A 43,362-nucleotide genomic window follows, 5' to 3' on the forward strand; every position below is an offset into this window, starting at 1 on the left:
ATCGCGGGCGCGGTCAAGGTGCTCAAGGACGCCGGCGCGGGTGACGTGGTCATCGCCGCGACCCACGGCGTGCTGAGCGACCCGGCCGCCGAGCGGCTCGCGGCCTGCGGCGCCAAGGAGGTCGTGGTCACCAACACGCTGCCGATCACCGAGGAGAAGAAGTTCCCGGCGCTCACCGTGCTGTCCATCGCACCGCTGCTGGCCCGCACCATCCGCGAGGTCTTCGAGAACGGCTCGGTCACCGGGCTTTTCAACGGCAACGCGTAGTTTCATCCGGCGTGAAAGCCGCTCGGACCTCGGTCCGGGCGGCTTTTCGTTTACCCGGTTCCCTCGGCCGAGGCGGTGCGGCGGGGATACTGAGGGTATGGACATCGTCGACGACGTCGATTTGCGACGGGCCCGGCCGCGCCACCTAGCGCAATCCGCTATCACAGTTCTTCCGTCGTGGTACGCATAACGGATAAGCCGGACGCCGTCCGTCCGCCGTTCGCGGACGGCCGCGGTGGCGGACGCACGACGAGGTAGTGACCGGACTACACGAGGAGGCGCGATGAGCACGCCGCAGGATCCGAAACCTACCGGCGGTACCCCGGAGTCCGGGAGGGAAGTCGAGCCGGGCGCCGCGGCCCAGCCGACGCCGCACAGTCCCCAGCCGACTCCACACGATGCCCAGTCCGCAGCCGACGACGCCCAGCCCGCACTGCGGGACGCCGCGGCCGCGTCGCACGATCCGGACGATTCCGCGAAGTCCCCCGGCGCCCCCTCACTGTCGAAAGACGTTGGCGCGGCGGAACCTTCGAGTGAGCCGTACGCCGCGCCCTCGACTCCGGCCGGTGAGTGGTGGCAGCCCACCGACGCGCCCGCCGGGCCGCTGGGCGGGCAGGCGCAGCCGACATCCGGCGGCTCGACCGGACACTCGAGCGGTCAGCCCTCGTGGGACGCCGGTGGTCAGCCGGGTTGGGGCGCGGCGCAGCCATCCTGGGGCAGCGAACCTGCGGGCGGCCAGCAAGGCTGGAGCGGTGACCAGCAGGGCTGGGGCGCGCCCACCGAACAACCGCAGTGGGGTGGTCCGCAGTATCCACCGAATCAGCCGCAGCACCAGCAGTATCCGGGCAGCGGTCAACCACAGGACGCTCCGCAGTACCCGCAGGGCGGGATGTACAACTACCCGCCGTCCGGCGGCTACGGCGGACAGGATCCGGCGGGCGGCGGTTACGGCGGACCGCAGAACCCACAGCCCGGCGGCTACGGCGCGTATCCGCAGCAGTACGAGCCCTACACCACGCCGCCGCGGTCGGGCACCCAGGTGTTCTCCATCATCGGTTTCGTCTGCGCGGTGGTCGCGGTGCTGTTCTGCCCCATCCTGTTCGGCCCCGCGGGCATCGTGCTCGGCATCATCGGCCACAACAAGGGCGAGTCGCTCGGCAAGTGGGCCGCCATCGCGTCGGGCGTCACCATGGTCATCGGCTTCCTGGTGGGGTTCCTTGTCTTCAACGGAGACCTCAGAACGTAGATTGCTGGGTATGAGCGAGGCGAAGTTCAGCGGTATCCCGCTGGCGGGACTGGATTTCTACGAGGACTTGGCGGCGGACAACTCGAAGGCGTTCTGGACCGCGCACAAGGACGTCTACGAGAAGGCGGTGAAGGCGCCGATGCTCGCCCTGCTCGGCGAGCTGGAGCCGCACTTCGGCGCGACCAAGCTGTTCCGGCCCTATCGCGACGTACGGTTCTCCAAAGACAAGACGCCCTACAAGGATCACCAGGGCGCGTACGTGGCCGTCGCGCCGAGCACCGGCTGGTACGTGCAGATCGGCGCGGCCGGGCTGTATGTCTCGGCGGGCTTCTTCGGCGGTTCGTCGGAGCAGATCGCCCAGCTACGCGCCACCATCGACCATGATGTGCGCGGCCCGGAGCTGGAGGCGATTCTGGCGAAAATGAGCAAGGCGGGCTACACGGTCGAGGGCGATCGGCTCAAGACCAAGCCCAAGGGCTACGACGCCGACCACCCGCGCATCGACCTGCTCCGGCACAAGGCCATCTTCTGCAGCAGGGAGTTCGGCGCGCCGGCATGGTTGGACAAGCCGCGGGCCGCCAAGGAGATTCGCACCGCCTGGGAGACGATGCGGCCCCTGGTCGACTGGCTCGCCGCCGTGGTGTCCGGCGCGACCACCCGCACACCGTTGCTCGCCTGATCCACTTGCCACAAGGGCCGCGCGCTCGACTGCGGGCGACGGACATCGGGCGGCGGCTATGCTGCGCTGGAACCGAGTGCTCGAGCGAAGGGGACGATCGTGTTGGGGGTGGGTGAGTCGTTCGCCGACCACCTTGTCGAGGGCGTGCTCGGACAGGGTGGCATGGGAACCGTCTATCGGGCCCGGCATCCACGTCTGCCGAGACTGGTCGCGCTGAAGCTACTGCACCGCGCGGTATCCCAGGACGAGGAGTTGCGACGGCGTTTCATCCAGGAAGCCAATGTCGTTGCCCGGTTGGAACATCCGGGAATCGTCGGCATCTACGATCGGGGCACGACCGACGGTCACCTCTGGATTTCGATGCAGTACATCGCGGGCATCGACGCGGCGCGGCTCGCGACCGGGACGACGCCGCCCGCGCACATCCTGCGGATCATCACCGATACCGCCGACGCGCTCGACTACGCGCACAGCCGCGGCGTACTGCACCGCGACATCAAGCCCGCGAATATTCTCCTCTCCGAACAGGATTCGGGTCGCGGCCCGCGCGCCGTCCTCACCGACTTCGGCATCGCGCGACTGCTCGACTCCGATACCAAGCTCACCGCCACCGGAACCTTCACCGCCACCCTCGCTTACGCGTCGCCGGAACAGCTGTCCGGTGATCCGATCGATCACCGCGCGGACCAGTACTCGCTCGCCTGCACGCTGTACGCCCTGCTGGCGGGCCGAGCCCCGTTCGCGGCGACCAATCCGGGCCAGGTAGTCGCCGGGCACATCGCCAAGCCGGTTCCCCGGATCAGCCACCACCGCCCCGACCTTCCGGCACCGCTCGACGACGTGATCAGCCGCGCGATGGCCAAGCAGCGCCAGGACCGCTTCGACAGCTGCGCCGAGTTCGCCGCCGCGGCCACCGCGGCTCTGCACGGGCGGCCGTCGTCGAGGACGGCGCCGACCGTGCTCAATTCCCGGACCGCCCCGACTCGACGCGAACACGACCAGTGGAATCGCCCCTCCCCCACCCTCTTCGATTCGCAACCCACGCCGACGTGGGAAACGGGCGGATCGGTCTATCCGGCCCCGATGTCGCCGGTGGGCGATCCGCCGCAGCCCTCCGGTCGCACCGCCGGAATCGCCGCCATCGGCACGCTGATCCTCGCCGTGCTGACCTCGGTGCCCGTGATCTTCGGAATCCTTGATCTGCTGACCGGGCGGGTCAAGGGGCGAAGCTACGACGCCACCGGCGAGACCGTGGTCGTCGCACTGATTTTCGGCGCGATCACACTGCTCTTCGCCGGTGGTGCTGTCGCTCTGTTGTCGCGACGGCGCTTCGGACGCTTCGTGGTCATCTTCGGTACCGCCCTCGCCGCGCTGGCGGCCGCCGGGATGATCGTCCAGAACCTTACCGACGGAGGAGTGCTCGCCGTGGCCGTGCCGACGCTGCTGCTCGCCGTGACCGTGCTGGGCAGCGCGATCTCGCCGTCGACCGGCCGCTGGCTCGCATACCGGCCCACGATCACCGATCACTGAGGCCGCAGGCCGGCACCGCGCAGGCCGAGGCCGGCGCGGGGCACAGTTTCTCCGCGGTCCTACTCGCGGGCCGCGAGGACGAGGGCGAAGCGATCGTCCGGGTCGGTCCACACCCGCTCGGTGCGGAACCCGGCGGCGTCGAGCTCGGTCGACAGGCCGTCCACGCGGAACTTGGCCGAGATCTCGGTGCGCATCTGCTCGCCCGCGGCGAAGCGCACCGTGAGATCCAGGTTGCGGACGTGAACGGTCATGTCCTCGGTCGCCGCCAGGCGCATCTCGATCCACTCGTGCTCGGCGTCCCACAGCGCGATGTGCTCGAACTTGTCCGGCGCGAAGTCGGCGTCGAGCCGAGAGTTCAACACGTGCAGCACATTTCGGTTGAACTCGGCGGTGACGCCGGCGGCGTCGTCGTAGGCGGGCACGAGCACCGCCGGATCGATGACCAGGCCCGCGCCGAGCAGCAGCTGCTCCCCCGGCTCCAGCACCTGGTAGATGCTGCCGAGGAACTCGGCGCGCTCGGCGGGGACGAGGTTGCCGATGGTGCCGCCGAGGAAGGCGATCATCCGGCGGCCGCCGCCGGGCAGGTTGTGCAGGGTGTCGGTGAAGTCGCTGACCACGCCGTGCACGGCGAGCCCGGGGAACTCGGCCGCGATCTCGTCCGCGGCGGCCCGCAGCGCCGAGGACGAGACATCCTGCGGCACATAGGTCTTCAGCGGACCCTCGGCGGTGAGCGCCGACAGCAGCAGCCTGGTCTTGACGGCCGAGCCCGCGCCCAGCTCGACGAGCACCTCGGCCTGGGCCACCCGGGCGATCTCGCCGACCACCCGCTCGAGCAGCGCGCGTTCGGTGCGCGTCGGGTAGTACTCCGGCAGTTCGGTGATCCGCTCGAACAGTTCACTGCCGCGGGCGTCGTAGAACCATTTGGGCGGCAACCACTTCGGGTCGGCGGTCAGGCCGTGGCGGGCGTCGGCGCGCAGGGCCGAGGTGAGGTCGTCGTCGGAAAGGTGGATCTCCAGCGTCGGTGCGGTCATCGTGTGGCGCCTTTCGTACTGTCGAGCAGCGTGCTGTCGAGCAGTGGATCGATGGTGAGCTTTCCCGGACGGGCGGTGACCAGGCTGTGGTCGGGGATGGACCGCCAATTCGGGTCGTCGTCATAGGGTTCGGAGGCGAGCACGGCGAAGTCGTCGGTGACCAACGCCGAGAGCGAGTGATACACCGTTGTGGCCCAGAGGGTTTCGCCGTCGCCGAGCAGGAGGTTGAGCCGCGCGGCCGGCGCGTGTTTCAGCACGCCGGACACGAGCCGGCTGAGCGCGGTGGCCGGGGAATCGATGAAACCGCCCGGCGCCGCCGCGCTGAGCAGCTGACGCAGCAGCACCCAGAGCGTCGCGGCGTCGGTGGCCGACTCGGCGTCGAGCAGCTGAATCGTCTCGAACAGCCGGGTCGCGCCGAATTGCGTTGCGGCCATGTCCAAATCGGACGAGACCGCCGTGAGCACCTGACGCCAGTTCGGCACCACGCCGTTGTGGCTGAACGCCCAGCGCCCGCTCGTGAACGGCGCGCACGCGGCGCGCTCGATCGGCATGCCGACGGTGGCGGACCGGATCGAGCCGAGCACGGCGGTCGAACACAGTTGCGTCAGTACCTCGTCCACCGCGGGGTCGGTCCAGATGGGCGCGGCGTTGCGGTAACGGCCGGCGATCGGCTCGCCGTCGCCGTGCCACCAGGCCGCGCCGAAACCGTCGGCGTTGATGGCGCCGCCGCCGCGCATCTCGCGCGGCGCCCAAGCCTGGGTCCGCAGAGAATGCGTTCCGGCCGTGAGCATCTCGCCGACGCTCACCGCCGGACCCAGGTAACCGAGATGTCTGCACATCAGTGTCCACCTCCGTGCTCGGATCGGTCCGGCGGCCACTCGGCCGGCCGGAATTTGGTCGTGGCCGTGCTCACTCGCCCTCTCCCCGCCGCAGATCGCGGGCGAGCCGGAAGCCCGCGAAGATCTGCCGCCGGATCGGGTGATCCCAGTTGCGGAACGTGCTGCGGCAGGCCACCGGATCGGTGCCGAAGGAGCCGCCGCGCAGGACGCGGTAGTCGCCGCCGAAGAAGACCTCCGAGTACTCCCTGTAGGGGAACGCGCGGAAACCCGGGTACGGCTCGAAACCCGAGGCGGTCCACTCCCAGACATCGCCGATGAGCTGATGCACACCGGCCGGGGTCGCGCCCGCGGGGTAGGCGCCGACGTCGGCCGGTTCCAGGTGGCGCTGACCGAGATTCGCGGTGGTGTCGTCGGGTTCGGCGTCACCCCAGGGGAATCGGCGGGCCGCGCCGGTGGCCGGATCGTGCCGCGCGGCCTTCTCCCACTCGGCCTCGGTGGGCAGCCGCTTGCCCGCCCAGTTCGCGTAGGCCTCGGCCTCGAACCAGCACACGTGCACCACCGGCTGGTGCGGGCGCAGCGGGGTGAGCACGCCGAAGACGCGACGCCACCACCGCCCGGCGGAGTCGCGCTCCCAGAACTGCGGCGCGACCAGCCCCGCCTCCTTCCGGTGCGCCCAACCGCGCTCGGACCACAGCTCGGGGCGGTCGTACCCCCCGTCGTCGAGGAACGCGAGATACTGCTCGTTGGTCACCGGCGCGGCGTCGATCGCGAAGCCGGGCAGGCGAACTCGATGGGCGGGCCGCTCGTTGTCCAGCGCCCACGGCTCGGTGGAGGTGCCCATGGTGAACTCGCCCGCGGGCACGACGACCTCGCCCGTGACGGGAGCGGCGGTGCTCGGCGCGGCCCGTGCGGTCAAAACCGCTGGGCCGGTGCGGAGTTGATGGGTGGCCAGCATGGTCTCGTCGTGCTGCTGCTCGTGCTGGGCGATCATGCCGAACGCGAAACCGTCGTCGACCAGCGGCGAGCCGCGTAAAGCGCTGCGCTCCAGCACATCCCACACCTTGTCCCGGACGGTGCCGACGTAGCCCCTGGCCTGACCCGGGTCGAGCAGCGGCAAGGCCGGGCGGTTGGAGCGGGCGTGTTTGAACGCGTCGTAGAGCTCATCGATGTCGGCCCGCACCGCCTCGCGGCCGCCGACATCGCGGACCAGCCACAGCTCCTCCTGGTTGCCGATGTGCGCGAGGTCCCAGACCAGCGGGCTCATCAGGCGTGAATGCTGCGCCACCAGTTCGGCTTCGTCGACGCAGTCGGTGAGGGCGAGGGTGCGTTGTCTCGCGCGGGTGAGCACCTCGGCGATCTGCTCGCGCAGTCGCTCGGCGCCGGAATTGTCGGTGGTGGGCGAGTGGTGAAGGGTCACAGGAGATCTCCGGTGTCGGTTCCAGTCGGATTCGGGGCGGCTGACTCTGCCGGGCCGGATCGGCAGTGCAGGCAGGCCCTGCCTCCGGCACCGAGTCGCCCACGCTCGGCATCGCCGCGACGAACCCGGCTCAGCCCTTGGTTCACTCGCTGACGCGCCTTCACGTGCCCTTGGTTCACTCGCTGACGCGCCTTCACGCGCCCTTGGATCACGCGCCGACGCACTCTCACGTGCCCTTCGGTTCGCTCGCCGGCGCGCCCTCACGAATCCGCTCCGGAGCCATCCGCCCCGGCACCGGCCGCGACGGACTCCGCCGCGGGTCTGTGGCCGCCGCGACATCGCTCGGCGGCGGACTCGATCTCGCGGGCGGCCTCAGCGCTCGCCGCGTTGGCCGCCGCCAGGGTGAGCAGTTCGACGGCCACCACACGAATGTCCAAGTCCGCCAACCCGTATCGGGCCGCGTCGAGCCAGCGTCCGGCGAGCGGCGCGGCCACGGCGATCGCCTCGGCCACCACCTCGGGGCCGGACATGAGCGCGTCGAGAACATGGATCGGCACGGTCCAGCCGTCGCCCGGCTGGGCGTCGATGTAGCGGACCTCGAGGTAGCCGGACGCGCGGACCGGCGGGAACAGCGTGGTGAGGTGGTAGTCGAGGTCGTGCCGATCGGGCCGGCGGCCGACCTCGTCGTCCAGCGCGCCGGAGAGCCAGTCGGCGAACGTCGCGCCCGGCGGCGGAGACCAGCCCGGGTCGGCGCCTCGACCTTTCGCGTCTGGGCCGTCGGTGTCCTGCGGTCTTCGCACGCACAGCAGCGGCACGTCGAGCGCCCACCTGCTGTAGCCGACGATCGGATCGGCCCAGTCCATCAGCGGCGGCCGGGTTCGCGCGTTGTCGAGCCGCAGCCAGGCCCGCATCCGCTGGGAGGCCCACTCACCCGCGGGCGCGCCGCGCAGCGACGGCGAGCAGGCGAAGGCGGCAAGCAGCGCGGGACCGATGGCGTAGAGGGCGGTCCAGCGGGCCGCGACATCGGCGCGGTCGGCGCCCGCGTCGACGCTGACCTGCGTGGCCGCGGTATTGCACATCATGAGTTTGCCGAACGGGCCGAGGCCGGCGAAGGTCTGTTCCATGGCGCGGTAGCGCGGTAGCTGGAGCAACCGTTTGGGGCGGCGGTCCGCGTCGGCGGCGGCGGAAACGGTTCGGATGGACCGGGTTTCGAGAAGTTCCCGCAGAAGGCGGGCATCGTCGCGGAGCGAGGTACTCAGCTGCGCGGCATCAGCGAACGGTGCGCTGGACAGTTCTATCTGGCCACCGGGTTCGATGGTGACCCGGCTGCCCCCGGGCAGTGCCAGTTCCGGGGAATCGGGGGCGATGGACCGTGGTGCGTAGGGTCCGAGGGCATCCGCAAGAGCAGTCAACTGCGGACGCGGGGCGGCCGAGGGGCCTGACGCCGAACACTCACCCTGCACGGTGAGCCATTCGAGCTCGGCGCCGATGAGCGTCGGTGGCCCCTGCTTGAAGCAGACACCCCCGATATACGCCTCGGCGGCGGCGCGCGACCCGAGGTCCGCGTCGTGGATTACCGGGCTGACCAGCTCTGAATGTTCCAGCGTGACCGCCATACCAACCTCCAGTGTCTCCGAGTCGCTGTGGGTTCGTGTCCGCCGTTGGATCGATGATCGCTCGACGGCCGCTACGTGTTGCGCCCATGGCGATCCATCCAGAGTAGCGAGCAGCACCGACAAGAAATCGACAAGAAATCGAACTGGGGACCGATCGGGCGCGGACGGACAGTGTCGCGCCGGGGCCGTTAAGGTCGGGATCATGCTGGATGACGATCGTGTCCGAGCCGATATCCCCGGCCGCGAGCCGGGCTCGGTGTTCCTCGACAGTGCCGGGTCGTCGCTGCCGCCGCGCGTGGTCGTCGACACCGTCGTCGACCATCTGCGGCGCGAGGCCGTCGTCGGCGGTTACCGCGCCGCCAACGAACGCCTCGACGACCTCGCCGCGGTGAAGACCGCGATCGGCGCGCTCATCAACGCGGCGCCGGCCAGTATCGCGTTGAGCGACAGCGCGACTCGCTCCTGGGCGGACTTCTTCTACTCGATTCCGCTGGCCGAGGGCGACCGCATCCTGGTCTCCGAGGCCGACTACGCGAGCAACGCCATCGCCGCGCTGCAGCGCGCCAGGGCCACCGGCGCGACGGTGGAGAAGATCCCGAGCGACGGCACCGGGCAGTTGGACCTCGACGCGCTGGCGGCCATGGTCGACGAGCGCGTCAAGCTGGTCTCGGTGCTGCACGCGCCCACCAACGGCGGCCTGGTGAACCCCGCCGCGGAGGCGACCAGGATCGCGCACTCGGTGGGCGCGCTGGTGTTGCTCGACGCATGCCAGTCGACCGGGCAGCTCCCGATCGACGTGGCCGAGCTCGACGTCGACGCGCTCTCGGCGACCGGCCGCAAGTGGCTGCGCGGACCGCGCGGCACCGGATTCCTTTACGTCCGACCGGAATTGGCGGCGACGCTCGAACCGGGACGACTCGACCTGCACAGCGCCGAGTGGACCGGGCCAGAGGACTATCGTCTCGCCCCCGACGCGAGCCGCTTCGAGTTCTGGGAGTGCGACGTGGCCGCGCGGCTCGGGCTCGGCGCGGCCGTGCGCTACCTGCTCGACCTCGGCCCGGCGAACGTGTACGAGGCCATCTCCGCGCGCGCCGAGCACCTGCGCAAGGCCCTGCCCGAGATCTCCGGAGTCACGGTGCGCGACATCGGCCTTCGGCACAGCGGCATCGTGTCGTTCACCGTCGACGGCGTCGACTCCGTGGACGTGCGCGATCGGCTCGCCGAGCGAAACGTCACCGTGACCGTGAGCCACGCGGGCTCCACCCTGCTCGACATGACCGGTCGCGGCCTGCGCTCGGTCGTCCGCGCCTCCCCCCACTGCTTCGTAAGCTTCGAGGAGCTCGACCGTTTCGTCGCCGCCGTCGCCGCGCTCGCGAGCTGAAGCCCGCCCGCCGCACTCTCTCTCGGGAGCCGCACTGTCTTTAGGGCCCTAGAGACAGTGCGGAGCCCGAGAGAGAGTGCGAGGGTCGACGGGCAGCCGCGGGGGTCAGGACAGGTGGAGTTCGAGGGCGCGGTCGACGAGTGCGCGGATGTCGGCGGTGGGGCCGACGAGGCGCAGGCTGCGGTTCGCCTGGAGGGCGGCGATGCCGTGCAGGTTCGTCCAGAGCGCGATCGCCCGCTCCGCATCGTCCGCCGCGGGCCGCGCGGCCTCGCTGACCAGCGCCGCGAAGCGCGCGAACAGCGGCAGCGTCGTGGCGCGGAGATTCTCGCCGGAACCCTCGAGCAGGTCGTGCCGGAACATGAGAGTGAACATCTCCGGCCGCTCACCCGCGAACTCGACGTACTCAACACTCATGCGCGCCAAGCGTTCTCGGGCCGTCGCGTCGCCGATCGCGGCGAATCGGTCGATCAAATCGGCGAATCCGCGCGCCGCGATCGCCGCGAGCAGCGCGCGGTGAGTCGGAAAATGCCTGCGCGGTGCCCCATGTGAGACACCGGCTGCGCGCGTAATGGCCCGAAGTCCCAATTGCGCCGCACCGACCTCCTCCAACAGATCGACACCGGCCCCAACCAGGCGTTCCCGCAACGGCTCCTGCTCGACCATGCAGACATTGTCTACGGCACTCACGGAATCTCCCATTCGAGGTGTAGACACTGTCTACACCCGTGCGGTAGACAGTGTCTACACATTCTTTCCGGGAGGTTCTTCGTGTGGTACTGGCTCTTCAAGTACGTGTTGCTCGGCCCCGTGCTGCGGGTGCTGGGTAGACCCGAAGTCGAAGGGCTGGACCATGTTCCGCGCACCGGGCCGGTCATCGTCGCGGCCAACCACCTCGCGGTGATCGACTCGCTGTATCTGGCGCTCGTGCTGCCCCGGCGGGTCACGTTCCTGGCCAAGCAGGAGTACTTCACCGGGACCGGCCTGCGCGGCCGCTTCAAGCGGTGGTTCTTCTCGGCGGCGGGCCAGGTGCCGGTCGACCGGACCGGCGGCAGCGCCGCGGCCGACGCGCTCGCCGCGGCCACCCGCATCCTCGAGGGCGGCGGCGTCTGGGCCATTCACCCCGAGGGCACGCGCTCGCCGGACGGGCGGATCTACCGGGGCCGCACCGGCACCCTGCGCGTCGCGATGGCGACCGGCGCGCCGGTGATCCCGGTCGTGCTCGCGGGCACCGACCGCGTCAACCCGCGCGGCAGCCGGTTGCCCCGCTTCGGCAAGGTCCGGATCAGCTTCGGCGCCCCGCGCTACTACCTGCCCGCCGAGCAGCGCCACGCCGCCCGCGCGGCCACCGACGAACTCATGCGCGAGCTCGCCGCCCGCTCCGGCCGCCACTACGTGGACCACTACGCCGCCACCTTCCACTCCGCCGCGTCGTCCTAGTCCTCCTAAAACAACGGGGCGCCGATTCACGCGCCCCGTAACGCGGACACGCGCGACTCGCGACACTCCAGCAAACGCGGACACGCTGGAAAAGGGTTAACGCCACGCCGGAATCACGGGATAGTGGAGTGCAGGTCGGCAGGCGGCCCGGAGCCGGGGATGAGGGAGTTGACGTTGAGCAGGTTCACCGATGAGATGTACGCGACGGCGCAGGCGTCGACCCGGGGGCTGGTGACCGGCGAGCCGGACGCACCCCGGCGCCAGAGCTGGGGCGAGATCCATCGGATCGCCCGCCGGATGGCGGGCGGCCTCGCGGCGGCGGGCATCGGACACGGTGACGCCGTCGGCGTGCTCGCGGGCCTGCCGGTCGACATCGCACCCGCCTGCCAGGCCATCTGGATGCGCGGCGCGTCGATCACCATGCTGCACCAGCCGACGCCGCGCACCGATCTGGTCGTCTGGGCGCGCGACACCGAGACCGTGCTGACCATGATCGAGGCGCGCGCGGTCGTGCTCGGCGCTCCGTTCGAGGCGGCCGAGCCGCTGCTGCGCGAGCGCGGCATCACCGTGGTGCGGATCGACCAGCTGCACGACGGCGAGGACACCGATCCGGTGCCGACGGTCGAGGACGATATCGCGCTGCAGCAGTTGACCTCCGGCTCCACCGGCTCGCCCAAGGCGGTACGGATCACGCACGGCAACTTCTTCGTGAACGCCTACGCCATGTTTGATCGGGTGCAGTTCCAGCTCGACAAGGACGTGATGGTCAGCTGGCTGCCGCTGTTCCACGACATGGGCATGGTCGGATTCCTCAGCGTCCCTATGCAAATCGGCGCCGAGGTGGTCTGCGTGACCCCGCTCGACTTCCTGAAGCGGCCGCTGCTGTGGGCCGAGCTGATCGACAAGTACCGCGGAACCGTCACCGCCGCACCGAATTTCGCGTACTCGCTGCTGGCTCGCCGGCTCAAGCAGGCCGACGACGGCGCGTTCGATCTCAGCAGCGTCCGCTACATGTGGAACGGCGCGGAGCCGGTCGACCCGGACACCATGGAGACCCTGGCCGAGGCCGGAAAGCGCTTCGGGCTCAGCCCCTCCGCGCTCACCCCGGTCTACGGCATGGCGGAAACCACGCTCGCGGTGTCGATTCCGGATCCGGGCCTGGGCCAGGTGCTCGACGTCATCGACGCCGACCTGCTCGAGGCGCTCGGCAAGGCCGTGCCGGTGCCCGATCAGCACGGGCACGTCGGCAGTATCCGCAGGCTCCCTACGCTGGGCTATCTTGTCGATCATCTGGAGGGCCGGGTGGTGGACGCGGAGCGGCAGGAGTTGCCGAGCCGGACCGTCGGCATCATCGAGTTACGCGGTCCCGCAGTCACTTCCGGTTATGTCACGGTCAACGGCTTCCGCCCGGCACAGGACCCGGCGGGCTGGCTCGACACCGGCGACATCGGCTACTTCACCGACGAGGGCCTGATCGTGGTGTGCGGCCGGATCAAGGACGTCATCATCATGGCGGGCCGCAACATCTACCCCACCGACATCGAGCGCGCCGCCACCAGGGTGACCGGGGTGCGGCCGGGCAACGCCGTCGCCGTGCGCCTGGACGCCGGGCAGAAGCGGGAGAGCTTCGCCGTGGTGGTGGAGAGCAACGAGTACCAGAATCCCGAGGCGGTCAAGCGGATCGAGCGCGAGATCGTGCACGCGGTGTTCTCCGAGGTCGGCGCCCGGCCGCGCACCGTCGCCGTGCTCGGCCCCGGCGCGCTGCCCAAGACCTCCTCCGGCAAGCTGCGCCGCGCCGCCACCGCCGCCCATCTGCGCTGACGCCGCACCGATGAATCCTCGGCGCGGACATCGTCTCTACAGATAGTCAGCGAGGAGGAGACGAATATGCCCGAGCTCGAACCGACCGGCGAACTCAACGAGGATTTCAGCAGCCCCGGCGCCACCGCACCGCCCTGGTCGGCGGTGCGCGAGGTGCTGACGACGTCGGAGATGTTCTGGCTGAGCACCACTCGGCGCGACGGCCGCCCGCACGTCACGCCGCTGCCCGCGATCTGGCACGACGGCAGCCTGCACATCTGCACCGGCGATCAGGAGCAGAAGGCGGCGAACCTGGCCGCCGAGCCGCGCTGCGTGCTGACCACCGGCACGAACCGGATGAACTCCGGCCTGGACGTGGTGGTCGAGGGCACCGCCGCCCGCGTCACCGACCAGGCGACGCTGCGGGAGCTGTCCGCGCTGTGGAAGTCGCAGCTGGACTGGGATTTCGCGGTGGTGGAGGGCGGATTCAACGACGGTGCGGGCCGCGTCGGGCTCGTCTACGCCGTAGCGCCGGAGAAGGTGCTGGCCTTCGGCAAGGGCGAGCCCTTCAGCCAGACCCGCTATCGGTTCGGCTGAGGCGCGTCGCCGCTCAATGCAGTTGGTTCTGCGCGGTTTCCAGGCCGACGCGGAGCAGCAGCTCGACGGCGTCGGCGGCCTGCTCGACGATCACCGGCACCTCTTTGCGCTCCGGCGCGGCGAACGGCTTGAGCACATAGTCGGCGGGGTCCTGGCGACCGGGCGGGCGGCCGATGCCGATCCGGGTGCGCAGATAGTCCTTGGTGGTCAACGCGCTCGACACGGATCGCAGGCCGTTGTGCCCGCCCTCCCCACCGCCGCGCTTGAGCCGGATCTCGCCGAACGGCAGGTCGAGCTCGTCGTGCACGACGATCACCTCGGTCGGCTGCACGGAGAAGAACTTCGCCAGCGCGGCGACCGGGCGCCCGGACAGATTCATGAACGACCGCGGCTTGGCGATCAGCACCTGGCGGCCGTCGAGGCGGGCCTGCAGCAGGTCGGCGCCGGACTTCTTGTGCACGGCGAAACGGCCGCCGACGCGCTGCGCGAGCACGTCGGCGACCAAGAACCCCACATTGTGCCGGGTGCGCTCGTATTCGGGGCCTGGGTTGCCCAGTCCGACGACGAGCGCGGGCCCGGTCGTGGATTCGGTCATCGAGTGAACCGATCCAGGTGTCTTACTCGGCGCTCTCGGCCTCGCCCTCGGCGCCCTCGCCGGCCTCTTCACCCTCGGCCTCGGCCTGCGGGGCGGCGATGACGTTCACGATCAGGGTCTCGGCGTCCACGGTCAGCGTGACGCCCTTGGGCAGCGTGAGCTCGCCCGCGGTGATCTGGGTGCCCGCCTCGACGCCCTCGACCGAGACCTCGATGGACTCGGGGATGTTCAGCGCGTCGGACTCGATGGCGATGGTGGTGGCGTCCTGGGTGACCAGGGTGCCGGGGGCGGCGTCGCCGGTGACGACGACGTTCACGTCGGCGGTGACCTTCTCGCCCTTCTTCACGATCAGCAGGTCGGCGTGCTCGATGTAGCGGCGAATCGGGTGCACGACAACGGATTTGGTGAGCGCGAGCTGCTTCTTGCCGTCGATGACGAGGTTGAGCACCGCGTTGGTGCCGTGCTCGCGCAGGATGGCGGAGAAGGCGCGGGCGTCGAGCGAGAGGTGCTGCGGATCGGCCTGGTGGCCGTACAGCACGGCGGGGACGTTGCCCGCGCGGCGGGTACGGCGGGCGGCGCCCTTACCGAACTCCGTGCGGACGGCGGCTTCGAGAAGGTTGGCGTCGGACATGACTGGATGTACTCCCTACGGCTGTTCCGGGCTGTCAACAGTGCGCCAGGGTCTGTCCGCCCTGGCTGAGTTGGTCTACTCGTCCGACGACGAACGAACGAGGGCGGCCGGAAGCCGCGCCGCGTCGATCACGGTGAACGCAAAGTCTGGTCTGCGGTCACCCTCGCCGAGACAACCCGAACACTGTACCGCAATGGTTATGCGCGGTTTGAATCGGGAGGTCAGGCACGGTCGCGGCGCGGACGCGTCGATCGCGTAGATTAGAGCGGTTGCCGATCGGTCGTCTGTGAAAGGTTGTTCCGTTGACCGCCTCCCCTGAGGGACTCCCCGCCGAGGTCTCCCGACGGCGCACGTTCGCGGTGATCTCGCACCCCGACGCCGGCAAGTCGACGCTCACCGAGGCGCTCGCCCTGCACGCCAGAATGATCTCCGAGGCCGGCGCGATCCACGGTAAGGCGGGCCGCCGCTCCACCGTCTCGGACTGGATGGAGATGGAGAAGGCGCGCGGCATCTCGGTCAGTTCGACCGCGCTGCAGTTCAATTACCGCGCCGAGGGCTCCGAGGTCGACAGCGTGATCAACCTCGTCGATACGCCCGGCCACTCCGATTTCTCCGAGGACACCTACCGCGTGCTCACCGCCGTCGACGCCGCGGTGATGCTGATCGACGCCGCGAAGGGTCTGGAGCCGCAGACGCTCAAGCTGTTCCAGGTGTGCCGCCACCGCGGCATCCCGGTCATCACCGTGATCAACAAGTGGGACCGGCCCGGCCAGGCGCCGCTGGAACTGCTCGACGAGATCAACGAACGGATCGGGCTCACCCCCACCCCGCTGTTCCTGCCGGTCGGCATCGCGGGCGACTTCCGTGGCCTGCTGCGCCGCGGCGAAGAGGGCGCGCCCCTCGAGTACATCCACTTCACCCGCACCGCGGGCGGCGCGACCATCGCGCCGGAGGAGTCGTTGACCCCGGCGCAGGCCGAGGCGCGCGAGGGCGAACCGTGGACCACGGCGGTCGAGGAGAGCGAGCTGCTCTCGGCCACCGGCCAGGACCACGATCAGGAACTGTTCCTCGCCGGGCAGACCTCGCCGGTCATCTACGCCTCGGCCATGCTGAACTTCGGGGTGCGGCAACTGCTGGAAACCCTGGTCGCGCTCGCGCCGCCGCCCGGCCCCCGCCCCGACGTGCACGGCGGCACGCGCGAGGTCACCGAGCCGTTCAGCGCGGTGGTGTTCAAGGTGCAGGCGGGCATGGACGCCGCGCACCGCGACCGGCTCGCGTTCATGCGGATCGTGTCCGGCGAGTTCGAGCGCGGCATGGTGGTCACGCACGCGCAGACCGGCCGCCCGTTCGCCACCAAGTACGCGCTGACCGTGTTCGGCCGGGAGCGCAACACCGTCGACACCGCCTACCCCGGCGACGTGGTCGGCCTGGTGAACGCGACGGCGCTGGCGCCGGGCCACACGCTGTTCGTGGACAAGAAGGTCGAGTTCCCGCCGATCCCCTCCTTCGCGCCGGAGCACTTCGCGGTGCTGCGCGCGGAGAGCGCGGGCAAGTACAAGCAGTTCCGCAAGGCCATCGATCAGCTGGACTCCGAGGGCGTCGTGCAGGTGCTGCGCAACGACATTCGCGGCGACGCCTCGCCCGTGCTCGCGGCCGTCGGGCCGATGCAGTTCGAGGTGGCCACCGCGCGCATGCTGACCGAGTTCAACGTCGAGACCAAGATGGAGAACCTGCCGTACACGCTGGCCAGGCGCACCGACGCCGAGTCGGCCGACGAACTCGGCAGGCAGCGCGGCGTCGAGGTCTTCCTGCGCAGCGACGGCGTCTTGCTCGCGCTGTTCAGCGACAAGTGGCGGCTGCAGTACATCGAGAAGGAGTTCCCGAAGCTGACCCTCGAGCCGCTGGTCGCGACGGCCGACTGAGCTCAGCCCGCCTCCGGTTCGCGCCGGATGGGCGGCGCGCCGGGGTCGCGTTGGACCGAGGAGATGACGCCCTCTTCGCGGGAGATCAGACCCCACCGGCTCGACGTCAGGCGCAGGCTAGGCAGGTCGCTCAGGGAGAGCACCACCTCGTAGGTGCGCTCGTAGCCGGTGTGCGAGATGCGCCAGCGGCCGTCGTCGCAGCGCACGTACTCGTCGGAGTAGAAGGCCGCGCCGCGCAGCAGCATGTTGTGGCCGGGGATGAGCACGGTGTCGGCGAGGTACCAGGTGCCGGTCGCGGAGTCGCCGTCGACGTCGATCTCGGGGTGGTCGCAGCGGTGCTCGGTGATGACGTGCGGGCCGAGGGTGTTGCGCATGAACGCGAGGAACGCGTCGCGCGACTCGAACTGCAGATACTCGCTGTAGGTGGCGGTCGCCTCGGGAATCATGGTGTCCGCGAACTCATCCCAGGATTTCGTGTCGAGGGTGCGCATATAGCGGAACTTCAATCGGCTGATCGCCGCGACGTCGTCGAACCTGCGCTCGTCGCCGCGCGGTCCCCCTACCCGGCGGTCCGGCCCGCCGCCGTCGTTCACCGGGTCGCCGCGCTGCGTCGTACCCGGGTCGACCCGTTCCTGACCGCCTTCACCCGCGTTCGGGTCGCCGCGCCCCTGCCCGCCGGTTCCCTGATCCATACTTAACAATCCCATCCGAAGCCGCGCCGCTTCACGAATTGGGAGATTTGTACCCTCCGTGTCGGGATACCCGTCGGCCGCGAGACTAATTCCCGATCGTGAAGCAGGTGCGGCAGAAGTCCTCGCCGAACTCGGTGAGACGCAGGCTCTTGCGCACGATCTTCGGCGCCCGCCCGGCCTTCTTCAGCGCGGCCTCGACCACCGGCTGCACCTCGAGCACCATGTATCGGCTCAGCACCACCGGGTCGTCGGAGATCTGGGTGAGGCCGAGCCGGTTGAGGTTGATGAGGTAGGGACGCGCCCGGTCCGGATAGCGAACGCCCGCCTGCTCCGGCACCGAGGTCAGGTCGCCTTGGACGAGTTCGGAGCCGATGCCGAGCGGGCGGTTGGTGCGCACGTCGACCGAGGGCTGCGGGCCGCTCTGCGCCATGAAGCGCAGGATGCGGGCCTCGTCGGGGGCGAGTTCGTCGAGGATGCGGTCGTAGGCCGGGTGCACGTCCTCGGTGAAGTAGACGTCGGCGGAGCGGGCGAGCAGCGCGTCGCCGCGGCGGCGCAACTCGGCGGTGCTCGCCGAACGCAGATAGGAGCCGACCGCCAGCGCCTGCTGCTGCGCGCCGCTGCTTCCTGTAGGACCATTCGGCGTCGGCACATAACTGACGATCTCGCGCACCGACCCCTCGGTGACGCCGAGCGCGCTCCGGGCTATGGAGCGCAACGCATTTCCGGTTCGCTCGGCGATATCGGCGGACGACTCACCGTCCAGCGCGGCCTGGGCGATCTCCTTGGTGACCTCGAAGGTGGAGCCGACCGCCCACTGACCGCCGCGCACGACGCTGCCCGCCGCGAGCCCGGCCGCGCGGAAGACGCCGCGAATCAACCGGGCCTCGTTGCTGATCTGCCGCTGTTCGACATCCGAGCTGCGCTCAACCGCGCGGGAACCGGCCCGAGTGATGTCCTGTCCGGCCCTGTCGTCTGCCACGTCATACTCCGATATCGCCAGGTGAACGAATCCGCCCCACAGATTACTGCCCCCTGTGTCGCTGGTCATTGTCGCCGTCGGCCCGCGCGGCGGCGGCATTCCGCACAAACACTGTGACCGATATCTCCGGGTCCGCCACGGCGGTACCGCGCGTTCGAGCTGCGGCGAGCGGTTCCGCGCACAATAAGGTCCCCGTGCCGACAGGGTGCTACTTTGATGTTCCGGTGAGGCGGCGGTCACCGGTGCGTCGGCAGGAGGGTGTGTGTTAGAGAGTGTGTTCGGTGTCCACCCGACAATCCTGCTGGAGCTCCTGACTATCCCTCTTTTCACGGGAATCATCGGCTACATCACCAACTGGACCGGCGTGCTCATGCTGTTCCGACCGCTTGCGTTCCATGGCTTCCGACTACCCGGACTTCGCGCGCTGTATCCCTTCCTGCCCAAAAGAATTCAGGTGCTGCCGCTGCTCAGCTACGACGGCCGAATGGGCTGGCAGGGCATCGTTCCCTCGCGCGCGGACAAGATGGCGAGCATCGCCGTCGACAAGGGCCTGGCCAAACTGGGCAGCGTCGCCGATTTCTATCGGGAGCTGGAGCCGGACAAGCTCGCCGAACATCTCGCGAGCATCGCCGACGAACAGATCCACACCATCGTCGAAGAAATTCTCACGCGCGAACATCCACAGCTCTGGTACAACCTGCCGAGCCAAGTGCGCGACATGGTGCAGGCCAGGGTTCGGCAGCAACTGCCGGATATTCTGCGCGAGCTGACCGATGAATTGGGCGCGAATATTGATCAACTGCTCGACGTGAAGCAGATGGTGATTCGCTACTTCCAGGGCCGCCCGCAACTGCTCAACACGCTGTTCCAAGTGCTGGGCGCGAAAGAGTTGCGATTCATGATCAACTTCGGCTTCTACTTCGGCGCGCCGATGGGCATCGTATTGGTGGCCATCCTGCATCTGACCGGTTGGTCGACGCTGGTCGTCCTGCCGCTCGGCGGCGTGGTGATCGGATGGGTGGTCAACTGGGTCGGCCTGAACATGATCTTCGCACCCGCCTACCCGAAGTGGTGGTGCCCGTGGCGGCAGGGCCTGTTGATCAAGCGCCAGTCCGAGATCACCGACGGCTACGCGGAATTGGTGTCCAGCCAGGTGCTGACGGTCGCCAATATCGGCGACGAACTGCTCAACGGCCCGCGCTCGGACCGCACCATCCAGATGCTCGAGGACACGCTGCGCCCCGCGGCCGACCGGGCGCTCGGGCCGGCCAGGCCCGCCGTCAAGTTCATGCTCGGCAGCCGCGACTACGACTCGCTGCAGGACACCTTCACCGCCGAGGCCATGGCCATCGCCCCGATCGCCTTCGCCGACCCGGAGTTCAACGTCCGCCAGGGCAGGCAGATCAACTCCTACATCGCCAAACAGATGGCCGCCCTGCGGCCGCCGGACTTCGTCGACATGCTGAGGTCGGCCATCAAGCAAGATGAGTGGCTGCTTTTTCTCCATGGCGGCGTGCTGGGGCTCTTCGCCGGATACGCTCATATTCTGATATTCGGAACGGGAGTGGCGACCACATGGCTGTAGCGAAACCCGACCCCGGCGAGGATGCCGGGGCCGTCGAGCACTCCCCCGAGGCCCGCACGCCGTCGACGGAGTTGGCGCGGCGGCCGGGCCGCGAGGTCTTGCGCGAGGACGAATCACCCTCGCGGGTCGGCTATCCCGTCGCGGGCGTGCGCGCGGCCACCGGCGTGGCCAGGGTGGCCTGGACCGCGGTGACCGGCGTGACCGCGTGGGGTGTCGGCACGGCGGTCGGGGTCACCTCGACGGTCGTGCAGCGCAGCGTGCAGGGCGTGCCGCCGCGAGAAGTGCTGGCGGAGGCCGAGTCCGAGGTGCGCGACCGGCTGCGCCGCGCGCTCGGCTTCCCCGACGCGCCGAATGAGCCTGCCGCACAAGCCGTTCCCACTCTGCGTGAGCAGGGCGCCGCGCTGCTGCGACTCTCGGCGAGCACGCACGGCGAGGACGAGAACCACCCCGCCTTCGCGGGGATGCTGGCCGAGCTGACCCCCGACGAGGCGCGCATCCTGCGCTTTCTCCACCTGGACGGTCCACAGCCCTCCATGGACATTCGCACCGGACGCCCGCGCGCGCTCGGCGCCGAACGCCTCGGCTCGATGCTGACGCTGGTCGGCGAGCAGGCCGGGCTGCGCTTTCCGAACCGGATCCAGCAGTACCTGACCAACCTGCGCAGGCTCGGCCTGGTCGAGCACGCGCGCGAGCCGGTCGGCAACCCGCACCGATACCAGCTGCTCGAGGCGCAGGCGCAGGTGCGAGAGCTGTTGAAGCGCTCCGGTTTCGGCACGAAGGTGATCTATCGCAGCGTGGCCCTCACCGGCTTCGGCACCGACTTCGTACGAACCTGCCTGCCGGTCGCCGTCCAGGACGACCGCGCGGCCGGGCACTGACGCGCGACCGCACCCGGGCTAGTCGCTGTCCGCCAGCTCCATCCAGCGCTCCTCTGCCGCTTCCTTCTCCGCGACCACCTGCTTGAGTTCGGCGTTGAGCTTGACCAGGCGGTCCGGGTCGGTCGCGGCTTCGGCCAGCGCGGCGTGCAGTTGGCGTTCGCGCTCGTCGAACTTCTCGATGGATCGTTCCAGCCGGGCCAGTTCTTTGCGGGCGGCGCGCTGGGTGGCGGCGTCGGTGGTCGGCGCGGGCTTCGCGTCGCCGGCCGAGCGGGTCGCGACCTCGCTCTGCGCGGCACGCTTCTTCAGGTATTCGTCGATGCCGCCGGGCAGGTTGGTGAGCTTGCCGTCGCCGAACAGCGCCCAGGTCGAGTCGCAGATGCGCTCGATCAGGTAGCGGTCGTGGCTGATGACGACCAGGGTGCCCGCCCAGTTGTCGAGCAGGTCCTCGAGCTGCTGCAGGGTGTCGATGTCCAGGTCGTTGGTCGGCTCGTCGAGCAGCAGCACGTTCGGCTCGGCCATCAGGATGCGGGTCAGCTGTAGCCTGCGCCGCTCGCCGCCGGACAGATCGCCGACCGGGGTGCGCTGGCGAGCCGGGGTGAACCCGAGCCGTTCGGCGAGCTGGCCCGCCGAGATCTCCTTGTCGCCCAGCGTGATTCGCTGCGCGACCTGCTGCACCGCCTCCAGCACGCGCATATCGGTCGGCAGGTCGTCGAGTTCCTGACGGAGCCAGCCGATCTGCACCGTCTGGCCCTGAATGCGCTTGCCCTTCGCCGGTTCCCGCTCGCCGGCCAGCGTGCGCAGCAGGGTCGTCTTGCCGGAGCCGTTCACCCCGACCAGGCCGACCCGCTCGCCCGGCGCGAGCCGCCAGGTCAGGTCGCGCACCAACTCTCGGCCGTCCGGCGTGGTGAGGGTGGTGTCCTCGAGCTCGATGACGACGCGCCCCAGTCGTTTTCGCGCGAACGCGGCGAGAGAGACGCTGTCGCGCGGCGCGGGCACGTCGGCGATCAGCGCCTCGGCGGCCTCCACCCGATAGCGCGGCTTGGAGGTGCGCGCCTTCGCGCCGCGGCGCAGCCAGGCCAGCTCCTTGCGGGCCAGGTTGGCGCGGCGCGCCTCGGCGGCGTCGGCCTGCCTGGCGCGCTCGGCGCGGGCGAAGATCCAGTCGCCGTAGCCGCCCTCGTAGGTCTCGACCTTGCCGCCGACGACCTCCCAGGTATCGGTGGCGACGGTGTCGAGGAACCAGCGATCGTGGGTGACGACCACGAGCGCGCTGCGCCGGCCCAGCAGGTGCGCGGCCAGCCACTGCACGCCCTCGACGTCGAGGTGGTTGGTCGGCTCGTCGAGCACGAGGAGGTCGAGATCGCGGACCAGCGCCGCGGCCAGGGCGACGCGGCGGCGCTCGCCGCCGGACAGATTGTCGATCGAGGTCTCCAGGCCGAGCCCGGCGATGCCGATACCCTCCATGACCGAGCGGATGCGCGGATTGGCGGCCCATTCGTGTTCTGCGACATCGTCGGGCCCACCCGTCGCCCGACCACCGCCCCCCATCGAATCGCTTCGCGATGCCCAGTGCAAGTCGTCCGCCAACCCCGCCAACACGACTTCGCCAACGGTCGAGCCAGGAGGCAGTACGCCGCGCTGCGTTACCGTCGCGATCCGCAGACCGCCTACGCGACTGACGCGTCCGCTGTCCGGCGGCTCCAGACCGGTGAGCACCTCGAGCAGCGTCGTCTTACCACCGCCGTTGAGACCGACGACGCCGATGCGCTCGCCCGTGTGGACGCCCATCGACACGTTGTCCAGCAGCGGCGTGATCCCAAAGCTTTTTGAGACCTGCTCGAGGTTGATCAGGTTGGCCATGAATCCTTCCGGGTCTTGCGGCGGCGAGTTACGTGCCCTGAGCCAGCGTACTTAGCCCCGCGAACACACGGTTCCGCTGCCCGGTTCCGGCCTCGAAAGCAGGCCACTTGCGTAACGAACGGCGTTCGTCTAAATTCATATGAAGCGAACAACGTTCGTCACGAACGACGTTAGTTACACGGTGCTCTCCGGAAACACAGCCGCAGAATGGGAGCACCACCTCGGATGACGGGGTGCGCGGGCGGCACGATCCACTTCGCCTACCTCACGGAGGTTCTCCATGCATGTCGGTCTCGGTCTGCCCATCTCCGACTCCCCCGTTCTGCTCGACTGGGCCCGCCGCGCCGACGCGGGCCCGTTCTCCACGCTCGGCCTGCTCGACCGCCTCGTCTACGACAACCCCGAACCGCTCGTCGCGCTCGCCGTCGCCGCGGGCGCGACCACCCGCATCAAGCTGCAGACCGAGGTGCTCCTCGCACCGCTGCGCGAGCCGACGCTGCTCGCCAAGCAGGTCGCGACGCTGGACCGGATGTCCGGCGGCCGCTTCGTGCTCGGACTCGGGGTCGGCGGACGCGCGGACGATCACCTCGCCTCGGGCACCGACCTGCGCACCCGCGGCCGCCGCCTGGACGAGCAGCTCGAGATCATGCGTCGCGTCTGGTCCGGCGCGCCGTACGCCGCCGACTGCGGTCCGATCGGCCCCGCGCCGCTGCGGCCCGAGGGCCCCGAGATCCTGTTCGGCGGCTTCCAACCCGCCGCGCTCGAGCGCGTAGGTCGTTGGGGCGGTGGGTTTCTCGCCGCCGCCCCGCCCTCCTGGGCGGGCAACCTGTTCGACACCGTCCGCCGCTCGTGGACCGAGCACGGCCGCGCGGGCGAGCCGCGCATCGTCGCGCAGGTCAATGTCGCGCTGGGCGACCAGGATCTGATCGATGAGGCCCGCGCCGCGATGGGCGCGTACTACGAGTTCAGCGGCCGCGTCGAGTACATGCTCGACGGCATGCTCATCGGCGCCGACGCGATCCGTTCCGCCATAAGCCAATTCGAGGATCTCGGCGCCGACGAGGTCATGCTCTACTGCTATGGCGGCGACCCGGACCAGGTCAATCGTTTGGCCGACGTGATCGCCTGAGCCGCCCTCAGCGTTTGCCGGGAGTCTCGCCGCCGAGCACGCGGGCCCCCGGCACCGGCCCGCTCGCGGTCCGGATGCTGCGGCAGACGCCTGCGCCCGCCAGCTCCGCCGCCACGGACACCGCGGAATCCTCACTCTCACAGAGGAATGCGCAGGTCGGGCCGGACCCGGAGACCAAGCCCGCGAGCGCACCCGCGGTGACGCCCGCGCGCAAGGTGCGCCGCAGCTCCGGTTTCAGCGACAGCGCGGCCGCCTGCAGATCGTTACCCAGCAGGGGCGCAAGCTGTTTCGGGTCGCCGGAGGCCAGCGCCTGCATCAGCTGCTGCGGCTCGCCGAGGCGCGGCGGGCTGCCGTGTTCGCGCAGCCGGTCGAGCTCGGCGAACACCGCCGGGGTGGACAGCCCGCCCTTGGCCAGCGCGAGCACCCAGTGAAAGCTGTTGCGCGACAGCACCGGAAGCAGTCGCTCGCCGCGCCCGGTGCCGAGCGCGGTGCCGCCGTGCAGCGCGAACGGCACGTCGCTGCCGAGCTCGGCGGCCACGGCGGCGAGCTCCTCGCGGGTGAGCCCGAGATCCCACAGTTCGTTGAGGCCGACCAGCGCCGCCGCCCCGTCCGCGCTGCCGCCCGCCATCCCGCCGGCCACCGGAATGCCCTTGGTGATGGCGAACTCCACCAGCGGCGCCCGGCCCGCCAGATGCGCGAGCCGCACGGCCGCCTTCCACACCAGATTGGTCCGGTCGGTGGGTACCTCGGCGGCGCCCTCGCCCGAGACCCGCACGGCCAGCGAGGCCGCCGGGGCGATCTCCACATCGTCGCTGAGCGACAGCGCCTGGAATACGGTTGTCAGGTCATGGAACCCATCGGCGCGCAGGTCACCGACTCCGAGGTGGAGGTTCACCTTCGACGGCGCGCGCACGGTGATGGGGCTCGGCACAACTGACAGCACGGTGCCCAAGCCTAACGGTTGGTCCTGGCCATCGCGCGGCCCGATATCCGCCTTTCACTCGACGTGAATCATTCGGTTACAGCAGCGCGCCGCCGGTGGCGTCGATCCACTGGCCCGTCACCCAGCGGGCGTCGTCGGAGGCGAGAAAGCCGACGATATCGGCCACCTCGGCGGGCTGGGCGAGCCGCTTCAGCGGAGACATGTCCGCCACCGTCGCGGCGGTCGCGGGGTCGCCCAGGAAGCTCGCGTTCATATCGGTGTCGATGATGCCGGGCGCCACCGCGTTCACGGTGATGCCGCGCGCGCCGACCTGCTTGGCTAGCACGCTGGTGAAGGCGTCGATCGCGCCCTTGGTCATCGTGTAGGCGACCAGCTGCGGCATGCGCGCGCCGTGCGTGAGTCCGGTCGAGAGGTTGATGATGCGGCCGCCGTCGCGCATCCGGTCCAGGCCGAGCTTGGTGACGAAGAACGGCGCCTTGGCGTTGACCGCGAAGACCCGGTCGAACGCCGCCTCGTCGGTGCCGTCGATCGGCTCGCGGACGCCATCGATGCCCGCGTTGTTGACGAGGATATCCACCCCGTCGGCGTGCGCGTCGAAGGCGGACCACAGCGCCGCGGCGTCGTCGCGCACGCCGAGTTCGGCGCGGATCGCGAAGGCCGAGCCGCCCCCGGCCTCGATCGCCGCGACGGTTTCCTTGGCCGCCTGCTCATTCCCGTTGTAGTGCACCGCGACCCGCGCCCCGTCCCGGCCGAGCCGTTCCGCGATGCCCCGGCCGATGCCGCGGCTGCCTCCGGTCACCAGCGCCGTCTTGCCTGTCAGTGCGCCCATGGCGGGCCCCTTTCTCTAGCGATCACTACAGAACCAGGACACTAGCACATTCTCTAACGACCGCTATAGAATGTGTCCCATGACCACCCCGACCCGCGGCAGGCCGCGCTCCTTCGATCGGGAGGCCGCGCTCGACAAGGCCACCCGCCTGTTCTGGGCGCGCGGCTACGAGGCCACCTCGATCGGCGACCTCACTGCGGCGATGGGCATCGGCGCACCGAGCCTCTACGCGGCGTTCGGCGATAAGGCGACGCTGTTCGGCGAGGTGGTGCGGAGTTTCGGCGCGCGGTACGGCCAGTTCATCCCGCGCGCGCTCGCCGAGGAGCCGACGGCCGAGGCGGCGCTGCGGCGCTGTCTGCGCGACGCGGCGGCGGAGTACACCCGGGCCGACTGCCCGCACGGCTGCCTGGTGATGACCGCGGGCATGAACACGAACAGCGGCGAGATCGCCGACATGCTGCGCGAAATGCGCACGCGCAACCTCGGTTTGATCGCCGAGCGCATCCAGGCCGACGTCGACGCGGGCCTCCTCGCCCCCGAGACCGACGCGCGGTTGCTGGCTCGCTATGTCAGCACGGTCATGCAGGGCATGTCGCAGGCCGCGCGGGACGGCGCGAGCCAGGCCGAACTGGAGCGGGTCGCCGAATTGGCGATGTACGGCTGGGACCAGGCGGCGGACACCGCGAGAATGACAACGCGCGGGGATAAATAGCCCTGAAGACTGAACCGCGAACCATGGGTGCGGTGTGACGCTTGCCAGATGACTGATCGGACTGGACTTCGCACCGCCGAGGCGACGCGGACAGCGCCCCCGAGCCGGGCCTTCTGGGCATTGATCGGCGTCTACGTCCTGTCCACGCTGCTGGGCTCGGCGGCAATGCTTGCGCTGCAACCGGTTTCGGGCATAGACCCGGCGGCCTTGTCGCTAGTTCAGTTCGCGCCGACGATAGGCGCGCTGGCCACCTGGCCGATCGGCCGCAGAGTGCTCGCTCCGCTGTCTTCGGCCCCCAGCCGAACAGTGCGTCGCAATCTCGGTTACCTCGTGGCGGCGTGCCTGCTGTTCGGACTGTTGATCGCCGTGGCAACGGTGTCGACCGGGCGTGACCTGGTCGGTCCCGCCCCGGTCGGCGGCGTGCCCTTCCTGGTGTTCTTCGTGGCCCAGTTCATCGGCGCGGCGGGCGAGGAGATCGGGTGGCGCGGGCTGCTGCAACCGCTGCTGGAGACGCGGACGCGCCGGCTCGTGGCGATCGCGGTGACCGGCGCGGCGTGGGCGCTGTGGCATGTGCAGGCGTTCGGCGCGGGGCCGGTGGTGGCGGTGTCGTTCTTCGTCTCGACGATGGCGTTCGCCGCGCTGCTCGGCGCGCTCAGCGTCGGCGGTTTCCGGCAGCGCGTGCTGGTCGCGGCGGTCGGGCACTGGCTGATCAATGTCGGCGTATACCTGAGCGTGGGCGACGAGACGCACGGCAGGCCGCACGTCGTGATCGCCGCGCTCGCAGCGGTTTCGGTCGCCGCGGCGACGCTGACAGTACGGTCGATACGCGCGCGATGAGCGGCGCTCCGCCACTTGCGCGCAATACCCAGCGGGGGTATCTTCGTTCGAGCCGGGGTACCCCCGGCCCGTATGATGTACGAAGAGCGAAGGAGTCGGAGATGCCCAGTTCCACCTACACCGTCACGGGGATGACCTGCGGGCACTGCGTGAGCTCCGTCAAATCGGAGATCGGCAAGATCGACGGCGTGACCAGTGTCGACGTGGATCTCGCCACCGGCGCGGTCACGGTCGACAGCGCGGCCCCGATCGCCGACGCCGACATCGTCGCCGCGGTCGACGAGGCGGGTTACGAGGTCGCGGTCTGATGCAGGACCGGCTGAGGTTCGCCGTCTTCGGCGGCGTACTCGTCGTGCTGTTCGGTGCCGCGCTCGGCATCGGCGCCCTGGTGGGCGATCCGGCCGGGCGCACACCCGACGACACGGCGCGCCCGGCCGGGGCGGACACGGGACTGTCGCCGACGCGATCCGGCTACACCCTGTCCGACCCGACCGCGCCGACGGAGCCGAACCAGGCCGGTCCCCTGCGTTTCCGAATCACCGGGCCGGACGACACGCCGGTCGTCCGGTTCCGCACCCAGCACGACAAGAAGCTGCACCTGATCGTCGTCCGCTCCGACGCGACGCAGTACCGGCACGCGCATCCGACCATGGACGCCGCCGGCACCTGGTCGATCGACTGGAGTTGGGCGCAGCCCGGCACGTATCGGGTGTTCGCGGACTTCGCGCCGGAGGATGCGGAGCCACTGGTGCTCAGCCGTACCGTCACCGTGGCGGGACCGGCTGCGCCGCAACCACTTCCGACTCCGTCGCGGACGACGACGGTGGACGGCTACCAGGTCACGGCGAACGGCGACCTCAGCACCGCGGGCAGCGAGTTACGGTTCACCGTCGTCCGCGACGGCACGCCGGTCACCGATCTCGAGCCCTACCTCGGCGCGTACGCGCATCTGGTCGCGTTGCGCGCGAACGACCTCGCCTACCTGCACGTGCATCCGGAGGGCGAGATCGGCCGCACCCCACCGGGTCCGGAGGTCGCGTTCCACGCACAGGCCCCGAGTGCGGGCGCGTATCGGCTGTATCTAGACTTCTCCCACGGCGGCGCGGTGCACACGGCCGAGTTCACCATGCAGGCACCCATGGTCGAATCATCCACAGGCCCATCCACATCCGGCGGCGCGCCGCATCAGGGTGGCGGGCACTGACCACCGCACCCGTCGGACCACAGGGCGGATCGCCGAGGTGACCTGCGCTTACCGTGCCGCACGGATCGATAAGAGGCACAAGCGAATCGGCGGCGCCCGCCGGATTGCCTCCTACGCAATGGGAAAGGCAAAAGTGCGTTATCCACAATCTGCATAGCTGAATGCGGCCGATGGATCGCGCCATCGATGACCTGCGCAGTGCGTATTCGATTCGGGCCCAACGCAAACCGACCAGTACGACATCAGCGGGCTCGCTGCGACGCGGCTCCTGAAGAGCCCGATCAACCCTGCGCGGCGAGGCGGACGAAGGCGGCGGTGTCGAGGGTTTCACCGCGCGCGGTGGGTTCGATGCCCGCGGCGAGCAGGCGGCGTTCGGCCTCGGCGGGCGAGCCGGCCCAGCCCGCGAGGGCGGCGCGCAGCGTCTTGCGGCGCTGGGCGAAGGCCGCGTCGACGACCTCCCAGACGCGGCGGCGGTGATCGTCGTCCATCGGCCACGGCGGTTCGGCGTAACGATCGATGCGGACGAGGCCGGAGTCGACGCGCGGGGCGGGCCAGAAGACCTGCGTGCCTACCGCACCCGCGCGACGCACGGCGCCGAAGAAGCCGGCCTTCACACTGGGCACGCCGTAGGTCCGGCTGCCGGGGGACGCCGCGAGCCGGTCGGCCACCTCCGCCTGCACCATCACCAAAGCGACCGTGAGACTGGGCAATTCGGCGAGCAGATGGAGCAGCACCGGCACCGCGACGTTGTACGGCAGGTTCGCCACCAGCGCGGTGGGCACCCTCGGCAGGTCCGCGGCGGCGACCCGCAGCGCGTCCGCCTCGACCACCGAGAGCCGGTCGGCCAGCTCCGGCGCGCGGTCCGCGACGGTCACCGGAAGGTGCCGGGCGAGCACCGGGTCGATCTCCACCGCGACCACCGAATCCACCACGTCGAGCAGCGCCAGGGTCAGCGAGCCCAGCCCCGGCCCGACCTCGAGCACCACGTCCGCGCGTCCGACGCCGGCGGCGGCGACGATCCGCCGCACCGTGTTCGCGTCGTGCACGAAGTTCTGCCCGAGCTGCTTGGTCGGCCGCACGCCGAGCCGCTCGGCCAGCACCCGCACCTCGGCGGGTCCCAGCAGCGCGGCACTCCCACGAGCAGCAACTTCAGGTTCGGACACCCGAAGAACCTATCAACGTCCGCGGCGCCTAGCGCGCGGGCGGGGTGGCCTTGACGCGGTCGAGGAAGGCGTCGATGGCCGCCTGCATCGACGAGTCGAGCTGGGTGTGCCGCCCGGTGCCGACGACGGTCTGGAAGTCCACCCCGTTGGCGGCGAGTTGCGCGGCGAGGGCCGCGTGCAGCGGAGACGGGACGGTGGTGTCGGTGATGTTGAGCAGCAACAGGATCGGCGCGTCGTACCCGGAGGTCGGCACGGTCAGGTAGGCGTCGAGCGCGGAGCGGATGGGCTCCTCGGCGAGCGGCCGGGCGAGCAGGTCGCCTACGCCGAGTCCGCGCACGCGGTCGGTGATGCCGTCCAGGCACAGGGCGCCGACGCTGTCGAGGACCTCGCGCCCCTTCGGCGTCAGGTACTGCTCGACGGGCACGTCCGGGCGGGCCGCGCGCAGCCCGGCCAGGATGCTGACGAAGAAGCTCATCGCGCCGTCATTGCCCGGCACGGCCGGAATGATCGGCCCGGCCAGCGGCAGCACCTTCTCCACGTCCGATTCCGGGTCGATCGCGATGGTGCCGCGGAAGTCGAGTTCGGGCGCGTAGGTGGCCTGGAGGTGGCCCGTGCCGAGCGCGGCCTGACCGCCCTGCGACGCGCCGAGCACGGCCCAGGTGCGCGACAGTTCGGGGTGGATCGAGCGGGCCGCGCGCAGCAGATCGATGGTGGCCGTCGCCTCGCTGGCGATCTCCAGGTACGGATGCGGGCCGGTGTCGAAGCGGCCGAGTCCGAGGTAGTCGGGCGCGACCACGGCGAAACCCTGTGCGAGCAACCGCTGGATCAGCAGGTCTTCTTTGGACCGGATCTGTGGATACGGATGTCCCTCCGGATCGGACTGCCCGCCACAGCCCGCACCGAGACCGCTGGTGCCGTGGTCATAGGCGATCACCGGCCAGCCTCCCGCGGGCGGCGTGCCACCCGGGACGAACAGCGCGCCGCTGGCCGGACGCGGCGTGCCGTCCGAGGCGCGCATCCAGTAGTCGAGCACCGAGCCGCCCGCCACCCCGCGCCAGCCGTCGGGCTGCGCGACGGCCGAGATCACCGTCCCCGGCGGCCGCACCTGCGCGGGCGGCGTCTGCGGCTGTGCCTGCACCGGAGCGACATTCACGAACAACGCGGCACTCGCCGCCAGCGCGGCCGCCGCCACCGCACGCCTACCCATCCGCACAACCCGCATCGACCACACCTCACTGCCCCGACCCACACCGTCACAAACCGGCACGAGTGTACAGATCAGCGAGCCTCAGTAATCCCCGAGCGAACCGCGCGCCGCCGCCGCGGTGATTCAGCTGATGCCGAGGCGGCTGGTGCAGGCGGGCCAGGCGCCCCAGCCCTGGCGGGCGCGGGTGATCTCGGCGATGGCGATCTGCTCCTCGCGGGTCGCCAGGTCGGCGCGGGGCGCGTACTTCAGGCCGCCCTGGCGTTCCCAGGTGCCCTGGTCGAATTGGATGCCGCCGTAGTAACCGTTGCCGTTGTTGATGTTCCAGTTGCCGGTGGATTCGCAGCGGGCCAGCGCGTCCCAGATCGCGCCGTCGCGCACGGGCGGCACCTCGGTGCCCGGCTTGGCGCCCTTGCGGATGGTCTTGGGCTGCGCGGTCACCGTCACCGTCGAGGCGATCGGCTTACGCTCCACCTCCGCGCCGTTGACCATGGTCACCGCGAAGGTGACGTCCTGAACGCCCGGCGCGCCCTCGGTCTCCACCACCGACCGGCTCATGTTCATGGTCGGGTCCTCGATCACGTTCTCCGGCGGGTCGAGCGGCAGCGTCTCCGTGCGCTTCTCGATTCGCTTGCGGGTCACCGTGATTCGCACGCCGTCGGTCAGCGGCGTGGACGCCGCGGGCTCGACGGTGTCCTGCTCGATCAGCGGAATGCCCGCCACCGACAGGAACTCGCCGACCGTCGGCGCGGCGAGACGCACGTCGACCGGCGCGCCGATGCCGTCGAGCAACGAGACCGTCCGCGGCGTGGCGACCTTCAGCGCGGCCCCCTCCAGCGGCAGCCGCTCGTCCCGACCCGGCGAGACGTACACCTCTTTGGGCAGGCTGAGCTGTTCGAGCGCCTCGCCCGCGGTCAGGCCGGTGGTCCACACGCTGCGCGCCTGGCCGTCGACCATGAGCTTCACCTCGCGGGCCCGGTTGAGCGTGATGGTCGCGCCGTCGCCGATCTTCGCGGCGAGCGCGGGAATCACCCGGTCGCGCTCGGAGACGGCGAACCCGGCGGCCCGCAGCACGCCGCGGACGTCGAGGGACATCGTCGTCTCGACGCGCTTCTCACCGTCGACGACGACCGTCACCGTCTTGCGGTTCACGATCGCCAGGCCCGCGCCGACGATCAGTGTCATCAACAGTGCGCCTACCGCCGCGTAGAGCAGCGGGGATCGCGACTGGTTGATTCGCGTGAAAGGGGACATGGTCACAGTACGATAACGACGGGTTTGGGAGCCGACAACCGGTACGTACGTCAGCTGGGGCTTTCAATATCACGAAAAGATATCGCTGCCGCAGCTTGATCACGAAATACGCATCCCAATGTGACCTACGACACACACCGCTTATCCAGCCCCCTTGCGGGTACTCAGAGTGCCGGAAATTTGCGCTTGTCAGATTCCGTACACGCGCCGCGCGTTCGCGGTCGTGATCTTCGCCAATTCCGCCGGGTCCTGTTCGCGTAGTTCCGCCAGCGCGCGCACCGTATACGGCAGGCAATACGATTCGTTGGGCGCCCCACGGAACGGATGCGGCGTCAAATACGGCGCGTCCGTTTCGACCAGAATGAGCTCGTCCGGAACAACTTTCGCGGCCTCGCGCAACTCGTGCGCATTCTTGAAACTCACCGTGCCGGAGAAACTCAGCACATAGCCCTCGGCCACGCAGGCCAGCGCCATGTGGGTATCCGACGAGAAACAGTGGAACACAACGGTGTCCGGCGCGCCCTCGTCCAGCAGTACCGTCAGCAAATCGTGGTCGGCCTCGCGATTGTGGATCATCAGCGGCTTGCGCAGCCGCTTGGCGAGGTCGATGTGCCAGCGGAAGCCCTCGATCTGGGTCTCGACATCGGCGCAGCCGTCGAGCTTGCCGGGCCAGTAGTAGTCGAGGCCGGTCTCGCCGATCGCGACGACGCGCGGATCGGCGGCGAGCCGTTCGAGTTCGGCCTTCGCGGCGTCGTCGAGGGCGTTGGCCCGGGTCGGGTGCAGCGCGACCGCCGCGTAGACCCGCTGGTCCCAGTGCGCGGCCCGCACGGCCCACTGCGCGGCGGCGAGGTCGTCGGCGACGGTGACCACCTGGCCGACCCCGACCGAGGCGGCGCGCTCCACGATCACCGCGGTCGAGGCGGCGTCGGTGGCGCCGCAGGCATCGAGGTGGGTATGCGCGTCGACGAGCGGCGCGAGCGGCTCGGGCAGCTCCGGCGCGGGACGCTTGCTACTCATCGAAACCCGCCGGACACAGCGGTTTCGGCACCGGTGGACCGCACCGGCGCGGCGGGGGCGGCGGCACGGCGGATATTCGCGTGAGCGTAGGAAACCACGCGCATTACAGTAGACACACCATGAGCGAAGCTGACCGCCCCGCCTTCTACATCACCACGGCCATCGCCTACCCGAACGGTGCGCCGCACATCGGGCATGCGTACGAGTACATCTCGGCCGACGCCATCGCCCGGTTCAAGCGGCTCGACGGCTACGACGTCTTCTTCATGACCGGCACGGACGAGCACGGCCAGAAGATGCAGCAGGCGGCGGTCGCCGAGGGCATCCCGGTGCAGGAGCTCGCGAGCCGCAACTCCGACGTGTTCGAGGCGCTGGACAAGACGCTCGGCATCTCCTACGACCGGTTCATCCGGACCACCGACGAGGACCACCTCGCGGCCAGCGTGGCGATGTGGGAGCGGATGCTCGCCAACGGCGACATTTACCTCGGCAACTACTCGGGCTGGTACTCGGTGCGCGACGAGGCCTTCTACACCGAGGAGGAGACGACGCTGCTCGACGACGGCACGCGCATCTCCACCGAGTCGAAGACGCCGGTCACCTGGACCGAGGAGTCGAACTTCTTCTTCAAGCTCTCGGCCTATCAGGACAGGCTGCTAGCGCTCTACGAGGAGCACCCCGAGTTCATCGCGCCCGCGACGCGGCGCAACGAGATCGTCAGCTACGTCAAGGCGGGGCTGAAGGATCTGTCCATCTCGCGCACCACCTTCGACTGGGGCGTGCCGGTGCCCGGCCACCCCGATCACGTGATGTACGTGTGGATGGACGCGCTCACCAACTACGTCACCGGCGTCGGCTACCCGAACACCGACTCCGCCGCGTTCCGCAAGTTCTGGCCCGCCGACGTGCACATCGTCGGCAAGGACATCACCCGGTTCCACACCGTGTACTGGCCCGCGTTCCTGCTCTCGGCCGGCGTCGAGGTGCCCAAACGCGTGTTCGTGCACGGGTTCCTGTACAACAAGGGCGAGAAGATGTCCAAGTCGGTCGGCAATGTGGTCGACCCGCTGGAGCTGGTCGAGACCTACGGCGTCGACGCGGTGCGCTTCTTCCTGCTGCGCGAGATCTCCTACGGCCAGGACGGCAGCTACAGCCACGAGGCGATCGTCGGCCGGATCAACTCCGACCTGGCCAACGAGTTCGGCAACCTGGTGCAGCGCAGCACGAAGCTGGTCGCGCGCGACTGCGGCGGGGTCGTGCCGACGCCCGGCGAGTTCACCGACGCCGACCGCGCGCTGCTCGAGCTCGCCAACGGGCTGCTCGACCGCTGCCGCGCCGAGTTCGACGCGCAGCAAATGCATCTCGCGCTCGAGGCGATCTGGCTGACCCTCGGCGAGACGAACAAGTACTTCTCCGCGCAGGCCCCGTGGGCGCTGGCCAAGTCCGGCACGCCGGAGGATCTGGCCCGCGAGGCGACGGTGCTGTACGTGACCCTCGAGGTGCTGCGGATCGTCGCCATCCTGGTGCAGCCGGTGATGCCGGGCTCGGCGGCCAAGATCCTCGATCAGCTCGGCCAGCAGGGTCGGACGTTCGCCGATATCGCGACGCCGATCGAGCCGGGTGTGGCGCTTCCCGCGCCGGAACCGGTGTACCCCAAGTACATCGAGCCGAAGGACTGATCGGGGCGAGCATCGCGCGGCGCTCGAGCGCCCGAAACATGTTGCGCCCGTGCCCATTCACGGCGCATCGGAGTACTGTGCGACGCACGGTGCATTCTGTTCGACCCCCGTGACGCTTCGAATGGGTCAAAGGCGACCCGCCGGAGACGATCGCGGACCGAGACGGCCGGCGTCGTGCACCGACGCATACCCACTCGCGCACAGTCGCATAATGCTGGGTTACGGATGTTCACGTTCGCCGATCAGGGAGGGCACCCATGCGACGGCAACAAACGACCGACTCGACCACCGAGGCGCACAACGGCTTCGCCGACCGGCATCGAGCGGCGCGCGACGCCGTCCTGGTCTCCCAGCGCGGGCGACTGATCGAGGCGATGGTCGAATGCGTCGACCGCAAGGGCTATCCCGGCACCACGCTCACCGATATCGTTGCCCGCGCACGGGTCTCGCGCAGCACCTTCTACGAGCACTTCGCGAACAAGGAGGAGTGTTTCGTCGAGGCGGTGCACACCGGCGTGGACATCGTCGCCACCCGGATCACCGAGGAGCTGGCGCAGCTGACGCCGACGGCCGACGTGCACGCCAGGATCGAGTCGATCGTCGGCACATTCTGCGAAACCGTCGCCGCCGAACCGGATTTCGCGCGCCTGGTGCTGGTCGAGTCGTTCAAGGTGAACCAATCCGCCGTCGACTATCGCGATCTGGCGGTCGACCGCTTCGCCGAACTGTACCGCGCCTTCTACGACCAAGCGCGCCAAGCGGATCCGGCGCTGCCCGAGGTCTCCGACGAGCTGATCGCGCTCATCCCGGACGCGATCGGCGAGCGCACCCGCCGGGCCATCGTGTCCGACGGCGCCGCCCGCGTCCCCGGATTGACACCGCTTTTCGTGGACTTCGTCAGCGCGACCCTCGGCCTGCGACGCTGAAACTCTGCCTAACACAGGCTTTCACACTGAGCGACGAGTGGCGCACGTCTGAAGCCTTCCGCGAGAACGACTCTCGACGGTGTGCCACTCGTCCGCTTGCGCTACTTCCAGCGCGCGAGCAGCCGCTCGATCTCGGCGGTGAGCGATCGCTGCAGGAACGGCCCGAAGCTGATGCGCGCGACGCCCTGATCGGCCAGCTGCGCCTTGTCGGACTTGTCCGGCAGGCCGACCATGCTGATCGGCAGCGGCAGTTCGCCGGTCAGCCTGCGCACGACGGCATCGCCCTGCGCGCCCGCCGGGAACAGCACGTCGGCGCCCGCCGTGGCGGCGAGCCGCAGGCGCTCGATGGCGCGGTCCACCCGGTCGGCCTCGTCGCCGTCCTGCCGCAGGAACAGATCGGTCCTGGCGTTCACCACCACGTGCACCCCCGCCGCGTCGGCGAACTGGCGCAGCCCGTGCACGAGGTCGGCGTGCTCCTGCGGGGAGCGCAGGCGCTTGCCCTCGCTGTGCACGGTGTCCTCGATATTGAGGCCGACGGCGCCCGCCTCGAGCAGACCCTCGATGAGCTGGGCCGGTTCGAGGCCGTAGCCGGACTCGATATCGACCGAGACCGGCACCTCGACGGCCTCGGTGATCTGCCGGACGCGGGTGAGCAACTCGGCGAAGGTCATGCCCTCGCCGTCGGTGCGGCCGATCGAGTCGGCGACGGGGTGGCTGCCCAGGGTGAGCGCCGAGAACCCGGCGTCCACCGCGACCTTCGCCGACCACGCGTCCCACACGGTCGGCAGCACGGCGGGATCGCCCGGACGGTGCAGGGCGAGGAAGGCCTTGGCCTTGCTTTCCAGAGATGACATACCGACGATCATGCCGCGTCCGCGTGGCGCGCGCATCGGCCGCCGGGTGGACGCGCGGCGGTCAGTCCGCGCCGTCGCGGCGGGCGGTCAGCACCGCGTCGTAGAGCTCGTTGCGGGAGACGCCGTTGGCGGTCGCGACCCTGGCGCACGCGTCCTTGAGCCGCAGGCCGTCGGCGGCCAGCGCCTCGACCTCCTCGACCAGGTCCGCGGGGTCGGCGGCGGTCGGCCGCGCGCCCTCGAGGACGACGGTGATCTCGCCGCGGGCGCCGTCGACGGCCCACGCGGCGAGCTCGGCGAGCGTGCCGCGCACGACCTCCTCGTAGGTCTTGGTCAGCTCGCGGCAGACCGCGGCGCGGCGGTCGGGGCCGAGCACTTCGACGGCGTCGGCCAGGCAGTCGGCGAGCCGGTGCGGCGCCTCGAAGAAGACACAGGCGCGCGGCTCGGAAGCCAAGGTGCGCAACCACTCCCGGCGCTGGCCGCCTTTGCGCGGAGCGAACCCGTCGAAACAGAACCGTTCCACCGGAAGCGCGGACAGCGCCAGCGCGGTGGTGACCGCGGACGGACCGGGCAGGCAGGTCACCGGCAGGGCGCGCTCCGCACAGGCCGCGACGAGGCGGTAGCCGGGGTCGCTGACCGACGGCATGCCCGCGTCGGTCACCAGCAGCACGGTGCGACCGTCGGCGATATCGCCGAGCAGCGCCGGGATCCGCGCGGTCTCCACGTGGTCGTAGAAGCTGACCACCCGCCCGGTGATCTCGACGCCCAGGGCCTTGGCTAGCGACCTGGTGCGCCGCGTGTCCTCGGCCGCGACGACATCGGCCGACGCGAGCGCGTCACGCAACCGCTGCGACGCGTCACCGATGTCGCCCATCGGCGTCGCCGCGAGCACCAGCCTGCCCGGCCCTGTCGACTCGTCCGCCACCGCACTCCCGTCTCGACCGCCGGCACCCACCGACCTCCCCCGCAGCCTATCCATCCGCCTATCCGACGTGGCCGCCGCGCTGGTCGCCGCCTGAGCGGTCACCGCCGGAAGGGCCAGCACCTGAAGGTTCGCCGCCAGACAGGCCGCCGCCGGAAGGGCCGGCACCTGAAGGTTCACCGCCAGACAGGTCGCCGCCGGACAGGTCGCCGCCGAGGTGCCCACCCGCCCGGCACCCGGCTCCGTCGCGGGCGAACGATCGCGCCACATGACCTTTTTCGCGAGCGGTCCCCAGACAGCCTCGACCACGGCAGGCCGCTGGGTCGGTATGTGATCGTGACCACGGCACCGGCGGGCGCGTGCTATGAGATTCACACGGTGTCGGGCTCACCGCTGCGGGACCTGCGGCCGCGCACAGCATACGATCGGGGCGTGACACAGGTGACCGACCAGCGCGCGACCGCTCCGTTCGGGCCTGTGCCCTCCTGGTCGAGTCCCGCTCCGCGGCGACCGCATCCGGATTTCGGGCCGACCGATACGCTGCGCGGCTGGCTGGTCACCGCGTTCCTCACGGTGATCGCCGCGGTGACGCGGTTCACCATGCTCAACTACCCGACCGACGCGGGCACCCCGGTGTTCGACGAAAAGCACTACGCGCCGCAGGGCTGGCAGATGCTCAACGGCGGTTGGGTGGAGGACAATCCGGGCTACGGCCTGGTGGTGCACCCGCCGATCGGCAAGCAGCTCATCGCGGTCGGCGAGGCGCTGTTCGGCTACAACGGCTGGGGCTGGCGCTTCGCCTCGGCGTTCCTCGGGACCGTGCTGATCCTGCTCGTCATCAGGATCGTGCGGCGGCTGGCGCGGTCCACGCTGGTCGGCGCGATCGCGGGCATCCTGCTCATCGCCGACGGCACCACGTTCGTCTCCTCGCGCATCGGCATGCTCGACATCTTCCTCGCGTTCTTCGTCACCGCGGCCTTCGGCTGTCTGATCGTCGACCGCGACGAGGTGCGGGCCAGGCTGGCGCGGGCGGACGCCGAGGGCCGGATCGAGCAGACCCCGTGGGGGCCTCGGCTCGGGGTGCGCTGGTGGCGCTTCGGCGCTGGAGTGCTGCTCGGATTGGCCTGTGGGACAAAGTGGTCCGGCGTCTACTTCATCGTGGCCTTCGGCCTGCTCAGCGTCTGCTTCGACGTGGCGGCGCGCAAGGCCTACGGCGTGCGCAGGCCGTGGTTCGGCACGGGCCTTCGCGACGTCGGGCCCGCGTTGTACGCGCTGGTGCTCATCCCGATCGGGGTGTATCTCGGCACGTACTGGGCGTGGTTCGCCAGCGAGACCGGCATCGATCGGTACGCGGTGGGCAACCAGGTCGGGGTCGGCGGCCCGTTCGGCTGGGTGCCCGACGCGCTGCGCTCGCTGTGGTTCTACAGCGGCGAGGCGCTGAAATTCCATGAGGGCCTGACCAACTCGGCGGGCAACCACCACCCGTGGGAGTCCAAGCCGTGGACCTGGCCGATGGGCCTGCGGCCGATGCTCTATTACTACGCCGACAACGGCGTCAGCGGCTGCGGGCAGACGCAGTGCGTGAAGGCCGTGATGCTGATCGGTACCCCGGCGATCTGGTGGCTCGCCTTCCCGGTGATCGCCTGGATGCTGTGGCGCAGCGTCGTCCGCCGCGACTGGCGTTACGCCGCGGTGCTCGTCGGCTACGGCGCGGCCCTGCTGCCCTGGTTCCTGACCCTCGACCGGCAGATGTACTACTTCTACGCCGTCGCCCTCGCGCCCTTCCTGGTGATGGGCCTGGCCCTGGTGCTCGGCGACATACTGGGGCCTTCGCGGCGAACAGCCGTGCCGCGCAGCCCCGTCGGCACCTACCTACCGGTCTCGCCCGACGAACGCCACGCCCTCGGCCTGCTCGCGGTGTGCATCTACCTCGGCCTGGTGATCGCCAACTTCATCTGGCTCTGGCCGATCCTCACCGCGCTGCCCATCACGCCGGGCAACTGGCACGACCACCTCTGGCTACCGAGCTGGCGTTAGCCCCGGCGCGCCTAGGCCCTGTGTCGAAGTCCGGCCGGATGCATCCGGTGGCTGGATCGTCGCCTGGCAAGGCGGAGGAGGAGCCGATACCGGGTTTGTATCGGCGACGACGACAACGCGGCCAGGCGGCGATCCAGCCACCGGAGGCGCCGGATGGGACTTCGACACAGGGCCTAACCCTCCAGCGCCGCCCTGACGTAACGCAGGGCGGCCGCGTCGTCCAACCCCAAGCGGCGGACGGTGGCCACGTACGCCGTGGCCGCGCGGCCCGCGACGTCGCGCGTCGGGTCGCCGGAGGAGGCGATGAAAGAGCCCTGCCTGCCCCGGGTTTCGACGACACCGTCGGCCTCGAGCTCGCGGTAGGCGCGGGCCACGGTGTTCGGCGCGAGACCCAGCTGCGCGGCCAGGGCCCGCACCGTGGGAATCTTCGTGCCCGCGGTCAGCTCGCCGGAGCGCACCTTGGCGATGACGCCCATGCGCAGCTGCTCGTAGGGCGGGACGGCCGACTCGTGCGACACGGTGATGCTGAACATGATCGACTCACAACTCATCCCGGGAGATCGGACAGGACAGGCAGCGGGGTCCGCCTCGACCGGACCCGAGTTCGGAGCCGGGAATGCGCAGCACCTCGATGCCGGCGTCCGCCAAGCGCGCGTTGGTCATCTCGTTGCGCTCGTAGGCGGCCACCACGCCGGGCGCGAGCGCGAGGGTGTTGTTGCCGTCGTCCCACTGCTCGCGCTCAGCGGTGACGCCGTCGAGCCCGGTATCGATCACCCGGAGCTTGTCGATGCCCATGGCCTTGGCCGCGGCGACGAGGAACGGGTCGGGGCCGCTCATCGCCACCTTGCCCGCGCCGTTGCGGCCGCCGTAGTCGTCCTCGCGCTGAATGGTGAACGCGCGCAACGAGTCGCGCACCGCCGGATACATCACCAGCGCGTCGCGGTCGACCATCGTGCACACGGTGTCCAGGTGCATGGTCGCCCGGTTCTGCGCGATCGGCACGACGAGCACGGTGTGCGCCAGGTCGTCGTCGAACAGGCTGCGCGCCAACGCTTCCGCGCCGGCCGGCGAGGTGCGTTCGCCGACGCCGACCGCGACGACGCCCGGCGCGAGCAGCAGCACGTCGCCGCCCTCGATGGGCGCGGTGTGCGACTCGTAGGCGCGGCGCACGCCGAGGAAGCGCGGGTGGAACGCGTAGATCAGATCGGTGAGCGAGGTCTCCCGGCTGCGCGCGGGCAGCGCCAGGGAGGTGATCGCGACCCTCGGCCCGATCCAGAACGAGGAGTCCCTGGTGAACAGCAGGTTGGGCAGCGGATCGATGACGAAGTCGGCGCCGTGGTGCATCCGCCGCACCAGCGAGGTCGCGTCCGGCCCGAACGGCAACTCGTCGAAGGTCATCCCGGCCATCAGGATGTTGGCCAGGTCCCTGGCCCGCACGCCGCGCAGGAAGGCGGCGAGCTCGTCGGCCAGCGCGTGCCCGAGCCTGCGCGCGTCGACGGCGGCGGAGATGCCCTGGATGCGGGCCGCGCCGCTGACCGCGAGGGTCTCGGCGAGCAGGTCGGCGAGCAGCAGCACCTCGACGCCGCGCTCGCGCAGCACGCCGGCGAACGCGTCGTGTTCCTGCTGGGCCCGCTCGACCCACGGGATGCCGTCGAAAAGCAGCTGGTCGTTGTTGCGGGGGGTGAGCCTGCGCAGCTCGTCGCCGGGCCGATGCAGCATCACCGTGCGCAGCGTGCCGACCTCCGAGGTCACCGAAGACCGCGTGCCGGGACCGTCGGGATCTAGCCCGTCGGTGTCCGAATCCTCTCCGTGCCGCGCGGGCACAGCGTCTGCTCCCATGCTCAGACCGTAGTTCGCCGCGGGCTCGAGAGCACGCAATTCGGGTCTTCGTTGCCGTCTTGCCGCGTGTGACATCGCTCGCCGCGTGATCCGGGCGACTTGGGAGAAGGGCGCGATTCTCGCCCCAGCACACCCTAACCTCAAGTATTGTTGAGGAGAATGGAGGAGCGTGCATGTCGACAGCCGATTGGCGAGCGAAGGAGCTGACCCCCGGGCAGCTTTCCGAGCGTAGCGGAGTAGCAGTTTCCGCGTTGCACTTCTACGAACGCGAGGGCCTCATCAGCAGCCGCCGGACCAGCGGCAACCAACGCAGATACGCGCGAGAGACGCTGCGGCGCGTCGCCTTCATCCGTATCTCGCAGCGAGTCGGCATACCGCTCAGCGAGATTCGCGACGCCCTCGATCAGCTGCCGGAGGGTCGCAACCCGACCCGTCGCGACTGGGAGACGCTGTCCACCAACTGGCGCGCCGACCTCGACGACCGCATCACCCAGCTGATTCGCCTGCGCGACAACCTGACCGGCTGCATCGGCTGCGGCTGCCTGTCGCTGGGCAGCTGCAAACTGGTCAACGAACACGACCGGCTCGGCACCGAGGGGCCGGGCGCGCGCGTGCTCGACGTGCAGCTCAACTGCGCTGGGCGGCCAACAACCTGCTGAACCGGGCGCTGGCCCGCCGCATCACGATCTCGTAGGGCAGGGCGAACTTTCGCGCCCACCAGTAACCGAACCTGATGTCGAAGGACGTGTAGATCAGGAACCGGTTGCGGGTGACCCCGCGCAGGATCGACGCCGCGACGTGGTCCGGCGTCACCGCGTGCTTGGTGAACGACTGGGTGAGCCGCTGGATCTTCGGCGACTCCCGGTCCACGCCCACGATGTCGACGCTCTGCACCAGCGGGGTGTTCACCGCGCCGGGCACCACCAGGTGCACCGAGATGCCGTGCTGGTCCAGGTCGAACCGCAGCACCTCGGAGACGCCGCGAATGCCGTACTTGCTCGCGCTGTAGGCGGCGTGCCAGGGCAGCGCGAGCAGCCCGGCCGCGGAGGACACGTTGACCAGCGCGCCGCCCTTGCCCGCCCGCACCATCGGCGGCACGAAGTTCTCGATGACGTGGATCGGGCCCATCAGGTTCACCTCGACCATGCGCCGCCAGTGCTTGTGCTCCAGGTTCTCCACGGTGCCCCAGGCCGAGGTGCCCGCGACGTTCATCACGATGTCGAGGCTGCCGTGCGCGGCGTGCACCTTCTCGGCGAACGCGGTGACGGCGTCGTAGTCGGTGATGTCGAAGGCCTGCGCGACCAGCACGACGCCGCCCGCGCGCCGGATGTCGGCCACCGTCTCGTCCAGGCCCTCGACGTCGACGTCGGTGAGCACCACCTCGGCGCCCTCGGCCGCGGCGGCCAGCGCGGTGGCCCGGCCTATTCCGCTGGCCGCGCCCGTGATCAGCACCTTCGCGTCCCGCACTGTCTTGCGGCCCAGTCGCCCGTTAGCTCGCACTGCGCATCCCCATCTCGAATTGCTCGAATCGGCTCACCGCAGGGTACTCGAGCGCGGCTCAGCGGCCCAGTACGGCGAGCATTCCGGCGACCGCCCTCGGCCAGGAGTACTGCTCGGCTCGGCTGCGGGCGGCCTGCCTGCGCCCGTCCGTCGGGAGCGCGAGCACGTCGGTGACCGCCTGCGCGAACGCCGAGCCGCGGTCCTCGGCAACCGCGCCGCACTCGGCGGTCACGATGTCGCGCAGCGCCGAGGACCGGCTCGCCACCACCGGGGTGCCCGCCGCCAGGGCCTCGAGCGCGGCGAGGCCGAAGGTCTCGTGCGGGCCCGGCGCCAGGGA

General features: G+C 69.9%; 40 protein-coding genes and 2 pseudogenes. 20 read left to right on the forward strand and 22 right to left on the reverse strand.

Annotated elements, in window-relative coordinates:
- From ON39_RS27895 to ON39_RS46185, 4 genes and pseudogenes are all read left to right on the forward strand, one after another.
- Positions 1 to 267: pseudogene (locus tag ON39_RS27895) on the forward strand (ribose-phosphate diphosphokinase); the annotation flags it as partial.
- A gap of 283 nt (positions 268 to 550) precedes the next feature.
- Positions 551 to 1,513, forward strand: coding sequence for a DUF4190 domain-containing protein (locus ON39_RS46180; RefSeq protein WP_051187217.1), 963 nt, complete (start codon positions 551 to 553; stop codon positions 1,511 to 1,513).
- A gap of 10 nt (positions 1,514 to 1,523) precedes the next feature.
- The gene (locus ON39_RS27905; RefSeq protein WP_040738877.1) at positions 1,524 to 2,192 is read left to right on the forward strand and encodes a DUF2461 domain-containing protein; all 669 of its coding nucleotides are present in this window, start codon (positions 1,524 to 1,526) and stop codon (positions 2,190 to 2,192) included.
- 108 nt (positions 2,193 to 2,300) lie between these two features.
- Positions 2,301 to 3,722 (forward strand): serine/threonine-protein kinase, encoded by a 1,422-nt coding sequence (locus ON39_RS46185; protein WP_051187220.1) that lies wholly within the window; start codon positions 2,301 to 2,303, stop codon positions 3,720 to 3,722.
- A 59-nt stretch (positions 3,723 to 3,781) separates the two neighbouring features.
- Here the strand turns inward: ON39_RS46185 and egtD are convergent, their stop codons facing one another.
- The 4 genes from egtD to egtA form a co-directional block, all read right to left on the reverse strand.
- On the reverse strand, positions 3,782 to 4,753 hold the full coding sequence (gene egtD / locus ON39_RS27915; protein WP_040738878.1) for an L-histidine N(alpha)-methyltransferase: 972 nt from the start codon (positions 4,751 to 4,753) through the stop codon (positions 3,782 to 3,784).
- Positions 4,750 to 5,592, reverse strand: a complete 843-nt coding sequence (gene egtC, locus ON39_RS27920; protein ID WP_040738880.1) for an ergothioneine biosynthesis protein EgtC — start codon at positions 5,590 to 5,592, stop codon at positions 4,750 to 4,752. Before egtC ends, egtD begins: the two co-directional genes overlap by 4 nt.
- A 70-nt stretch (positions 5,593 to 5,662) precedes the next feature.
- A complete protein-coding gene (egtB, locus tag ON39_RS27925; RefSeq protein ID WP_040738910.1) occupies positions 5,663 to 6,961 on the reverse strand; it encodes an ergothioneine biosynthesis protein EgtB in 1,299 nt (432 codons plus the stop codon).
- A gap of 308 nt (positions 6,962 to 7,269) precedes the next feature.
- Positions 7,270 to 8,625 (reverse strand): ergothioneine biosynthesis glutamate--cysteine ligase EgtA, encoded by a 1,356-nt coding sequence (gene egtA / locus ON39_RS27930; RefSeq protein WP_083894731.1) that lies wholly within the window; start codon positions 8,623 to 8,625, stop codon positions 7,270 to 7,272.
- Between the two features lie 202 nt (positions 8,626 to 8,827).
- On the opposite strand from egtA, the gene ON39_RS27935 reads away from it, so the two are divergent.
- Positions 8,828 to 10,006: an aminotransferase class V-fold PLP-dependent enzyme gene (locus tag ON39_RS27935; protein ID WP_040738881.1), complete on the forward strand. Its 1,179-nt coding sequence runs from the start codon at positions 8,828 to 8,830 to the stop codon at positions 10,004 to 10,006.
- Positions 10,007 to 10,111: 105 nt separating this feature from the next.
- Here ON39_RS27935 and ON39_RS27940 read toward each other — a convergent pair whose 3' ends face one another.
- Positions 10,112 to 10,669 carry a TetR/AcrR family transcriptional regulator gene (locus ON39_RS27940; RefSeq protein WP_040738882.1) on the reverse strand — a complete coding sequence of 186 codons (558 nt, stop codon included), beginning with the start codon at positions 10,667 to 10,669 and terminating at the stop codon, positions 10,112 to 10,114.
- Between the two features lie 105 nt (positions 10,670 to 10,774).
- On the opposite strand from ON39_RS27940, the gene ON39_RS27945 reads away from it, so the two are divergent.
- The 3 genes from ON39_RS27945 (at position 10,775) to ON39_RS27955 (ending at position 13,840) form a co-directional block, all read left to right on the forward strand.
- Positions 10,775 to 11,443, forward strand: a complete 669-nt coding sequence (locus ON39_RS27945) for a lysophospholipid acyltransferase family protein (RefSeq protein ID WP_040738884.1) — start codon at positions 10,775 to 10,777, stop codon at positions 11,441 to 11,443.
- 174 nt (positions 11,444 to 11,617) lie between these two features.
- Positions 11,618 to 13,264 (forward strand): fatty acyl-AMP ligase, encoded by a 1,647-nt coding sequence (locus ON39_RS27950; RefSeq protein ID WP_040738913.1) that lies wholly within the window; start codon positions 11,618 to 11,620, stop codon positions 13,262 to 13,264.
- A gap of 66 nt (positions 13,265 to 13,330) precedes the next feature.
- Positions 13,331 to 13,840 (forward strand): pyridoxamine 5'-phosphate oxidase family protein, encoded by a 510-nt coding sequence (locus ON39_RS27955; protein WP_040738885.1) that lies wholly within the window; start codon positions 13,331 to 13,333, stop codon positions 13,838 to 13,840.
- A 13-nt stretch (positions 13,841 to 13,853) separates the two neighbouring features.
- On the opposite strand, the gene pth is transcribed toward ON39_RS27955, so the two are convergent.
- Positions 13,854 to 14,435, reverse strand: a complete 582-nt coding sequence (gene pth, locus ON39_RS27960; protein ID WP_040738887.1) for an aminoacyl-tRNA hydrolase — start codon at positions 14,433 to 14,435, stop codon at positions 13,854 to 13,856.
- A 22-nt stretch (positions 14,436 to 14,457) separates the two neighbouring features.
- Positions 14,458 to 15,066 (reverse strand): 50S ribosomal protein L25/general stress protein Ctc, encoded by a 609-nt coding sequence (locus ON39_RS27965; RefSeq protein ID WP_040738888.1) that lies wholly within the window; start codon positions 15,064 to 15,066, stop codon positions 14,458 to 14,460.
- Between the two features lie 302 nt (positions 15,067 to 15,368).
- Between ON39_RS27965 and ON39_RS27970 the strand changes: the two genes are divergently transcribed.
- Entirely contained in the window at positions 15,369 to 16,988 is a 1,620-nt protein-coding gene (locus ON39_RS27970) for a peptide chain release factor 3 (RefSeq protein ID WP_040738890.1), read from the forward strand.
- Positions 16,989 to 16,990: 2 nt separating this feature from the next.
- Here ON39_RS27970 and ON39_RS27975 read toward each other — a convergent pair.
- Positions 16,991 to 17,512 (reverse strand): annotated as a pseudogene (locus ON39_RS27975) (nuclear transport factor 2 family protein); the annotation flags it as partial.
- A 253-nt stretch (positions 17,513 to 17,765) separates the two neighbouring features.
- A complete protein-coding gene (locus ON39_RS50830; RefSeq protein WP_083894733.1) occupies positions 17,766 to 18,659 on the reverse strand; it encodes an Abi-alpha family protein in 894 nt (297 codons plus the stop codon).
- Between the two features lie 262 nt (positions 18,660 to 18,921).
- Between ON39_RS50830 and ON39_RS27985 the strand changes: the two genes are divergently transcribed.
- A complete protein-coding gene (locus ON39_RS27985; protein ID WP_174412572.1) occupies positions 18,922 to 20,244 on the forward strand; it encodes a DUF445 domain-containing protein in 1,323 nt (440 codons plus the stop codon).
- Complete coding sequence (locus tag ON39_RS27990; protein WP_040738891.1) at positions 20,235 to 21,122, forward strand: Abi-alpha family protein; 888 nt, start codon at positions 20,235 to 20,237, stop codon at positions 21,120 to 21,122. The genes ON39_RS27985 and ON39_RS27990 overlap by 10 nt, the downstream gene beginning before the upstream one ends.
- An 18-nt stretch (positions 21,123 to 21,140) precedes the next feature.
- Here the strand turns inward: ON39_RS27990 and ON39_RS27995 are convergent, their stop codons facing one another.
- Positions 21,141 to 22,979 carry an ABC-F family ATP-binding cassette domain-containing protein gene (locus ON39_RS27995; protein ID WP_040738892.1) on the reverse strand — a complete coding sequence of 613 codons (1,839 nt, stop codon included), beginning with the start codon at positions 22,977 to 22,979 and terminating at the stop codon, positions 21,141 to 21,143.
- A 280-nt stretch (positions 22,980 to 23,259) separates the two neighbouring features.
- On the opposite strand from ON39_RS27995, the gene ON39_RS28000 reads away from it, so the two are divergent.
- Complete coding sequence (locus ON39_RS28000) at positions 23,260 to 24,108, forward strand: LLM class flavin-dependent oxidoreductase (RefSeq protein WP_040738893.1); 849 nt, start codon at positions 23,260 to 23,262, stop codon at positions 24,106 to 24,108.
- Between the two features lie 7 nt (positions 24,109 to 24,115).
- Here ON39_RS28000 and ON39_RS28005 read toward each other — a convergent pair whose 3' ends face one another.
- The gene (locus ON39_RS28005; protein WP_040738918.1) at positions 24,116 to 25,051 is read right to left on the reverse strand and encodes a 4-(cytidine 5'-diphospho)-2-C-methyl-D-erythritol kinase; all 936 of its coding nucleotides are present in this window, start codon (positions 25,049 to 25,051) and stop codon (positions 24,116 to 24,118) included.
- A 76-nt stretch (positions 25,052 to 25,127) separates the two neighbouring features.
- Positions 25,128 to 25,880, reverse strand: a complete 753-nt coding sequence (locus tag ON39_RS28010) for an SDR family oxidoreductase (protein WP_040738894.1) — start codon at positions 25,878 to 25,880, stop codon at positions 25,128 to 25,130.
- A 79-nt stretch (positions 25,881 to 25,959) separates the two neighbouring features.
- Here ON39_RS28010 and ON39_RS28015 point away from each other — a divergent pair, with 79 nt between their 5' ends.
- From ON39_RS28015 to ON39_RS28030, 4 genes are all read left to right on the forward strand, one after another.
- Entirely contained in the window at positions 25,960 to 26,592 is a 633-nt protein-coding gene (locus tag ON39_RS28015; RefSeq protein ID WP_051187228.1) for a TetR/AcrR family transcriptional regulator, read from the forward strand.
- 48 nt (positions 26,593 to 26,640) lie between these two features.
- Positions 26,641 to 27,429, forward strand: coding sequence for a CPBP family intramembrane glutamic endopeptidase (locus tag ON39_RS46190; protein WP_083894734.1), 789 nt, complete (start codon positions 26,641 to 26,643; stop codon positions 27,427 to 27,429).
- Positions 27,430 to 27,530: 101 nt separating this feature from the next.
- Positions 27,531 to 27,737 (forward strand): heavy-metal-associated domain-containing protein, encoded by a 207-nt coding sequence (locus ON39_RS28025; protein WP_040738895.1) that lies wholly within the window; start codon positions 27,531 to 27,533, stop codon positions 27,735 to 27,737.
- Positions 27,737 to 28,633: a DUF8832 domain-containing protein gene (locus tag ON39_RS28030; RefSeq protein ID WP_040738896.1), complete on the forward strand. Its 897-nt coding sequence runs from the start codon at positions 27,737 to 27,739 to the stop codon at positions 28,631 to 28,633. The genes ON39_RS28025 and ON39_RS28030 overlap by 1 nt, the downstream gene beginning before the upstream one ends.
- A 281-nt stretch (positions 28,634 to 28,914) precedes the next feature.
- On the opposite strand, the gene rsmA is transcribed toward ON39_RS28030, so the two are convergent.
- The 4 genes from rsmA to ON39_RS28050 all read right to left on the reverse strand — a co-directional run bounded on the left by rsmA (position 28,915) and on the right by ON39_RS28050 (position 33,271).
- Positions 28,915 to 29,796 carry a 16S rRNA (adenine(1518)-N(6)/adenine(1519)-N(6))-dimethyltransferase RsmA gene (rsmA, locus tag ON39_RS28035; RefSeq protein WP_040738897.1) on the reverse strand — a complete coding sequence of 294 codons (882 nt, stop codon included), beginning with the start codon at positions 29,794 to 29,796 and terminating at the stop codon, positions 28,915 to 28,917.
- 28 nt (positions 29,797 to 29,824) lie between these two features.
- Positions 29,825 to 31,018 carry an alpha/beta fold hydrolase gene (locus tag ON39_RS28040; RefSeq protein WP_040738898.1) on the reverse strand — a complete coding sequence of 398 codons (1,194 nt, stop codon included), beginning with the start codon at positions 31,016 to 31,018 and terminating at the stop codon, positions 29,825 to 29,827.
- Positions 31,019 to 31,126: 108 nt separating this feature from the next.
- Positions 31,127 to 32,254, reverse strand: a complete 1,128-nt coding sequence (locus ON39_RS51195; RefSeq protein ID WP_040738922.1) for a resuscitation-promoting factor — start codon at positions 32,252 to 32,254, stop codon at positions 31,127 to 31,129.
- A 189-nt stretch (positions 32,255 to 32,443) separates the two neighbouring features.
- Entirely contained in the window at positions 32,444 to 33,271 is an 828-nt protein-coding gene (locus ON39_RS28050; protein WP_040738899.1) for a TatD family hydrolase, read from the reverse strand.
- 80 nt (positions 33,272 to 33,351) lie between these two features.
- On the opposite strand from ON39_RS28050, the gene metG reads away from it, so the two are divergent.
- Both metG and ON39_RS28060 read left to right on the forward strand, forming a co-directional pair.
- Complete coding sequence (gene metG / locus ON39_RS28055; protein ID WP_255219302.1) at positions 33,352 to 34,950, forward strand: methionine--tRNA ligase; 1,599 nt, start codon at positions 33,352 to 33,354, stop codon at positions 34,948 to 34,950.
- 257 nt (positions 34,951 to 35,207) lie between these two features.
- Entirely contained in the window at positions 35,208 to 35,876 is a 669-nt protein-coding gene (locus tag ON39_RS28060) for a TetR/AcrR family transcriptional regulator (RefSeq protein WP_040738901.1), read from the forward strand.
- A 101-nt stretch (positions 35,877 to 35,977) separates the two neighbouring features.
- Here the strand turns inward: ON39_RS28060 and ON39_RS28065 are convergent, their stop codons facing one another.
- Positions 35,978 to 36,730, reverse strand: a complete 753-nt coding sequence (locus tag ON39_RS28065; RefSeq protein WP_040738923.1) for an isocitrate lyase/PEP mutase family protein — start codon at positions 36,728 to 36,730, stop codon at positions 35,978 to 35,980.
- A gap of 61 nt (positions 36,731 to 36,791) precedes the next feature.
- Entirely contained in the window at positions 36,792 to 37,652 is an 861-nt protein-coding gene (rsmI, locus tag ON39_RS28070; RefSeq protein WP_083894736.1) for a 16S rRNA (cytidine(1402)-2'-O)-methyltransferase, read from the reverse strand.
- Positions 37,653 to 38,081: 429 nt separating this feature from the next.
- Here rsmI and ON39_RS28075 point away from each other — a divergent pair, with 429 nt between their 5' ends.
- Complete coding sequence (locus tag ON39_RS28075; RefSeq protein WP_040738925.1) at positions 38,082 to 39,686, forward strand: dolichyl-phosphate-mannose--protein mannosyltransferase; 1,605 nt, start codon at positions 38,082 to 38,084, stop codon at positions 39,684 to 39,686.
- Positions 39,687 to 39,859: 173 nt separating this feature from the next.
- Here the strand turns inward: ON39_RS28075 and ON39_RS28080 are convergent, their stop codons facing one another.
- A complete protein-coding gene (locus ON39_RS28080; protein ID WP_040738903.1) occupies positions 39,860 to 40,219 on the reverse strand; it encodes a GntR family transcriptional regulator in 360 nt (119 codons plus the stop codon).
- 7 nt (positions 40,220 to 40,226) lie between these two features.
- Positions 40,227 to 41,405 carry an arginine deiminase gene (locus ON39_RS28085; RefSeq protein WP_246002814.1) on the reverse strand — a complete coding sequence of 393 codons (1,179 nt, stop codon included), beginning with the start codon at positions 41,403 to 41,405 and terminating at the stop codon, positions 40,227 to 40,229.
- Positions 41,406 to 41,698: 293 nt separating this feature from the next.
- Here ON39_RS28085 and soxR point away from each other — a divergent pair, with 293 nt between their 5' ends.
- Positions 41,699 to 42,184 (forward strand): redox-sensitive transcriptional activator SoxR, encoded by a 486-nt coding sequence (soxR, locus tag ON39_RS28090; protein WP_040738905.1) that lies wholly within the window; start codon positions 41,699 to 41,701, stop codon positions 42,182 to 42,184.
- Here the strand turns inward: soxR and ON39_RS28095 are convergent.
- Complete coding sequence (locus ON39_RS28095) at positions 42,153 to 43,025, reverse strand: SDR family oxidoreductase (protein ID WP_373283748.1); 873 nt, start codon at positions 43,023 to 43,025, stop codon at positions 42,153 to 42,155. The genes soxR and ON39_RS28095 overlap by 32 nt on opposite strands.
- 58 nt (positions 43,026 to 43,083) lie before the next feature.
- On the reverse strand, positions 43,084 to 43,362 hold a 279-nt coding region (locus ON39_RS28100; RefSeq protein ID WP_040738906.1), incomplete at its 5' end, for a glycosyltransferase.

Origin of the sequence: Nocardia tenerifensis NBRC 101015 (assembly GCF_000308715.1) — a bacterium.
GTDB lineage: Bacteria > Actinomycetota > Actinomycetes > Mycobacteriales > Mycobacteriaceae > Nocardia > Nocardia tenerifensis.

Bases quoted from the DNA above. Each gene is read 5' to 3' on its own strand.
- ON39_RS46180 (WP_051187217.1), top strand. From the start codon at position 551: ATGAGCACGCCGCAGGATCCGAAACCTACCGGCGGTACCCCGGAGTCC.
- ON39_RS27905 (WP_040738877.1), top strand. From the start codon at position 1,524: ATGAGCGAGGCGAAGTTCAGCGGTATCCCGCTGGCGGGACTGGATTTC.
- egtD (WP_040738878.1), bottom strand. From the start codon at position 4,753: ATGACCGCACCGACGCTGGAGATCCACCTTTCCGACGACGACCTCACC.
- egtC (WP_040738880.1), bottom strand. From the start codon at position 5,592: ATGTGCAGACATCTCGGTTACCTGGGTCCGGCGGTGAGCGTCGGCGAG.
- egtA (WP_083894731.1), bottom strand. From the start codon at position 8,625: ATGGCGGTCACGCTGGAACATTCAGAGCTGGTCAGCCCGGTAATCCAC.
- ON39_RS27935 (WP_040738881.1), top strand. From the start codon at position 8,828: ATGCTGGATGACGATCGTGTCCGAGCCGATATCCCCGGCCGCGAGCCG.
- ON39_RS27940 (WP_040738882.1), bottom strand. From the start codon at position 10,669: ATGGTCGAGCAGGAGCCGTTGCGGGAACGCCTGGTTGGGGCCGGTGTC.
- ON39_RS27955 (WP_040738885.1), top strand. From the start codon at position 13,331: ATGCCCGAGCTCGAACCGACCGGCGAACTCAACGAGGATTTCAGCAGC.
- pth (WP_040738887.1), bottom strand. From the start codon at position 14,435: ATGACCGAATCCACGACCGGGCCCGCGCTCGTCGTCGGACTGGGCAAC.
- ON39_RS27965 (WP_040738888.1), bottom strand. From the start codon at position 15,066: ATGTCCGACGCCAACCTTCTCGAAGCCGCCGTCCGCACGGAGTTCGGT.
- ON39_RS27990 (WP_040738891.1), top strand. From the start codon at position 20,235: ATGGCTGTAGCGAAACCCGACCCCGGCGAGGATGCCGGGGCCGTCGAG.
- ON39_RS27995 (WP_040738892.1), bottom strand. From the start codon at position 22,979: ATGGCCAACCTGATCAACCTCGAGCAGGTCTCAAAAAGCTTTGGGATC.
- ON39_RS28000 (WP_040738893.1), top strand. From the start codon at position 23,260: ATGCATGTCGGTCTCGGTCTGCCCATCTCCGACTCCCCCGTTCTGCTC.
- ON39_RS28010 (WP_040738894.1), bottom strand. From the start codon at position 25,880: ATGGGCGCACTGACAGGCAAGACGGCGCTGGTGACCGGAGGCAGCCGC.
- ON39_RS28015 (WP_051187228.1), top strand. From the start codon at position 25,960: ATGACCACCCCGACCCGCGGCAGGCCGCGCTCCTTCGATCGGGAGGCC.
- ON39_RS46190 (WP_083894734.1), top strand. From the start codon at position 26,641: ATGACTGATCGGACTGGACTTCGCACCGCCGAGGCGACGCGGACAGCG.
- ON39_RS28025 (WP_040738895.1), top strand. From the start codon at position 27,531: ATGCCCAGTTCCACCTACACCGTCACGGGGATGACCTGCGGGCACTGC.
- ON39_RS28030 (WP_040738896.1), top strand. From the start codon at position 27,737: ATGCAGGACCGGCTGAGGTTCGCCGTCTTCGGCGGCGTACTCGTCGTG.
- ON39_RS28040 (WP_040738898.1), bottom strand. From the start codon at position 31,018: ATGCGGGTTGTGCGGATGGGTAGGCGTGCGGTGGCGGCGGCCGCGCTG.
- ON39_RS51195 (WP_040738922.1), bottom strand. From the start codon at position 32,254: ATGTCCCCTTTCACGCGAATCAACCAGTCGCGATCCCCGCTGCTCTAC.
- ON39_RS28050 (WP_040738899.1), bottom strand. From the start codon at position 33,271: ATGAGTAGCAAGCGTCCCGCGCCGGAGCTGCCCGAGCCGCTCGCGCCG.
- ON39_RS28060 (WP_040738901.1), top strand. From the start codon at position 35,208: ATGCGACGGCAACAAACGACCGACTCGACCACCGAGGCGCACAACGGC.
- ON39_RS28065 (WP_040738923.1), bottom strand. From the start codon at position 36,730: ATGTCATCTCTGGAAAGCAAGGCCAAGGCCTTCCTCGCCCTGCACCGT.
- ON39_RS28080 (WP_040738903.1), bottom strand. From the start codon at position 40,219: ATGTTCAGCATCACCGTGTCGCACGAGTCGGCCGTCCCGCCCTACGAG.
- ON39_RS28085 (WP_246002814.1), bottom strand. From the start codon at position 41,405: ATGCTGCATCGGCCCGGCGACGAGCTGCGCAGGCTCACCCCCCGCAAC.
- soxR (WP_040738905.1), top strand. From the start codon at position 41,699: ATGTCGACAGCCGATTGGCGAGCGAAGGAGCTGACCCCCGGGCAGCTT.